The sequence below is a fragment of the Metapseudomonas boanensis genome, assembly GCF_018704125.1.
GTDB classification, from domain to species: Bacteria; Pseudomonadota; Gammaproteobacteria; order Pseudomonadales; family Pseudomonadaceae; genus Metapseudomonas; species Metapseudomonas boanensis.
On the sequence record NZ_JAGTIS010000004.1, the window covers coordinates 115,344 to 173,014 of the forward strand.

A 57,671-nucleotide genomic window follows, 5' to 3' on the forward strand; every position below is an offset into this window, starting at 1 on the left:
CATGGCTTTGAGCTGCTCGTCCTCGTCGTCGACATGGCGGAACTTCTTCGGCAGCTCGCTTACGCCGATGACACCGTAGGGGTGCATGATCGCCATGCGCTCCACCAGGTTCGCCAACTCGCGGACGTTGCCCGGCCAGTCGTGGTTGCACAGCGACATGATGGCGGCGGAGTTGAAACGGATGGAGCCGCGCTTCTCGTGCTCCATGCGCGAAATGAGCTCATTGATCAGCAGCGGAATGTCTTCCACGCGCTCACGCAATGGCGCCATGTCGATGGGGAACACGTTCAGGCGGTAGTAGAGGTCTTCGCGGAAGCTGCCGACCTCGATCATCTGCTCGAGGTTCTTGTGGGTGGCGGCGATGATGCGCACGTCGACGTTCTGGGTCTTGTTGCTGCCCACACGCTCGAAGGTGCGCTCCTGCAGTACACGCAGCAGCTTCACCTGCATCGGCAGCGGCATATCGCCGATCTCGTCGAGGAACAAGGTGCCGCCATTGGCCAGCTCGAAGCGCCCTGCCCGGCTGGTGATTGCACCGGTGAAAGCGCCCTTTTCATGGCCGAACAGCTCGCTCTCCAGCAACTCCGCCGGAATGGCGCCACAATTTACCGGCACGAAAGGCGCCTCGCGACGCTTCGAGTGATAGTGCAGGTTGCGCGCCACCACTTCCTTGCCAGTGCCGGACTCGCCGAGGATCAGCACGCTGGCATCGGTATCGGCCACCTGCTGCATCATCTGCCGCACCTGCTGGATCGCACGACTGGTGCCCACCAGGCTGCGGAACAGGTTGGGCTCGCGCTGGCGTCCGCGCTCGCGGGCCTGATCGTACATCTCGCGATAGACCTGGGCGCGGTGCAGGGAATCCAGCAGCTTGTTGTAGCTCGGAGGAGTTTCCAGGCTGGCCAGCACACGTCGGCGCAAGTCTTCGGGCCAGTCCGGCGGTGTCGGCTCGCCAATCAGCAGCACCGGCAGGAATTCATCCCATGCCATCACCTGCTTGATCAACTCGAGGGCTCCGCCCTTGGCCGCAACCTCACCCAGCAACACACACAGGACCGAGCGGCTCGCCGCCAGGTCACCTGTCACTTGCTTCCAATCGTCACTGCCACAGGACAGGTGTTCTTCACCGAGGAAATTCAGAATCACCGCGAAATCACGGCGGCGATCGCTATTGTCGTCGATCAGCAAAATCTTGGTTTCACGCCACATCTTGTCTAGTTCTTGCTTTTAGGGATGGGCGCCGCATCGCGCGGCGTACGAGCAGACGGAGAAGCCTCTATGATGGGCTGGACCGGCAATTGGCCAGTAGTAAAGTCAAAAATCCACCCAGAGTCAATTTTATGGCGTGTTTTTTTGATCAGGTCGACGGGACGGCTAAGTGGCCGCCAGAGCAATGTCGAGACAACATCAGAAAGATATCAAAAAGCCTTCACCCAAAAAGCTGATAGACCTTGGCGCCCTGCTTTGCCTGGTTGAGCTGGATCAGCTCGCCGGCAAGGCGCTGCTGCTCGGCGTGGCAGACGCTAACGAGCTCTCGGTACAGCGCCAGCAGCTCTTCCATCCGCGCCTGCAAGGCCTTGCTATCAGGCACTGCGTCGAGCATGGCATCGTCGACCGCCTGACGGCACAGCTGATCCAATTCACCGATCGCCGCCCAGTCCTGGTTGGCCAGCGCTGCTCGCAGGGCGCTGCCGGTGGTTTCGAGACGCTGAACGGATGAACTCATGGTGTAATCCTCTACTGCCATTACGGTGCGATGGCATCCCAGGCGGATTTGATTTCGCGCAACAGCTCGGCCACTTCATCGAGCAGGCCCAGGTCGTTCTTCAGGTTGGCCTGCATGAGCCGGGACGCCATGTACTCGTAGAGGCTGTCCAGGTTACCGGCCAGTTCGCCGCCCTTCTGGTGATCCAACCCATCACGCAGGCCGCCGATGATAGCGATGGCCTTGCCGATCAGCTCGCCTTTCTGCGCTGTCTGGCCACGCTCCATGGCACCGCGCGCCTGGGCGAGGCGGCCCAGACCGCCCTCCATCAACATCTGGATCAGGCGATGGGGTGTTGTCTCGAAAACCTGCGCCTGGACATCGACCGATTGGTACTGTCTGAGGGCTGTCGCTGCGTACATGGTGGCTCCCGCGGAACTGACTGGCTGATACCCAAGGTATCGGCCGACCAGCGGTAACCTTTAGCCCGGATTTCCAATGTTCTGCAGGATTCTCGGCAAGCCTCCCTTCTAAGAGCGAGCTTGCTCGCGAACGCATGCTCACGTCTTTTTCGCCAGCATGCTGGCTCCTACAGTGGGCCAGGCGCAGCGCAAAGAGCCTCTCAACCGGCGGACACGTCCACTTCGGAACCAATGGCGTCCCAGGCTTCCTTGATTTGCAGCAGCAGCGCTTCCACCTCGTCAAGGTGACGCGGTGTCGAGTCCAGCGCCACGCCGGCCAGGCGACGGGTCATGTAGTCGTAGAGCGCGTCGAGGTTCGCGGCGATTTCCCCACCCAGCTCACGATCGAGGCCCGCCTGCAGCGCGCCGAGGATGCTCAGGGTGGAGCCGACCGCAACGCCGCGCACTTCCGGCTTGCCTTCCTGCATGGCGAAACGTGCCAGGGAGATACGCTCCAGGGCGCCCGCCAGCAGCAGTTGCACCGTCTGATAGGGCGTGACGTCCGGACTGGCGACGACTTGTTTGTAGGTATGGATAGGATGGGTCACGGCAGTTTAATCCTTCTGTACGACACCAGGCAGGCTGGCAAGGGCCTGGGTCAGGCGGTCACTGGTCTGGTTCAGGCGGCCCACCAGGGAGTCCATGGCATTGAACTGGTTGAGCAGGCGCTGCTGGACCTGCGTAACGCGCAGTTCCAGCGCTTCCTTCTGCTTGTCCACCGACTTGAGCGTGTTCTGCAAACCATCCATGCGTTGCTGCAGGATGCCGCCGGTCTGTGCATAGCCATCGACCCGCTTGTCGAGGCGACTCATCAAGCCCTGGTCGCCGGTGAAGAAGCTGGCGACTGAATCGAAATTCTCCTTCAGCGCCTTGTCCAGTTTGGTGTCGTCGATCTTCAGGGTGCCGTCTTTCTGGGTGGAGATTCCCAGGTCGGCCAACACACGCACACCCTCCTGGTCGGCAGGCGCAACCAGGTCGTTGCGTATGCCGCCCAGCAAGCTACGTACCGTGGCATCACCTACCAGGCCACCGACGACAGGTGCTTTCCCCTCCCCCGCCGAAACGACCGAGGTCAACTGGTTTGAGGTGGTCACTAGCTTGTTGTAGGCGTCGACAAACTTCTTGATATTGCTTTTGACCCCGGATTTATCCTGGTCGACGGTGAGAGTCAGGGATTTTTCGGTGCCAGCCGCCTTAAGCTCCAGAGTGACCTCGGGAATGGCCCCCGTGACACTGTTGGTTGCGCTCTCCAGGGCCAAGCCGTCGATGCTGAACTTGGCGTTGCGAGCCGCCTCGATGATCCCGCTGCTGGCCTCATCGGCACTGTCGAGCGTGCCACTGCCGATGGTCAGCGCGGCGAGATCGGGGTCGGCGCTGGTGACCTGCACGTCATTTCCGGCACCGCTCTTGGTCGAGGTCAGCACCAGGCGGGTCTTGCCATCGCTGGGGTTGGTCACCAGGTTGGCGCTCACGCCCTGGTCCTTGAGCTTGGCATTGAGGGTATCGCGCACCTGGGCCAGGGTGGCGCCTTCGGCGATTTCGACCTGAGTACCCGCGTCGGCAGCACCGACCTTGACCGTCAGCGTGCCGGCCACGGCATCAGCATCGCCATTGGTCGGCACGGTGAAGTCGCTGGCCAGGGCCGCGGTCCCGACCTTGCTGCCAGTGGCCAACTGACTGACCTTGATGGTGTAGCTGCCGGCCAGTGCCGACTTGGTGGCCGTGGCCGTCACCAGGCTGGCATCGGATGAGATTGCCGAGCGGTTCTCGAACAGCGAGGTCTTGTTGAGATCCTTGAGCGCGGTCTGGAGTTCGCTGAGGCTGCCCTTGAGCTGGCCAAGGGCAGAGAACTTGGTGGTGGTAGCCTTTTCAAGGCGCGCCAACTGAGCATCCTTGGGCGCCCGCTCGGCATTCACCAGTGCGTTCACGATGCTGCTGACATCGATGCCCGAGCCCAGTCCCGTAATTCCAGCCATCTCACCACCTCGTCAAGGGTTTGGCACTTGCGTACCGCGCGCCTGTTCGAAACAAATTCCGTGCCAAAGAATCTCCAGCCGGCTGTCAGGCTTCGGCCTGGAACAACAGGCTGCGTGCCTCGGACAGGCTTTCAGCCAGCTTCAGAACATCCTCCGAGGGAATCTGCCGAATCACTTCGCCAGACGCAGCGTCGGTCACCTTCACCACCACCCGGCCGCTGGAATCGTCCAGGGCAAAGCTCAGGTTGCGCTGGATGTTCTGCACGAAGTCCTGGATGTTCGACAAAGCTGCCTCGACAGGCTGCTCCCCCTGCTCGGGCTTTTCGCCCGCTCCTTGCGATTTTTGAGGCTGAAGTTCCGTTACAGACTCATTTCGTACCGGGCGCAACGGGTCGCCACCCTGGACTTGGCGGAGCTGCACACCAGACTGTGACTGCGCATTCAACTTAGTGACGTCCATCACCTCACCTCGCATGGCAAGACGGGGGAAAGCGCCAGGCACTTCCCCCCTTGGTGGTTACGCGGACTCGCCCCTAGGCTTAACGCAGGAGGCTGAGCACCGCCTGCGGCAGCTGGTTGGCCTGGGCCAGGATCGCAGTGCCGGCCTGCTGCAGGACCTGGTTCTTGGTCATGTTCGCAGATTCGGCGGCGAAGTCGGTATCCTGGATACGGCCGCGCGCAGCGGAGACGTTTTCCGTGATGTTCTGCAGGTTGGAGATCGTGTTGTCGAAGCGGTTCTGTACCGCACCGAGGTCGGCGCGCTGGGAATCGATGGACTTGATCGCGGCATCGATCACAGCAATCGCGTCTTGAGCACCGTCCGCAGTGGAAATGTCAACCTGGGCGACTGAGTCGACCGAGGAGGAACCGCCCGCGGTGGCGAAGACCTGAGTGTTTGCTCCGGCAAAGCTGAACTCGCCGACGCCGCTGAGCTGAACTTCGCCCACGGCTATGCGATTCGCGGCGCTGTTGACCGCTGCAGATGCTGCACCATTGATTCCTACGTCGTAGGTATGGGTAGCGTCTGCCTCTGCAATCAAGAAGCTAATATCGTCATTTCCCTTCAGCACGATCTGGGTCTTATCCAGCGAGCCGTCAGCTTTCTCGACAAAGCTGGCCTCAACACCAGCACCAGCCGAGTTAATCTGGTTCTTCAGTTCAGTAAGGTCGTTGGAGTTGAAGTTGGAAACAGCCACACCTTTTCCGTTGACCGTCATGGTCACCGAGCCACCATTGAAGGTCGCGTCGAACCCACCCATGGTCACTTCGTTTTTCACAGAAGCTGTAACGCCCACGCCTGCCGAAGCCGTCGCGGTGTTGATAGCATCGGCAATGGTTTTGGAAGAAGAGTTAGCGATGTAAGTGATGGCGCCAGTCGAACCTTTGGCATCCGAGATCTTGAAGTTGTCACCAGCCACGACCGCAGTGGTACCGTTGGTTGCAGCAGTAACCAACGTACCGGTCAATGTACCTTCCTTCTTATACTCATTGTTACCGAGCTTGGCCGCAGAAGTGGAAGAAATCGAGAAACCAATGGTTTCATTAGCTTGGGCGCCGACCTGGAAGTTTACATTCGCGAAATCGCCATTCAGCAGCTTGCGACCACCAAAAGTGGTTGTATTGGAAATTCGATCCAACTCTTCCTTGAGCTGCGTAACTTCCTGATTCAGGGCCTGGCGCTCGTTCGTGGAGTTAGAACCGTTAGCCGATTGCAGGGACAGATCGCGCATACGCTGCAGGATATTGGTGGACTGCTGCATGGCACCTTCGGCGGTCTGCGCCAAGGAGATACCGTCGTTGGCATTCCGCACGGCCACATTCAGGCCGTTGACCTGACTGGTCAGGCGGTTGGCGATCTGCAGGCCGGCGGCGTCGTCCTTGGCACTGTTGATGCGCGAACCGGTCGACAGGCGCTCAAGGGATTTGCTCAGCGCGTTGGAAGACGCGTTCAGGTTGCGCTGGGCGTTGAGGGACGAGACGTTGGTATTGACGGTCAAGGCCATGGTGGTATCTCCAAAGGGACCTAGTGTTTGCCTGAGTAAGCGCCTCGCGGGCTTCCATGCTCAGGCGCCCAGAGAGTTCGCATTCGTCTTTTGTATCGGCCCTTGGTCGGGGACCTTTAGGGCAATTTCAAAGATTTTTCAGATTTTCGAATTTGCCAGTATTGACAAGGACTTAGCACCACATACTCAACCTGTAGGAGCCAGCTTGCTGGCGAAGGACCCAGGTTTGGCCAAGTGTTCGCGAGCAGGCTCGCTCCGACAAACAATGAGCACCTGCCAAGGAGCGATCCAAGGGATGGGCTGAAGCAGAGCGTTTGGCTGCGTGCATCTGCCCTGAAGAAAATCAGGCCGGCACTTAACGCAGCTGGTTGAACAGATTCAGGCTGCTGACCTTTACGTAGCTCTGCTGCGCCGCCTCGAGAATGATCGACTGCATGGACAGGCGCGAGAGTGCCTCGGCATAGTCGAGGTCACGCAGTTCGGCCTGGACGCTCTTGTTCACCAGGCTGACTTCGTCATGGGAGGTCTGGGTAGATTCGACGGTGTTCAGGCGCGCGCCGATCTGGCCACGCACGGTATCGAGGGTGGTCATGCCATGGTCGAGGTTGGTGATGGCCAGTGCGACCGAGTCGCGAACCTCACGAGCCCCCTGCGGAGAGTCACTCCCCTGTTCCAGCGCCATCCGCAGGTTGGCAATGGTGTCGAGGATCCCGACCTTGTTGGCGGGCGCAGTGGCCGGGTCGCTGTCGGGCGGGCTGATGGTGAAGCTCGACCCGTTGGGCGGAGTGCCGTTGACGTGGAAGGTGACGCCACCATAACTCACCTTGGTGTCCTTGCCCGCAGCCAGCGTACCGCTGATAACCGGCCCGGCAGCCGGCTGTGGCAACGGCGTCAGGTTGTATTTCAGCGGATTGGCCGGGTCGTTGAAGTCCAGCTGGATGCCGCCCTGCGGGAAGCTGGCAAACGTCACTTCGTCATCCACCAGGGCGCCACTGACCAGCGGCCCGGCAGGTGCCGCCGGGTTGCCTGACACGCTCAGGCGCCCCGCATTGACTGCGTTCTCGAACACTGCGCGGCCGTTGTCACTGATGGCAATGTCCAGCGAACTGGCAACCTGCAATTTCCGCTGGCCCTCATCTCCTTGATAGCTGTAGGTGCCGTCCGCATTGCGCACGAACGGCTGGGTCTTGCCCTGGAAGCCGGCGAACAGGTATTCGCCGCGAGCATTGCGGGTGTTCATCAGGCCGAAGAGTTCCTCCTCGCGCTCGTCCAGTTCGGTCGCTATGGATCGGCGATCCGCGCTGCTAAGTGCGCCGTTGCCCGCCTGTACCGCCAACTCGCGCACGCGTTGCATGAGGTTGCTCACCGTATCGAGAGTGGCCTCTTCCTGGTTCAGGCTGTTCTGCGCTGCTGCCAGGTTGCCCTGATACTGGCTCAGCACATTCTGCTGCTGCTCCAGTTGCAGGAGCCGTACCGAGGCGACCGGGTCGTCGGCCGGAGTCAGGATGCGTTTGCCACTGCTGATCTGCTCCTGGGTCCGGGTCACGTCGGAGTAATTGCGCTGCAGGCCCGAGACGCCGTTGTTGAAGGCTTGAAGAGTCGAAATGCGCATGGGTATGACCTACTAGCGGAAGCTGCTGATCAGGGTATCGAACAGGGAGCGCGCAACTTGAATGATCTGGGCCGAAGCGTTGTAGTACTGCTCGAACTTGATCAGGTTGGCGGCTTCCTCATCCAGGTTCACGCCGGACAGTGAGTCGCGGTTATCGGAGGCCTGCTTGAGAACTGCCGTCGAAGCTTCGCTGTCCTGCCGCGCCTGGGCAGTCAAGGTGCCGACGCGCTCCACCAGCTCGCCATAGCCGTCGGTGAAGCTCACGCCCGAGCTGCCGCTGCCGAGGTTCGGGTCAACACCGATGCTGGCCTTGCTCTGCAGGTCCGCCAGCTTGAGCGCATTGCGGTTATCCGACACGCCGCCTCGATTGAAGCCCAGCGTGAAACTGTCGTTGTCCTGTGGGCGACCACTGAAGGTCTGCTGGATGGTGTAACTCTGGGTCACGCCGCCTGAAGTGACTTCCACCGCAAAAGACAGCGCATTGGACTGCCCGGGCGTGATCGCCAGCCCGGTGATGTCGGTCGGCGCCGCGGCTGGCGGCAACTGCGGCACGGTGGTGATGCGCACCCCTGCTGGCAGTGGCGACGGGAACTGCAATTGCTGGGTGGCATCGTCGTAGGTCAGCGTCAGATTGGGAAACGCGCTGATGACAGCCTGAGCGAGCGGATCAGAACGCAGGGCCTGCATGCTGGCCAGGCTGGCCGGATCGAGCACTTGGACGATCTCCGGCGCGCCGATCACCGCGTTGCCACGGTTCTGCAGGTTGGACTCGCTGCGCAGCGGCGCGGCGAAGGACAACTGGTCGGCCTGGTCCAACTCCACCGAAATGGATGAGGCACCCATCCGGGTGGGTTCCAGCATGAAGCGGTCGCCGGCGGAGGGTGTGCCCGTGAGCGTTACGCTGAAGCCCTGATCCCGGCCAGCGGCGTCGCGCAAGCTCAGCTTCAACGGATTGCTCGGGTCGGGCGTGACGGTCATGACTGCACCGTCGCTCAGGCGGCGTGCCTGATAGCTGGAGCCATCGAACTCGAGGCGATAGTCGCTGGTTCCGAGCAGGCGCGTGTCGTCGATCGACAGGGATGCATCGGCCGATGATGTGTTGTCGCTGAACGCACGGGCACGGAGGTCCGCCAACTGCGGATCGTTGTAGTCGCCGAACAGCATCGAGCCGACCTGCCCTTTGAGGTCGAGCCCCTGACCCAGCTGACCGTTGACCTGGTCGCTGATAGCGAGGGCCAGGCGACCCAGGGAATTGGTCGACGGATCGAGGACCTCGCTGCGGTAGCGGATCAGCCCACCCAACTCGCCACCACTGACCTGGGGCGTGACGTTCTGATGCGTCCCGCCGTTGACCAGCTCAACTTCGAAGCGGCTTGGATCACCCTGACCGTTGACGATCTGCAGGCGACTTACCGTGCTGCCGACCACTAGCGGCTGGCCGCTGCCGATGAACAGGTTGAGGCTGTTGTCGTCCTGTTTGACAACGTTCACCCCGATATAGCTGGACAGCTGGCGTACGGCCTCATCGCGAGCATCGAGCAAGTCGTTGGGTTGCTTGCCGTTGGCCGATGCTTCGGCAATGGCATTGTTGAGACTGCCGATCGAGGTGGCCAGGCGGTTGACCTGTTCGCTGACCGTGACCATCTGGCTGTTGATGAAGCCATTCTGCTCGCTGAGACGGTCATGCAGGGTATTGAAGCGCCTGGCGAGGCCTTCAGCTTCAGCCAGCACCAGCTCACGGGCCGGAGTGTTGGCCGGGTCTTCCGCCGCGGTCTGCAGGGCGGCGAAAAACTTCTGCATGGACGGCGTAATGCCAGTGGTGGTGCTTGCCAGCAGCGAATCGAGCTGATCGATCTGACTCTTGTATGCGGTCACATCGCTGTTCAGGGCCGTGGAGTTGCGCAACTGGGAGGTGAGGAACTCACTGTAGGTGCGTCGAACCTCGGTCAGCGCAGCGCCGGAGCCGATATAGCCTGCCCCGCTGAACTGAGGGAGTCGAGTGGCCTGAGAGGCATCCTGGCGACTGAAGCCCGGAGTGTTGACGTTGGTGATGTTGTGGCCGGTGATGGAGAGTTGCGTCTTGCTGACGCTAAGCCCCGACAGGCCAATGTTCAGTAGGTCAGCCATGACTCAGCCTCATGTCCTGGTGGTCTCGCCATCGACGCTGGCGACAGTCTGGTAGATCTGCATGCCACGAGCGATCTGGGAAATCTTGCGGGCGTACTGCGGGTCGGTGGCGTAACCGGCTTCCTGCAGCTCGCGCACAAAGCGCTCTGGGTTCTGTGCCGAGTCGAGGGCTTCCTGATAACGGCCATTGCGCTGCAGGAAGCTGACGAAGTCATGGAAGCTTTGCTCGAAGGAGTTGTAGGCACGGAACGACGCCGCCTCCTTCACCGCCTGACCGCCTTTGTATTCGGTGGTCATCACCCGCGCCGATTCGCCATCCCAGCCGCGATGGGACTTGATGCCGAACAGGTTGTGGCTACTGCTGCCGTCTTTCTGGCGGATGACCGACTTGCCCCAGCCGGTTTCCAGCGCAGCCTGGGCCACCAGGTAGCGCGGGTCGACGCCGATGCGTTCGGCGGCATCGATGGCCATCGGCAGCAGGGTTTCGATGAAGTCATTGCGTGAGGCGAATACCGACTTGCCGACGCCGGTCACGCTGACACGGCCCTGGTCGGCAACCGAGTCGCGCTCAGGCGCGGCAAAGGCTCTGGCTGGTGCCCAGTCGTTGCCGGCCAGGGGCTGCGCTGCCTGGGTTCGTTCGGCGGATGGCACGATGCCTGCGACCTGGCGCTCGCTCAGCTTGCCGGGCAATGCCAGGCGACGCTGGTTGATCAGCCTGGAGTCATCGCGCGTCTCAGTGACAGCGGTGGCTGAGCTGCCGACCGGTTTCTGCGGTGCACCCTGCAGGGCGCCATTCACCTCGGCGAAGGGGTTGGCTCGCCCGGCGTAACTCTTGGTCTTCGACAGCTGACGCGTGAGGACATCGGCCAGGCCGAGGCCGCCTTCCTTGGAAATGGTCACGGCCAACTGCTGGTCGTGCATTTCCTGGTAGGTCTTGGTTTCGTTGCTGTTCAGGTAATTGCCTTCGGCGAACACTTCGCCCGCCGAACGCATGGATTTCATCATCTCGTTGAGGAACAGCGATTCGAATTCCTGGGCCACCTTGCGGATGTTGGCCTCACTGTCGCGATCCTTGCCGACCTTGAGCTGGTTGAGGCGGTTCAGGTCGGTGTAGGCGCCGGAATCGAATTTGGAGCCGCCAGCGGCGGAGAGCTTGGAGTTCATCGCCGCGTCCTCAGATCACGATCAGGTCGGCCTGCAGGGCGCCGGCTTGCTTGAGCGCCTCGAGGATGGCCATGAGGTCGGAAGGCGCTGCGCCCACCTGGTTCACCGCACGAACGATCTCGTCGAGGGTAGTGCCCGGGCCGAACTTGAACATCGGCTTGGCCTCCTGGTCGGCGCTCACCCGCGAGCGTGGCACCACAGCGGTCTGCCCACCGGATAAGGCCTCGGGCTGGCTGACGATGGGGTCCTCGGTGATGGTCACGGTCAGGCTGCCATGAGTCACGGCCGCCGGTTGCACACGCACGTTCTGGCCAATGACGATGGTGCCCGTCCGCGAGTTGATGATGACTTTGGCCACCGCCTGGCCGGCTTCCACTTCCAGGTTCTCGATCACTGACAGGTAGTCGACGCGCTGGTTCGGGTCCAGCGGCGCGCTCACGCGTACCGAGCCGCCATCGACGGCCTGGGCGACGCCCGGGCCGAGCAGCTCGTTGAGCTTGTCGACGATGTTCTTCGCAGTGGTGAAGTCCGGACGGTTGAGGTTGAGGGTCAGGTAGTTGCCCTGCTCGAAGCCGCTCGGCACCGGGCGCTCCACGGTGGCGCCAGCAGGAATGCGACCGGATGACGGGACGTTGACGGTGATCTTCGAGCCGTCGCTGCCCTCGGCGTCGAAGCCCCCCACCACCAGGTTGCCCTGGGCGATCGCATAGACGTTGCCGTCGATCCCCTTGAGCGGCGACATCAGCAGGCTGCCGCCTCGCAGGCTCTTGGCGTTGCCGATGGAGGAGATGGTGACGTCGATGGTCTGGCCGGGCTTGCTGAACGGCGGCAGGTCGGCGTGGATGGATACCGCGGCGACGTTCTTCAGCTGCACGTTGCCGACGCTGGCCGGCACCTTGATACCGAACTGCGCCAGCATGTTGTTGAAGGTCTGCAGGGTAAAAGGCGTCTGGGTGGTCTGGTCACCGGTGCCGTTCAGGCCCACCACCAGGCCGTAGCCGATCAGCTGGTTGGTTCGCACGCCCTGGATGCTGGCCAGGTCCTTCAGACGCTCGGCCTGGGCAAGGCCAGCAACGACCAGCAGGCAGAAGGCGGAAATCAGTCGCTTCATGGTCAGCCTCATCAGAACGGGAACAGCGGGCTCATGAAGAACCGATCGAACCAGCCAGGCTGGCTGGCATCCGCGAAGGCGCCGGTGCCGGAATAGGTAATGCGCGCATCAGCCACGCGAGTCGAAGGCACGGTGTTGTCGGTGGCGATATCGTCCGCGCGAACCAGGCCTGCGATGCGGACCAGTTCATCGCCAGTGTTCAGGGTCAACCACTTCTCGCCACGCACCGAGAGAATGCCGTTAGGCAGTACTTCTGAGACAGTGACGGTGATCGAACCGGACAGGCTGTTGCTCTGCCCTGCCTTGCTGTCGCCCTTGGTGTCCCGCTCGCCGCTGTATGAAGCGTCCAGGCTCAGCCGCGCAGCATCCAGCGGATTGAGGCCGCCGTTGGGGTTGTTCACCGAGACGCCGCCACCGAACAGCGAAGTCAGGCCGATGTTGGCCTTGCTGTCCTTCTGGATCTGCGAGTTGGCATTCTTGCTGGCCTGGGTGCGCTCATTGAGGGTGATGGTGATGATGTCGCCCACCCGATAAGCCTTGCGATCATCATAGAGGTTGGTTTCGAAACCGGCCTGGTAGATGGCGCCGTTGTTCTGCGCAGCCGGCAACGGCGTGCGCGGCAGCACGGGCGCGTAGTACGGATCGTTCGGCTTCGGCGCCGGCTGGACACAGCCCTGAAGCAAGGTGATGCCAAGCAGCGAGAGAAGGATGATCGGCCGGTTCATGACAACTACCTCAGGCGTTACAGGTTCTGCGTGACGAAGGCGAGCATCTGGTCAGCGGTGGAGATGACCTTGGAGTTCATCTCGTAGGCGCGTTGGGTGGTGATCATGTTCACCAGCTCTTCGACGGTGCTGACGTTGGAGTTTTCCAGGGTGTTCTGTAGCACGGTGCCAAGGCCGGTCAGGCCCGGCGTGCCGATCTGCGGCGCGCCGCTGGAGGCGGTCTCCAGGAACAGGTTGTTGCCGATTGCCTGCAGGCCCGACGGGTTGACGAAGTCGGCGGTCTGGATGTTGCCGATCACCTGCGGGGCCGGGTTACCCACGGTGGTCACGGAGACGGTGCCGTCCTCGCCGACGGTGAAAGTCTGTACTTCGGGCGGCACCACGATGGCTGGCTCGAGGGCAAAGCCCTGCGAGGTCACCATCTGGCCATCGGAGTTGAGGTGAAAGCTGCCGTCGCGGGTATAGGAAACGGTGCCGTCCGGCATCAACACCTGGAAGAAACCGCGGCCGTTGACCGCCAGGTCCAGCGGTTGCTCGGTGGTTTGCAGGCTGCCCTGACTGAAGATTTTCTGCGTACCTGCAATGCGCACGCCGGTACCCAGTTGCAGCCCGGTGGGCAGCTCGCTGTCCTGGCTCGACTGGCCACCCGGTTGCCGGCGAACCTGGTACAGCAGGTCTTCGAACTCGGCGCGGTCGCGCTTGAAGCCGGTGGTCGAGACGTTCGCCAGGTTGTTGGAAATGGTGGTCAGGTTCATGTCCTGGGCGGACAGGCCGGTCTTGCTGACCCAAAGTGCCGGAAGCATCGTCATTCTCCTCGGGCGCCAGAATCATGGCGCCGCGTACTGGTGATTAGCTGAGTTGCAAGACCCGCGCCATTGCCGAGGCGTTGTCCTCGGCGGTGCGCATCATCTTCACGGAAAGCTCGAACTGGCGGGACAGCGAGAGGATGGCCGTCATCTCTTCCACGGCGTTCACGTTGCTCGCCTCGAGGAAGCCGGAAGTCAGGCGCACGGAGGCATCCGCCTCGGCCGGCTGCTGCGGGTCCTTGAGGCGGATCAGGCCGTCGGGGCCCTTCTGCAGCTGCTTGGGATCCGGGTTGACCAGCTTGATACGGTCGACTTCGGCCACCACGTTCGGCGCCTCACCGAGTGCGCGGATGCTGATGGTGCCGTCCTGGCCGATCTCGACTTTCTGCTCCGGCGGAATGGCAATCGGTCCGGCGTTGCCCATGACCGGCAAACCGTTGCCGGTACGCAGTTGACCCAGGGCATCGATCTGCAGGCTGGCAGTACGGACATAAGCCTCGCTGCCATCGGCAGCCTGCACAGCTACCCAGCCCTCCCCTTCGACGGCGACATCCAGATCACGACCAGTTTCCTGCAGGGCACCCGGGGTGAAGTCAGTGCCTGGGCGCTCGGTCATGGCATAGACACGCGCCGGAAGGCTGTCACCGAATACCGGCATGGAGCGGGCCTGTTCGAAATCTCGACGGAAACCCGTAGTGGAAATGTTCGCCAGGTTGTTGGCGTGGGCGCGCTGGGCCAGGGTGTTCTGACTGGCGCCGGACATCGCGACGTACAGCATCTTGTCCATGAAAATTCTCCGAGTGGGCGTTGCCGCCCTCTGCTCTTTGACTTCCATCTAGCAAGCGCCGTACCAGCCCCAAACATTAACCGTAAGACTTTGAATATTAAGGGTTTATAAAAATAAAAAAGCCCCATATAGGGCCTTGTCAAAGCGCTGGCGGCGAGGAACTGCCGCCAGCGGCAAGGACGTTTGCCGCCTGTAGGAGCGAGCTCGCGAATCCGCAGGCCCGGCAGGATGGGCCGGGCGGTGCACCGTTTGGGCCTGCAAACCCCATCGACCCGCACTGATGGGTTTCGCTCCGCTCAACCCATCCTTCGGATTGTCAACGCCGGCCAACGCGCAGCCACTCATCAACGCAGGTTGATGACAGTCTGGGTAAGGGCACTCTCGGCTTCGATGGTCTTGGCGCTCGCCTGATAGTTGCGCTGGGCGACGATCAGGTTGACCAACTGATCCGACAGGTCGACGTTCGAGTCCTCGAGCGCGCCCGACTGGATCGCCCCGAGGGTGCCAGAGCGGGGCGGGTTGCGCACCGGCTCTCCGGAATCAGCGGCCTGGATCCACTGGCTCTTGCCGACCGGTGTCAGCCCCTGGACATTGGCGAAGTTCGCCAGGATGACCTGCCCCTGCACTCGCGACTGGCCATTGGTGTAGCGAGCAAAGATCTCACCCTGATCACTGATCTCCACACCCGCCAGCTCTCCCGTGGTGTAACCGTCCTGGGCAACACTGTTGACGGCGAAGGCGCTGGCAAACTGTGTGGCCTGGCGGAAGTCGAGGCTGACACCCGAGTTGCTGATCGCCGCTCCATTGGCCAGGAACACTGGGTTTTCCTCACCATTGGAGGTGGACGGCACCCAACTCCTGATCTTCAGGGTGCCATCAGCATTCATCTCCCAGACATCGGTAGGCTGGGGAGCCGGCATGGCCGGGACTGCGTTTGGATCATAGGCGGCCGGACTGGTGCTGGTGACAGGTTGCAACTGGCCGACCGAATTGAAGGTCATGTTCGCGCTGACGGGAGTCTTGCCGGCCGCGGCAATGGCGGCGACGACGCTCTCCACCGTGGCGCCTGCAGCCACCGAAGCCGCACTGGCGGCCGTGACTTGGGCGGGCAGCACGCTGGGATCGGTACCGGCAAGGGTCGCCACCGCGGTAGCAACCGAGGCGGGCGTGGCACCAGCGGCGCTCGCCGCGGTGCTTGCAGCCAGGTTGGCCACCCCGGCCAAAGGATGGCTGCCATCGATCAGCACATTCATCGTCCAGGCGTTGGGGGCAGTCTTGACGAAGAACTGCGTCATCACATGGGCGTTGCCCTGGCTGTCGAAAATGTTCGTCGATGTCGACGAGTTGTAACTGGTTGGATCAGTGGGACTGAACGCATTGGTTGGAACAGTGCTGGTGGAGTTCAGGTTGAAGCCCTGAGTCACAATGCTGGTGGCCGCAGGCGCCTGGCTTGTTGCCCGGATCCTCAGGTTGCCGATCGAACCAGTCTGCAGGACACCATTGTCATCCGTGGTGTAGCCCTGAAGGTTGTAGCCGAAGTTATCGACGATGTAGCCGTTGCTGTCAGTCCCGAAGTAACCCGCCCGCGTATAGCTCAGGGCCCCATTGTTGCTGACCTGGAAGAAGCCATTGCCGTTGATGGCCAGGTCGAGGGCATTCTGCGTGTAGTTGATGTTCCCCTGATTGAACTGCTGGGAAACGCTCGACAAGAGCGAGCCACTGCCTTGGGGGTTCTTGCCGCCGCCCAGCACGGACGACGCGTAGATATTGGCGAACTCCGCGCGCGACTGTTTGAAGCCGACAGTGCCCGCGTTGGCAATGTTGTTGCCGGTAATATTGAGATCCGTACTCGCCGATCGCAGGCCACTCAGGCCATTGTTGAAACTCATTCGATAACTCCTTGCCGAATCTGCCGGCAGTTATTGACCGATGACCTGGACCTTGGACAGCCCGACGCTGCCAATGCCCGCGAGGTTGAGCATCAGCTCACCGCCGTTCTGGCCAAGAGTGACGCTGTCGACGTTGGCCGGCAGCATGGTGTAGAGCCCCTTGGTCTCACCGTCGTATTGGGCTTGCGCCTCGAACTTGTAAGTGCCCGGAGGCATGAGGTTCCCACTCGAGTCCTTGCCGTCCCACATGAAGCTGACGCTTCCGGCGCTTTGCTGCCCCAGGTTGATCCGGTTCACCACGCTTCCGCTGGTGTCGTAGACATTGACCCAGACGTTGCTGCTGCTGGCCGGCAGCGAGGCGCTGGCCTTGAAGGTCTCGCTGGTGTCCACCACTGCTTTCTCGGTGGGCACAATGACCTTGCGGCCGACCAGCGACGACGCCTGTAGCGCCTGGGAAGACTGGTAGCCGGAGAGCAACGACCCCATGCTGGAGTTGAGCTTCTCGATGCCCTCCACCTGGCTGAACTGCGCCAGCTGGGCGATGAACTCACCGTTTTCCTGAGGCGACAGCGGGTCCTGGTTGTTCAACTGGGCGACCAGCAGTTCGAGGAACTCGTTCTTGCCAAGGTCCTTGTTGCTCTTGGTCTCGGTCTTGAGGCTGTACTGGTCGAGAACCGACTGGGTGTTGGTCGCGCTCGTGGCGGTGCTGATACTCATGCTGTTCCCTCAGGTTCGGTTACTGACCCAGGGTCAGCACTTTCTGCATCATCTGCTTGGCGGTGTTCATCATTTCTGCGTTGGTCTGGAAGGCGCGACTGGCGGAGATCATGTCGGCCATCTCCTCGACCACATTGACGTTCGGGTAGTAGACATAGCCTTCGGCATTGGCGGCCGGATGGTTCGGCTCGTAGCGCGGAGTCAACGTGCTCTGGTCTTCGATGACGCCGAGCACCTGCACGCCGCTGCCGGACTGATCCTGATCGGCGAACAGTGAACCGCTGTCGCCAGTGCCGCCCATGGAGTTCTGGAACATGGTGGCGAACACCGGATGGCGCGCACGGTAGGTCTGGTCGATGCTCGAGGAGACCGTCTCGGCGTTGGCGATATTGCTGGAGATGGTGTTCAGCCGAGTGTTCTGGGCACTCATGCCGGTTCCGGCGATGTTGAAGATGCTGGATAGGGACATGGCTTGGCTCTCCGTTATTCGCCGCGCAGGGCGCCGATCAGGCCTTTGAACTTGCTGTTGAGCAAGGTGAAGCTGGCCTGGAATTGCATGGCGTTCTCGGTGTAGTTCGACTGCTCGATCTGCGGATCGACGGTGTTCTGATCGATCGACGCCTGGAATGGAATGCGGTACTGCAGCGCGGCCTCGCCCATCTGGATGCCCTCAGCGGCGATGTGGCGCTGGCTGGTCCGAGTGGCCTGGAAGCTGCCGCCAACAGTCTTCTGCGATTGCTGTGCGAGCACGCTGGCGAAGTCGAGGTCACGAGCCTTGTAGTTCGGGGTATCGGCGTTGGCGATGTTATTGGCCAGCACCTCGCCACGCTGAGCGCGGAAGCTGAGGGCTTGCTGGTGGATGCCGAGTGCCTTTTCGAAACTGATGCTCATGGTCCGTAACCTTTGCCAGTGGCAATGCTGGGTTGCTTGCCAAAGTGTCAGCAAAGGCCGTGCCATTTATTTTTTCCCTTTATTTTCAATGCCTTGGAAAGTTACCCCGGTAACAGCAAAGGCAAAAGCGGCAAAGCGGTTCCGCCTGTTGCCAAGGGGCGGCAAAGGCGGCAGGCGGCATTGCCGCTTGGCAAGGCAAAGGTGCTCAGAGGAAGACCGCTTCGCTAATGAACCCACCCCGTAGGAGCCAGCTTGCTGGCGAATGCGGGGCTGGGATCGCGAGCAAGCTCGCTCCCACGGCACGGCGATCGGCGTCGACCCGTCACGCTTGCAGGAGCCAGCTTGCTGGCGAATGTGGGGTTGGGTTCGCGAGTAAGAACCAGGCCTCCCCCTTTCTCCTACCAAGCGCCCCGCTCGAAGGTGGCCCCCACGGCTAGCTCGCCTTATTGGGCCGGGCGCTGCAGCGGATACAGCCGCTCGTCGAACTGTTCCAGACGCGGGAACTCAAGCGCTACGTCCTGCTCCAGCCCTTGCAGGCGTGCCTGGTAGCTACGCAGGAAGTCCTGCCGTGCCTCATAGCTGATGTAAGGCACGTGCCAGGCCACGAAGGGCGGCAGCACTTCCATGCCGACATAAGCCAGGGTGCCGCGCAGCAGCGGACGCAGCATGTCCTCCAGCGGCCCATGGATGGCGCCTTCACCGAACATGTGGTCACGCCCGCCCAGGGTCAGGGTCACCAGCGCCTTCTTGCCGGCAAGGCCGCCCTGGTCGTAGAAGCGCTTGCCGCCGTAGCAGACGCCAGATACCAGCACCCGGTCGATCCAGCCCTTGAGCATGGCCGGCACGGAGAACCAGTACAGCGGGAAGTTGAAGATAACAAGGTCCGCCCAGAGCAGCTTATCCAGCTCAGTCTGGATGTCTGCGGCAATTCGCCCGGCCTTGACGCCCTCGCGCTGCTCCAGCGCATACACCAGGTAATCCGGGTTGGCCCGCTCGGAAAAATCCTCCGCGCTGGCCACGGGGTTGAACTTCATCGCGTAGAGGTCTGAGACCAGCACCTGATGCCCCTGACCTTGCAACGTCTCCGCGGCCAGGTCACGCAGGGCGCTGGTGAAGGATTGAGGCTCGGGGTGGGCGTGGACGATCAATACGTTCATGGGGTGTCCTTGAATGGAGAGGCCGGCGTGTACCGGCCTGATGATCAGATTTGGATGGCCTTCACTTCGACGAATTCCGCCAGCCCTTCTTCACCCCACTCGCGCCCGTTGCCGGACTGCTTGTAGCCGCCGAAAGGCGCGCGGTAGTTGAAGGCGGCGCCGTTGACGAAGCACTGCCCGGCGCGCAGTTGCCGCGCCAGTTCCAGGGAGCGCTCTCGGCTGGCGGTCCAGACCGCACTGGACAGGCCAAAGGGCGAGTCATTGGCGATGAGCACGGCCTCTTTCTCGTCGGCGTAGGGGATCAGGCAGAGCACCGGCCCGAAGATTTCTTCCCGGGCAATACGCATGCGGTTGTGCACGTCGGCGAACAGCGTGGGCCGCACATAGTAGCCTCGCTCGAGGCCCACGGGCGCGTCAGCGCCGCCAATCAACAGGCGGGCGCCCTCCTCCTCTCCGATGCGGATGTAGTCACGCACAGTGCGGCGTTGGCCGGATGAACACATCGGGCCGAGGAAGGATTCCGGATCCAGCGGGTCGCCCATGCGCAGCGCCTCGGTTTCGGCGCTGGCCAGCTCCAGCGCTTCGGCGTAGCGGCTTGCTGGCAGCAGCATGCGGGTCAGTGCCGTACAAGTCTGCCCGGAATTGACCATCACATCCTGTACGCCGTAACGCACGGCCGCCGCCAAGTCGGCATCGGCACCAATCAGCAGCGGCGACTTGCCGCCCAGTTCCAGGCAAACGCGCTTGACCGTCGGCGCTGCTGCCTCGGCCACCCGCACGCCGGCGCCGGTGGAACCGGTGAAGGAAACCATGTCGACATCAGGGTGACGCGCCAGCGCCTCGCCAACCTTGGAGCCGGGCCCGCTGACCAGGTTGAAGACTCCGGCCGGCAGGCCAATGGCCTCGATCAGCTCGGCCAGAAGAAAGGCATGCAGCGGCGTTTCCTGGCTCGGCTTGACCACCACCGTGCAGCCAGCCGCCAGCGCCGGCGCCAGCTTGCCGATCATCTGGTGCAGCGGGTAGTTCCAGGGGTTGATGAAGGCGCAGACGCCCACCGGCTCACGGACCACCAGGGAGTTGCCGACCTCGCGCACCTCGTCCATGTGGGCGGCCAGTCCGGCGTAGCTTTCCAGTCCCTCAATCGGGCCCTCGACCTGGATGGCCCGGCACCACTGCACCGGCATGCCAAGTTCGGCGGTAATCAGTCCGGCCATCTCATCCGCACGGGCTTTGAGCTGTTCGGCCAACGCACGGATGTAACCTGCGCGCACGCTCGACGGTGTCCGCGCCCAGGCGGCAAAAGCTTGCCGGGCTGCTGTAACCGCACGCTCCACATCCGCCTCATTGCCGAGCGGCACGCGGCCGGCGACTTCTTCCGTCGCCGGATTGATGACCTCGGCCATGCCGGAACCCTGGGGCGCGACCCAGGCGCCGCCGATGAACAGGTGGCGATACTCACGCATAGCGTTTCTCCTCGATCAGTTCGGTGGCGCAGCGGGCGATGCGGCGGCAGGCTTCCTGCAGCGGGCCGCTGCCCAGCACCAGGCCCAGACGGATATGCCCGGCGGCGCTGGGGCCGAAGGCTTCGCCAGCGAGCACGGACACGCCGTAGAGATCCAGCAGGCGGTCCGCGAAGTCCTGGGCGGAGAGGCCAGTGGGGCGAATGTCGACCATCACGAACATGCCGCCATCTGGTTTCAGCGCGCGCAGGCCAGGGCAGCCGGCAAGCGTCGCGCACACCAGGTCACGGCGCTGGCGGTAGGCCTCGCGCATCGCTGCCAGCTCCGGCAGACCTGCCTCCAGGGCGACGCAGGCGGCGTCCTGGATGAAGTCGGGCGACCCGTAAAGCATGCACAGGGCGAGGTTTTCGAGATGCGCGGTGAGTGCCTCGGAGCCGACCACCCAACCTACCCGCCAGCCAGTCATGGCATGGGATTTGGACAGGCTGTTGAGGGTCGCGGTGCGCTCGGCCATGCCCGGCAGGCTGGCCGGGCTGATGTGCTCGCCCTCGAACAGAAGCTCGCTGTAGACCTCGTCGGAGATCATCCAGAGGTCGTGGCGAACGCACAGTTCGGCAAGAGCCTCCCAGGTAGCGCGCGGCAGGCTGGCGCCAGAGGGGTTGTGCGGGCTATTGATCGCGATTGCGCGGGTCCGCGAAGTAATGACCGCCGCGACGTCTTGCGCCTGGATACGGAAGCCGTTTTCCGAACGCACTGGAACCGGCACGACCTTGGCGCCACAGGCGCCGAACACCGCCTCATAGGTCACATACATCGGCTCGGCGACAATCACCTCGTCACCCGGATTGAGCAGGCACTGCACGACGCTGAACAGCGCGCATTGGGCGCCCGCCATTACCGCCACCTGGTTGGCGGCCACGCCCTGGCCGCTGCGCGCGTTATGCCAGGCCGCGATACGCTCACGCAGGGCAAGCTTGCCGCGCACATCGGAGTAATGAGTGTTGCCGTTCAGCAGGCTGTCGATAGCGGCCTGGACGATGGGTTGTGGGGTATCGAAGTCCGGATCGCCGACGGACAGCAGCAGAATGTCGTCGCCACGTGCCTGACGTTCCAGGGCGCGGTAGTGAATGTTCCAGGCCGCCGCGCCGTCGCCGGCAATGCGTTGAGTGAGATCGGAAAAGCGCATGGCAAGCTCCTTGGCCCGGCTCAGCGAGCGCAGGCGTGTTTCAGTTCGATCAGGGTGACGCCCGGATGGGCGAAGCCGCCGCGCAGGTCGCCTTCCAGTTCGTCGAGGCTCTGCGGTTGCTTCACCACGCAGCCGAAGGCACGGGCGAGACCGATGAAGTCCGGGTTACGCGGCAGCACGCCCACCGGCTCGATGTCCAGGGTGAGCATGTCGTCGCGGATCTGGCCCAGGGCATCGTTGTTCCAGAGCAGCACCACCAGCGGGCTGTCCAGCTCCTCGGTGGCAGTAGCCAACTCCTGGGCGGTGTAGAGGAAGCCGCCATCGCCAACCAGCACCAGGCCCGGCCGCTCTCGCGCGCCGAACTTGGCGCCGATGCCGGCCGGCAGGCCGTAACCCAAGGTGCCGTAACCAGTGGGGTGCAGCCAGCTGCGCGGTGCCCGACTGGCAAAGGCGTAGTTGCCGGTGTAGGCGAGTTGGGTCATGTCCGTGCTGATGAAGGCGTTGGCCGGCAGCACGGCAGCGATGCGGTCGAGAATCGCCTGGTGAATGGCCTGCAGCGGTGCGTGCTCCTGGCGAATGGTTTCACGCAGGCGAGCGACTGTACCGATGGCCGACGTGGCGTCGCGTGCCGCATCCGGCAACTGCGCCAACAAGGCCTCAAGCGTCAGCCGGGCATCGCCACGCAGGGCTATGGCGCAGGGGTAGAAATCATTGAACTTGCGCGGGTCGATATCGACGCGAATCAGGTCACCAGTGAGCGGCAGGCGCTCGCGCCAGAAATCGGTGTCGGCCATTTCGGAGCCGACCGCCAGAACCAGGTCGGCTTCGGCAATCAATTGCCAACCTGGCACCACGCAGAGACTGGCGCCGGCGTTCAGCGGTTCTTCGGGTGGCAGCAGGCCTTTGCCGGCCACACTGGTGAACACCGGCGCGGCCAGCCGCTCGCTGAGCGCCTGGAGCGCCTCACCAGCCTGCAGCGCACCGCCACCGGCAATGATCATCGGTCGCTTGGCCGCCGCCAATTTCGCAACGGCCTGCTGAATGGCCTCTACGGCAGGCACGCCACGTCCAGGACGGCGCACGACATCGTTGCTCCAGTCACGCGCCACGGGGGCGGCCAGCACGTCCAGCGGCACGGAAATGTGCACGGGACGCGGGCGCTCGCTGTCGAACACGGCAAAGGCACGGGCCACCAGTTCGGGCAGGTCCTCTGCAGTCAATGCCAACGCCGAGAAGGCCGTGATGGGCGCAGTCATGGCGCGCTGGTCCTGGGTCTCATGCAAGCAGCCCCAACCCTTGCCGAGGCTGGCAGTGTGGTTGACGCTTGAAATCACCAGCATCGGGATTGAATCGGCATAGGCCTGGCCGATGGGCGTGGCCGCGTTGGTCACGCCCGGGCCGGTGATCAGGAAGCATACGCCCGGCTTGCCGCTGACTCGCGCATAGCCGTCGGCCATGAAGCCGGCGCCCTGCTCGTGGCGGGTGAGCACATGGCGGATACCGCTTCCCGGCAGGCCCCGGTACAGCTCCAGGGTGTGCACGCCGGGAATGCCGAACACGGTGTCCACGCCGTAGTTGGCCAGCAGGCGGACCAAGGCCTGGCCGCCGGTGAGGGTGTTCTGTTGTTGCATGAGGTGTCTCCTCGAACCAATTGCCAAGACTTGTAGGAGCGAGCTTGCTCGCGAACGGCCGTGCGCCGGACCTTCGCCAGCAAGCTGGCTCCTACAAGAGCGTCATTCCCCTAGGCGGATCAGCGCATCCACCGCGACCGCACCGTCGGCGCTCACCAGCAGCGGGTTCACATCCAGCTCCAGCAACTGGTCGGCGTGCTCGCAGGCGTAGTCGGCCACCGCGCGGATGGCATCCACCAGTGCGTCCATGTGCACTGCCGGGCGGCCCCGGAAGCCGCTAAGCAAGGGGGCACTGCGCAGGCCCAGCAGGGCATCGCGGATCGCCGCATCAGTAGTCGGCAGCAGCAGGCTGCGGCTGTCCTTTAGCAACTCGACGAGGATGCCGCCGGCGCCAATCACCAGCGCCAGGCCGAAGCCCTCCTCGCGCTTGATGCCAACGATCAGTTCCGCCAGTGGCGGTGTGGCCATGCGCTCCAGCAGTACCTGGTCGAAGACCACCTGCGGCGCATGCCGGGCGAGGCTTTCGCGCATGTCGAGCAATGCTGCCTCCAGGGCCGCCTCGTTGCGCAGGTTGAGCGCCACGCCACCAACTTCGGTCTTGTGCGGCAGTTCGGCGCTGACCGCCTTGAGTACCAGCGGGAAGCCGAGGTCTGCAGCTGCCTCGCGGGCCTGGCCGGGCGTGCTCAGCACGGCGCTGGGCAGCGGCACGCCAAAGGGCTTCAGCGCCTGCTTGGACTGCCACTCATCCAGAAGCCAGCCCTGGCCCTCCAGGGGCAGCGGGCAGATCGGCACCAGCGCCGAGTCGCCGCGCGCAAGCAGCGCATCGCGACGCTGGCGGTAGTGGGCGATGCGCCCCCAGGCAGCGAGACCATCCTCCACCCCCTGCAGGGCGGCGACGCCCCGGGCGTGTAACAGCTCGCGGGCGTGTGCAGGCAGCAGTTCGGGAAAGGCCGAGGCGATGAAGCCGACCTTGCCGTGACGTTGCAGCGCTTCACAGTAGAGTTCCAGCAGCAGGTCGCACTGCGGACGCTCGCCGGTTTCCTCACCGGGATAGTCGAGCACCAGCAGGGCCGCGTCTGCGTCGCTGCGCAGCGTGCTGTCGAGCATTCGGCGCAGGGCTTCGCCGTCACCCCAGATGGCGGTGGTGAAGTCCAGTGGGTTGGCGATGTTCGCGTAGTCAGGCAGCACCTCAGCCAGCTCGCCGCGTTGGCCTTCGTCAAGCCTGGGTAGCGCCAGGCCGTTGCGTTCGGCGTAATCGGCGATCAGCCCGGCGTCGCCACCGGAGCAAGCCAATGCGACCAGACTCGGGCCAGCCGGAAGATTGCCGCAGGCGGCGGCCTTGAGGGTTTCCATGAAGCTCACCGGGCCGCTGACACGGATCACCCCGAGGCGTTCGAACAGGCTGTCGTACAGCGCATCAGATCCGGCCAGCGAGCTGGTGTGGCTGAGTGCCAGTTCGGCACCGATCTGCGAAACGCCGGTTTTCAGGGCGATGATCGGGATGCCTTTCTCCAGAGCCTTGTGCGCGGCCCGGGCGAAACCGGGAACATTCTTCAGGCCTTCCAGGTGCAGGCCGATGGCCGTGACGCGCGGCTCATCCAGCAGCACGTCAATCAGTTCGGCCACGCCCAACTGGGCCTGGTTGCCGACCGACACCATGTAGGCCACCGGCAGCGAACGATCGCTCATCGACAGGTTGTAGGCGAAGTTACCGCTCTGGGTGAGCACCGCCACGCCCTTCTCCACCAGCTTGCCGCCATGGGCCACCGGCCACAGGGCGGCGCCGTGCAGGTAGTCGAGCAGGCCGTAGCAGTTGGGCCCGAGCAGGGCCATCTCGCCGGCGGCGGCAAGCAGCTCGCATTGCAGGGCCTGGCCTTCTTCACCGGTCTCGGCGAAGCCGGAGGCGTAGCAGATGGCGCCACCGGCATCCTTGGCGGCGAGCTCGGCGACCACGCCGAGGGTCAGCTCGCGGTTGGTGGCGATGAATACGGCGTCCGGCCCGCACGGCAGGTCAGCGACGCGGGCCACGCAGGGTACCCCTTCGAGTTGGGCGTGCTGCGGGTTGACCAGCCACATCTGGCCGGTGAAGCCGCCTTCGGCACAGCGTTTGAGCGCACGCGCCATGCTGCGCCCGCCAATGAAGGCCAGGTGCCGAGGCGCCAGCAGGCGCTTGAGATTGTCACGTTGGGTCATGGTCAACCTCCGGTCAGCGCAGCAGCGGTCGCAGCAGTTCGCGGGAAATGATGTGGCGCTGGATTTCCGAGGTGCCTTCCCAGATGCGCTCGATGCGCGCGTTGCGCCAGATGCGCTCCACCGGCCCTTCATCCATCAGGCCCATGCCGCCAAATATCTGCACGGTCTCGTCCGCCACGCGGCCGAGCACTTCGCTGGCGAACAACTTGGCCATGCCGGCTTCGCCATCGGTCATGGTGCCCTGGTCCATTTTCCAGGCGGTGTGCAGGGTCATCAGCTCGGCGGCACGAATCTGCGTAGCCATGTCGGCGAGCTTGAAGGAAATGCCCTGGTAGGTGCCGATGGGCTGGCCAAACTGCTTGCGGTCGGCGGCCCATTGCAGGGAGAGGTCCAGCGCGCGCTGGGCCTGGCCGACGCAGTTGGCAGCGACCATCACCCGTCCGGCGGTGAGCCAGGCATTGGCGACTTCCCAGCCCTTGTCGACCTCACCGAGCACCTTGGATTCCGGCACGCGGCAGTCGTCGAAGAAGATCTCATAGGTGTGGTAGCCCTTGTTGCTGACGCACTTGGGCCCACGGCGCACTGTCATCCCCGGGGTGCCCTTGTCGACCAGGAAGGCGGTGACGGCATTGCGCTTCTTGCCGTTGTGCTCATACGTGTCGGTGACGGCGAAGACAATGGCGAAGTCGGCGTGACCGGCGTGGCTGATGAAGTGCTTGCTGCCGTTCAGCACGAAGTCGCCGCCATCACGTACCGCGCGGGTCTTGATCGAGTTGGCGTCGGAGCCTGCGCCCGGCTCGGTCAGGGCGAAGCAGTCGATTTTCTCCCCCTGGACGCTGGGCAGCAGATATTGCTCGATCTGCTCGCCCTTGCACGCCATGAGAATCTTCGAAGGGCGCGCAACGAACACGTGCAGCGCCCAGGACACCTTGGACAGTTCACGTTCTACGAGCGCCTGGGACAGGTAGTCGAGGCCACCGCCGCCCACTTCCTCCGGCATATTGAAGGCGTAGAACCCCGCCGCCAGGGCTTTGCCGCGAATCTCGGCGGCCAGCTCCGGGGAGACCGCATCGGCACGGTCGACGGCTTCTTCATGGGGCAGCAGCTCCTTGTCGACGAAGGCGCGTACCGCGTCGACCAGCATGTCCTGTTCCTGGGTGAGTTGGAAATTCATATCCGAATCCTCTTGCTGGGAGCGGCGCTTCAGCGGCCGATGAAATGGGGGGTACGTTTTTCCGCGACCGCGCGCAGCGCCTCGCCGGCGTCTTCGCTGCGACCGCAGAGCAGCCCGGCGGCCTGTTCGGCAACCAGTTGCCCGGCCAGGCTGCGGCTCGCTCCATCACGGATCAGCGCCTTGGTCTGGGCGAAGGCGAAGGTGGGGCCGGCGGCCAGGCGCGTGGCCAGTTCACCGGCAACCTGCAGCAAGGCGTCGTCGGCACAGACCTCACCGACCAGACCGACGCCCAAGGCACGCTCAGCGCCCCACAGCTCGTCGAGGAACAACAGGCGCTTGGCCTGTTCAGCGCCGATCAACCGCGGCAGGTGCCAGCTGGCGCCGGCGTCCGGTGCATAGGCCATACCGGTGTAGCCAGCCTTGAAGCGCGCTGACTGTGCGGCGATGCGGAAGTCGCAACACAGCGACAGGTCCATCCCCGCGCCGACAGCAGTGCCATTGATGGCGGCGATGGTCGGCTTGGCCAGTCCGTGCAGCCGGGTCATCAGGGCATGCGCGGCTTCGGTCCAGCCGTAGGTTTCCAGCTCGCCGCAGGCCTCGGCCTCGGCCCACTCGGCAAGGTCCGCCCCTGCGCAGAAGCTGCGACCAGTCCCCGTGAGCACCAGGACGCGAACGGCCGGGTCGGCTTCATGGGCATCGAGCAGCGCGTGCAGGGCCTTGAGGGTGGGGATGTCCAATGCATTGCGTTGCTGTGGGCGGTTCAGGGTGATCCAGGCGATGCCGGCTTCAACCTGGCTGAGCAGGGAGGCTGGGGTAGTCATGCGAGCCCTCGTCTTGTTGTGTTTGGTCATGAGGATGGGAAAGCTGGACGCCATACTAAACAAGTGTTCAGCAAGCCGACAATCCTCCCCGAATGGGGTATGTAACAACCGAGAGACAAGCCTATCTAATTGTTTTAAAAGACTTTTAATTGGAGAGACAAAAAACGGATGCAGGTGTTGTTACATCTTTGAACAACTCAGAGCCTGCCTGTGATGGGCCGGGCGGAGGGTGGATGTGCGCACGGCCGCAGGGGGGCGGGCGGCGGTCCGCTGAGCCTGCGATCCCCATCGATGGGAATCACTTCGCTCGTCCCATCCTACGCAGCGCGAAGTCCCTTCCTGCTCGAGCAAACGGTCGCAAACAAAAAAGCGCGGCAGATTGCTCTGCCGCGCTTTCGTGGGACGCTTCCGGGATCAGGCGGCCGGAATCGGCGCTAGGCTGCGCTGGCGCTTGAACTGCGTGAAGTAGTAAGCCCCATAGCACAGGGAGATGAAACCGAAGCCCCAGTACAGCGAAGGCCGCTGCGTCGGATCCATGGCCAGGAACACGAACAGCGAGACGCACAGGAAGATGCAAGCCATCGGAATCAGCGGGAACAGCGGCGCTGCGTACCTCAGGTCCTGCACGGTGCCGCCGGCCTTGTAGTGCGCCTTGCGGAAGCGGTACTGGGCCAGGGCGATGACGATCCAGGTCACGGTCCCGGCCAGGCCGCTGATGGCCGTCAGGACCATGTAGAGGGTCTCGGCGGCGATGAAGCTGGTCAGCAGTGACAGCAACGCAAAGCACAGGGTGATGGCCAGGGCATAGAGCGGCACCCCACGGGAGCTGAGCTTCGCCAGGCCGCGCGGCGCCATGCCGCTCTTGGACATGGCCCAGAGGATGCGGGTGGAGGCATAGAGGCCGGAGTTGCCCACCGAAAGGAGCGCTGTAAGGATGACGATGTTCATCAGGTCGGCGGCGAAGGGGATGCCGACCATGTCGAACACCTGGACGAAGGGGCTTTCCACCAACCCGGCTTGCTGCCAGGGCACGATGGCCGACAGCACGAGAATGGCCAGCACGTAGAAAATCAGCACGCGGAACACCACGTTGCGCACGGCACGCGGGATGCTTTTCTCAGGATTCTCGGTTTCACCGGCGGCTACGCCCATGATCTCGCAGCCCTGGAAGGCGTAGACCACGGTCATCATCACCGCGAACACGGCGGAAATGCCGTTGGGGAACAGGCTGTCGCCCATCAGGTTGTTGAACATGGGGGCCGGTTCGCCACTGGCCAGCGGCAAACCACCGAAGATGGCGAGGATGCCAACCACGATGAAGCCGAGGATGGCGGCCACCTTGATCCCGGAGAACCAGTATTCGGCCTCGCCGAAGGCGCGGGTGGTCAGGGCGTTGAGGGAGAACAGCACCGCCACGAACAGCGCCGACCAATACCAGATGGGCACGTCGGGGAACCAGCGGCCCATCAGCATGCCGGCGGCGGTGAATTCCAGGCCCACCGTGGTGGCCCAGCTCATCCAGTAGACCCAGCCGATCATGAAGCCGGTGCCGGGGCCGATGTAACGCGTGGCGTGGGCCTGAAATGAGCCGGAGACCGGCATCTGTACCGAGAGCTCGCCCAGGCAGACCATCACCAGGTACATCAGCAGGCCAGCCACCAGATAGGCCAGCACGGCGCCGACCGGTCCGCCCTGGTTGATGATGACGCCGGACCCCATGAACAGGCCGGTGCCGATGACACCGCCAAGGGACAGCATGAAGATGTGCCGGCTTTTCAGCGAGCGGGTGAGCTGGACGCGATCATCAGTCATGGCGCACCTCCTGGGAGGCACAGCAGGCGAACAGGCACGAAAGGTGAACTTGGCGGCGGGTCATTATTCTTGTCTCCAATAAGCCACGAAAACCGAGGTCCCGGGCGGCGAGGTCTTCGCCAAGCCCGCGGATGCGGTTGAGGCCGATTATTGGAAGCCCTTGTAAGACGCCGTTGAACGTTGCGATCGAAGTTGTAAAAAGTCGTAAGGAAATTGTTCGATTTCAGGCGGAGGGGCGCAGTAGTTCGTCAAGCATGTCGCTGGAACGCTGCAGGATGCCCTCCAGTCGGGGCTGTAGCACCGGCAGACTGGCCTGGTCTCCGTCCTGGGCAGCCGCCTCAAGCTCTCGCAGAACTGCTGCCAGGGCGCGGAAGCCGAGGGAATCGCTGCTGCCGGCCAGCCGGTGGGCCAGATGCTCGACCTCGGCGCAGTCGCGGGCCTGCAATGCATCGAGCAGGCCGATGCGGTGATCGTCCAGCGTGCGCCGAAGCAACTCCAGCAAACCCTGCAGCTTCTGTTCACCAAGCAGGCCCCGGTGCGTCTGCAGCAACTGGCTGTCCAGAAGTTCGTCGTCGCCTCCCGTAGGCTGCCCCCCTGCATCCCCGGCCAAGGCACGGCGCAGGTCCGCAAGCTTCAGGGGCTTGGCCAGAGCACCCTGCATGCCGGCGTCCAGGCAGCGGCGCACCAGGGTTGGCTGCAGACTGGCGGTGAAGGCGAGGATGCGGGTATCGCGATTGGCACCCCGGCCATCGCCGCGAATCAGCCGGCACAGCTCGATACCGCTCATGCCCGGCAGGTGTAGGTCGAGCAGGATCAGGTCGAATCGCTTCTGCCGGCACAGCACCAGGGCCGGTTCGGCATCCTCAGCCAGGCTGGTGCGGTGGCCGTCGTGTTCCAGCAAGCCGGCCACCACTTCACGGTTGAGGGCGACATCTTCCACCACCAGCACGTCGAGGGCGTCTGCCAGGATCGGGGCGACCGGCTGCGGAGCCTGGCTGCTGACATCTTCCAGGGCGACCTCGAACCAGAAGCAGCTGCCCTCGCCTTCCACGCTTTCGACCCCAATGCGGCCGCCCATCAACTCCACCAGCCGCTTGCTGATGGCCAGCCCCAGGCCGGTGCCACCGTAACGCTGCGCCACCTCCTCGCTGGCCTGGGTGAAGCGCTCGAAGATCCGTGCCTGCACCTCCTGGGCGATGCCGATGCCATCGTCGCTGACACTGACGCGCAGACGCTGGGCCCCGGGCACTTCGTCCAGCAGCCGAACCTCCACAAGGATTTCCCCTTCCTCGGTGAACTTCACTGCGTTGGCCAACAGGTTGCTCAGCACCTGGCGCAGGAACTGCTCGGCGCCGCGACACTCGACGCGCACCCGCGGCTCGATGCGCGAGCGCAGCACGGTGCCGTTGGCGCTGGCCCTGGGTTCGAGCAGAGTGAGCACCTGTTCGAGCAGGGCTTTCAAAGAGAAGTCCACGAGCTCGGGCCGGCCCTCACCTTCTTCGAGGCGAGCGAAGTAGAGCACTTCGTTGAGGATCGCCAGCAGCCCTTCGGCGGCTTTGTGCAGCGCTTCCAGGCGCTTGCCGTCGCGCTCGCCCAGAGCCGCGCCACGCAGCAGCTCGGCCATTCCGAGGATGCCGTTGAGCGGCGTGCGGATTTCGTGGCTCATCGTGGCGAGGAAGCGCGATTTGGCGAGGTTGGCCGCCTCAGCCTCCTCTTTGGCGCGCTGCAGGCTGGCGGTGCGCCGCTCGACCATGTTTTGCAGGGCGGTCCGGTCTTCCTCGCGACGCTGGATATCATCGAGGATTGCCCGGCGCATATCGTCCAGGGCCTGGGCCACCGTATCGATTTCGTCCACTGCCCTTCCCGGCCGTCGATTCAGACGCAACGCCTCGTGCCAATTACCAGTGGCGATGCCACGGGCAAAGTCGGCCATCACTCGTAGATGGCGAGTGACCAGGCGGTGGAACAGCCAGGACAACGCCACCGCCAGGCCGCAAAGAAACACGCCCATCCACAACAGGCTGGTCAGGCCGGTGGCATAGAGGCGTCGGTAAACCGCCCCCAGGTCAATGCTGATCTCCAGCTCACCGAGGTGGCGGGCTTTGCCGTCAGGCGGCAGGTAGGTGAGTTCGAAACGCTCCCGACGCAGCGGGCCGGCCAACTCGTCCGAACCCAGTTGCAGATCGAAGTCTGCGCTGCTCAAGCGCACCTGGGCGATATCCGGGAAATCCGCGAGGCCGCGCAGCTGCATCTTCAGCTGTTCCTGGTTGAGGTCCCAAAGGCTGCGTTCGAAGCTTTCCAGGTAGCCGACCCGTATCAACTCCAGTCGCGCCTCGATGTCGCGCATTTCACGGCGGTATTCAAGGAGCAGCTGCACAGCGCTGGCCACCAGGGTAAAACACAGGCTGAACAGCAGGATGAACAGCAGCAGGCGGCGCAGCAGACCGCTAGGGAGCTTCACGCCGTTCATTCGCGCGGCTCCGGTTGAACGATCATGTCGCGGTAGGTGGCTTCACTTTCCCCCAGCCAGCGCTCGATCTCGCCGCTGTCGGTCAGGCGCTGCAGCTCCCGGTCGATCTCCGCCATCCGCGCTGCCAGGGGTGAGCGACGCGAGACGGCCAGGCGCAGATGGTCCACCGCAAGGGCCAGGGGCAAGGCGCGGATATCACCACCACCCTGCAAGTACTCGACATAGAGAAGACCAGTGCGACGTTCGTGGGCGATGAAATCGATGCGGCCACGGATCAGCTTGCCGAAATTCTGCTTGCTGTCCGAGACCCACTCGATATTGCCGGCTCGGGCCACCGCCTCGTCAAAAGCCTCGCCATAACTCTCGCCGAACAGTAGCCCGCCGCGGTAACGCGTCAGGTCTTGTATCCGCTCGACCTGGAGCGGATGCCGACGGTTGTAGAAGACCGTCACCTCTTCCCGCAGCACCGGCACCTGGGCAAACGCCAGGTACTGCTCGCGCTCTGGGGTCCGATAGGCCAGCACCGCATCGACCCGCCCTTCAGCAGCATCCAGCAGGCAGCGCTTCCAGTTGCCCAGTACAACCATTTCCGCGTCCAGCCCAAGGCTGGCGAACACCGCCTGCACCACGCGTGGGGCAATGCCGCGCATATGCTTGCCGTCGCTCCAGGAGATTGGCGGGTATACCGGGTGATCGCAGTAGCGCACCGCCTCGGCGGCGTTCGCCGTGCAGCCGAGCAGGAGGATGGCCAGCAACCAGAGGCGCGCCATGACTTCAGGCAACGGAGGCCGTGGCGGTGAACAGGTAGCCCGCGCCGTGGATGGTGATGATCAACTGCGGTTCGGCAGGATCGTCACGCAGCTTGCGCCGCAGGCGCCCCACCAGCACGTCGATGGAGCGGTCATTGGGCAGCCACTCGCGGTTGCGGATCTGGTCCATCAGCTGGTCGCGACTCAAGGTGTGCCCGGCGTTACGCAGGAAGACGCTGAGCAGCTGGAATTCGCCATGGGTGAGCAACGTCTCGCTGCCCTCATGGTCAATCAGGCGGCGGCGGTCGATGTCCAGCACCCAGTCGGCGAAGCGTTTGAGCTGGCCTCCTGCGGCCACGGCTGCCGGCGCAGGTTGCTGGAAATGACGCACCCGGCGCACCAGGTTCTTGGCGCGAGACACCAGTTCCCGGGGATTGAACGGTTTGATCACGTATTCATCGGCACCGCACTCGAGGCCGACGATGCGGTCGATGTCGTCATTGCGGCCGGTGATCAGGATGATCCCCACTTCCGAGCGAACGCGCAGTTCTCGGGTCAGGGTCAGGCCATCCTTGCCAGGCAGGCGGATGTCCAGCAAGACCAGGTCGACCGGGCTTTCCGCCAGGCACGCTTCGGCATCTTCTGCCGTGCTGGCGCAACGGACGTCATAACCTTCCTGGCCGAGATAGGAGTGGAGCAGTTCACGAATCAGCGGATCGTCGTCAACGATCAGCACACTGGGAGCCATCAATGTTGCCCTCCGCCTCCGAATAGGGGCGCTTTTATTGTTCTGGACGACGCAAGGAGCAGCAGGTTACCCACACTTGAACGACCGATCAACGACCTCCGACAGGACGCAGGAAACGCTGCATGCCGCCCGCCAGCAACCCATCCACCCATGCTTCGCAAATCTGCACGCCCTGCGCTGGTGTGAAGGTTTGCGGATTCAGCCCGGACTCCAACCAGAGGCCGTCGAGCAAGGCGCTCAAGCTGATGGCCGCGAGGTCCGCATCGAAGCCCTGCCAACTCTGCTCGGCTGCCAGGTCGGTCAGCGCGCTGGCCAGGATGGCGCGGTACTCGCCATAAGATTGGTCATGGGCCCGGTTGATCGCCTCGGCCGTCTTCACCGCGCCCCAGAATGCCAGCCAGGCATCCAGCAGTTGCGGGTCCAGCACCTCGGCGGAAAAGGACGCGCGAAAGAATGCCGATAGCCGCTCCCGGGCATTGGGTGCCGCCCGATCGATGGCCTCGCGCAGCAGCGCCATCACCCGACCGGTAACTGCCAGGTAAGCCTCGGCCACCAGTTCGTCCTTGCCCGAATAGTGGTGGTTGATCAGACCGACCGAAACCCCGGCCTCGGCACAGATCTTGCGGATCGAGGCGCCCTGGAAGCCATGCTGCTTCAGGCAGGCCAGGGTCGCGTCGATCAGGTGAGCCTTGCGCAGCTCTGGGTCCAGTCGGGAAAAACGTGCTTCCTGAGTCATGCCGACAGCTCCTGATGTGTTCCGGCGAATTTGAACGAATGTACAGCAACAATCCAGTCCCACCTACCCGTTCGGGGTATGGCCGCCAACCGCCAGGTACCGGAGAGTGGTTCCAGGCCCCGATAACTACAACACAGGTGGAACCGACATGCGCAAGACCCTGGTAGCAGCACTCGGCACGACACTGGCGTTGTTGCCCGCCTTGAGCCCGGCGGACGACGGCAACACCCTGCGGCTGTACAACTGGTCGGACTACATCGGCGAAAACACCCTGGCCGACTTTGAAAAAGCCACCGGCATCAAAGTCACCTACGACACCTTCGATTCCTACGAGACCGTCCAGGGCAAGCTGCTGCCAGGGCGATCTGGCTATGACCTGGTGGTGCTCAACGCCGCTCTGGTACCGCCGCTGCTCAAGGCTGGCGTATTCCAACCGCTGGACAAGAGCCGCCTGCCCAGTTGGGGTAACCTGGACCCGCAGGTGCTGGCCAGCCTGGAAAGCTTCGATCCGGGCGTCACTTATTCAGCCCCCTACACCTGGGGCAGCAATGGCATCACCTACAACGTCGAGATGATCAAGGCGCGCATGCCCGACGCGCCGATCGGCTCGCTGGCGATGATCTTCGATCCCAAGGTGGTGTCACGCTTCGCCGACTGCGGCGTGACCCTGATCGACTCGCCCACCGACGTGCTGCCGCTGGCCCTCGCTTACCTGGGTCGCGACCCCAACAGCGTCGAACCGGCGGATTTGAAGGCCGCACAGGATCTGCTGCTCGCCGTGCGCCCGTATATCCGCAAGTTCGACTCGATGAGTTACCTGAACGGCCTGGCCAATGGCGATCAGTGCATCGCCATGACCTGGTCAGGCGACTACGCCACCGCGCAGGCCAGGGCCGAGGAAGCCGGCGCCAAGGTCAAGCTGGATTACTTCATTCCCAAGGAAGGCTCGCTGATCTGGTTCGATGACTTCTATATCCCCAAGGACGCGCCAAACGTGGCTAACGCCCACACGTTCATCGAGTACCTGCTGCAACCCAAGGTGATCGCCGAAGTCACCAACTACATCCGCTACCCGAACAGCAACCAGGCCGCAACCGCACTGGTGGACGCCGAAGTCCGCAACGACCCGGCGATCTACCCGGACACCGCTACTCGCGCCCGACTATTCGTCCAGAAGACGCATTCGCCCAAGAGCATGCGACTGATCACCCGCACTTGGAACACGGTGAAGACCGGCAAGTGAGTCGGCACCGTTCCCCCTCTCTCGTAGATGTCAGAGGGGACTCTCCACGCCCCATACGTACGACCCGAGGTAAATGAAAATGGCCATCCCAAATCCAGCATATTTTGCGCAGTTCAATGATGAAGAACTGGTCGCAGCCGACAAAGCGCATTACATGCACGGCTACCACATCTTCGACGACCATCGCGAAAACGGCTCATTGAATATTGCCGCCGGCGAAGGCGCCTACATCTATGACACGGCCGGCAATCGTTACCTCGATGCTGTGGGCGGCATGTGGTGCACCAACATCGGCCTGGGCCGCGAAGAGATGGCCGAGGCCATCGCCGAGCAGGTACGCCAGCTCGCTTACTCCAACCCCTTCTGCGACATGGCGAACGTCAAGGCCATCGAGCTGTGCGAGAAGCTCGCGGAACTCGCACCGGGCGATCTGGACCATGTGTTCCTCACCACCGGCGGCTCGACGGCAGTCGACACCGCCTACCGGCTGATCCAGTACTACCAGAACTGCCGCGGATTACCTGCGAAGAAACACGTCATCACCCGCATCAACGCCTACCACGGATCCACCTTCCTGACCATGTCGCTGGGTGGCAAGGCGGCGGACCGCCCGGCCGAGTTCGACTTCCTCAAGGACCACATCCACCACATTTCCTGCCCCAACCCCTACCGCGCACCGGAGGGTATGGACCAGGCGCAGTTCCTCGACTTTCTGGTGAACGAGTTCGAAGACAAGATTCTGACGCTTGGTGCCGATCGAGTCGCGGCGTTCTTCGCCGAACCGATCATGGGCTCGGGCGGCGTGATCATCCCGCCCGCCGGCTACCACAAGCGCATGTGGGAAGTCTGCCAGCGACATGACGTGCTCTACGTCTCGGACGAGGTGGTTACCTCTTTCGGCCGCCTTGGAGCATTCTTCGCCTCTGAGGACGTATTCGGCGTGCAGCCGGACATCATCACCACCGCCAAGGGCCTGACCTCGGGCTACCTGCCTCTGGGGGCATGCATTTTCTCCGACCGTATCTGGCAGGTGATTGGCGAGGCGGGCAAGGGGCGCTGCTTCAGCCACGGTTTCACCTACAGCGGGCACCCGGTTAGCTGCGTCAGTGCACTGAAGAACATCGAGATCATCCAGCGCGAGAATCTGCTGGCCCATGTCGAGGACGTTGGCGCCTACCTGGAGGAGCGCCTGCAAAGCCTCACCAGGCTGCCGCTGGTGGGCAGCGTGCGCTGCAAGAAGCTGATGGCCTGCGTTGAATTCGTGGCCGACAAGGCGAGCAAGGCGCTGTTCCCGGATGAGCTGAACATTGGCGAGCAAATCCACCTGCGCGCACAGAAGCGTGGCCTGCTGGTCCGGCCCATCGTGCACCTGAACGTGATGTCACCACCGCTTACCATCACCCACGCTCAAGTGGATGAGATCGTCGAAACCTTGCGGGTAGCGATCCTCGAGACGGCTGCTGATCTGCAGCGCAGTGGCCAGTACGCGGGCAACTGATGCGCAGCCTGGGCCTTTTGCAGGCGCCCGGCAGCCCCAGTAGACTGCCGGGCATGGCCGACTCCTCAGCACAAACCGCAACCACCCTCCCCGCCACCTCCCTGCATGCCTGGCATACAGGGCTGGCGCGGGCCATGGCCAGCGTCGCCGAACCCGGCTTCGGCGAGCGATTGGCCGAGGCGCTGAACTGCCTGGTGCCGATCGAATCGGTGCTGCTCGGTCTGGAATGCAAGGGGCTGGCACCGCGGCCGCTGTACCAGCGCGGCATTCCCACCGAGTACCGCGAAGCGCTGATCGAACGTTACTACGCACGCGGATACATGCTGGACCCGTTCTGCCTCGCGCTTGAAAGCGGCCTCGCCGAGGGCTTCTACCCGCTTTCTGAGATTGCCCCGGACGACTTCTTCAACAGCGAGTACTACAAGACCTACTACCTCAAGTGCGGTTCGGTGGAGGACAGCCACTACATCGTTGACCTGGGCGGCCAGCGCAAGGTTTCGCTCTGCGTCTACCAGGGGCTCAGCGGCGCGCGCTTCACCCCGGCCGAACTGGAACTGCTGCGCGCGGCACAACCCATGGTGCGCGAGTTGATCCGGCAGTTCGACGAGCGCGGTGGCCTGGCCCGCTGCCTGTCCAACGCCGGCCCATCATCCTTGCACTCAGGCCCACCTGCGGCACTCAACCAGCAGATCAGGGACGCGTTCATGAACTTCGGCAGCGAGGTGCTGACCGAGCGCGAGCGGGAAGTCGCCCACCTGATGCTGCGCGGCCACTCGGCCAAATCCAGCGCCCGAGTGCTGGAAATATCCCCCGAGACGGTGCGCATGCACCGCAAGAATCTCTACACCAAGCTGGACATTGGCTCCCAGGCGGAACTCTTCGCCCTGTTCATCGACTGGCTGACCCGCTGAGAAACCTTCAGTCAGATACCCGGTAAGGAACGCCAACCTTTGACTAGGCTTGAGCAGGTTCTCAACCATCCAAGGAGACCCGCCATGCCCATCGAAAAAGCCCTGTACCGCGCGTACGCCGAAGCGTATGGCGGTCGTGAAGGCCGTGCCGTGTCGTCGGACGGCGTGCTGGATGTAAAGCTGACCACCCCGAAGGAGCTGGGCGGTCCAGGCGGTGACGGCACCAACCCCGAGCAACTCTTCGCTGCCGGCTATTCGGCCTGCTTCCTTGGGGCCCTCAAGTTCGTTGCAGGCCGGGAGAAGGTCGCCCTCTCAGAGGACTCTTATATAGAAGGGATCGTCGGAATCGGTACCCTGCCCAGCGGATTCGGCATCGAGGTCGAACTGAAGATTTCGCTGCCCGGGCTGGATCGCCAAGCGGCCAAAGACCTGGTCGACAAGGCGCATATCGTTTGCCCGTACTCGAACGCGACCCGCGGCAATATCAACGTAACCTTGACGCTGGTGTAGGAACGAGGGGGACGCCGAGTCCTTGCTCGCGAACGGATGAGCCAGGGTCGTTCGCCAGCAAGCTGGCTCCTACAAAGGTATGCAACTAAGAAGGGAGGCCACTGACCTCCCTCGCTTCACTTGACCTTGTAGATGATCCCCGGACTGCACTGGACCATCTGGTAGAGGTCAGGCTACCCGTCAAGCACTTTGGACATGCCGAGGAGCAGATATCCACCTGGTTTGAGGCCGGCGTGGATACGCGTGAGGATACCCCTCCTCACGTCTACCAAAGATTACACATGCACCGCTCAGAGAACGCGGAACACGTAAGCTCCCTGCAGAAAGGCTCAAGAGCTGCTCGGACCGAGAGACTTTTTAACCTCTCGAACAAATCACTTTAATGTCTCAGTCAAGGCGAAGCAGGAGCCTTTTTGAGAGGATTTGCTTTCATGAACTCTGCAGCAGCATTTTGCACAAACATGGAATCCTTAGTCATTGAAAGACTCCACCTATCTGCAATTTCTTCAAATTCCTGAACCCCACTTATAGCGTAAAGGACACGGAGCTGCTCAATAATAAATTGCTGATATGCGCCATTAACCATGTCCGTCCGATTCGTCTGAGCATAGACGGACCAATACCCGACGTCGTATCTGTCGATTTCGTACTTCATGATCGAAATACCCTCATCAAACATTTTCTTTGCGCCCTCATCGCCGGTCACCCTGTAAAAGTCCCATATCCCGAAGAGCGCCCACATGTGGCCATTCAAAACATGGCTTGGATCATTGGCATCGGGATATTCCTCATACCAGACACCATTACTTTTTCGCACAGCAATTCCGCCATCACTGATCGGCTTTTCCATCCAGAGCAATGCCTTCCTTGCAGCCTCAAGGTAAGCAGGATCCGCACTGAGTTGGTATTCACGCAAAAGAATCGAAATACCTAAACTCTGGGAAAGTCCAGAGATCCAAGGCGCCTTCTGGTTGCGGGCGGGGACGTCGAATCCCCATTCCCATTTCCCATCTTTCTGTGTATCTAGGAACAGTTTCGCCAATTCCCTGAACTTAACCAGCGCCTCACTGTCATTGAACGCCCTTGCAGAGTCCCAATTACCAAGCGCACAAAAGGCCTTTTGGGTAACACTGGTCGCAAAATTTGGACCGTTACAATTCATTGTCGTGACTGAAGCGGTCGAGATGAGCGGTGAGTGAATGTAGTAATTCCCCAGCGTCTTATCTTTCAGACCGATCAGAGTCGAAGTCTTCATCTCCTCGACTCGAGTTGGATATCCAAATTTTTCCAAGTAGCCTTTATACCAAACATTTCCTCCAACCGAGGCCAACCATGACTTTACTTGCGCACTTCGATCATCCAACTCCTCTGCAGAAAATTTCTTGCCAGACTTTTCCTTGAGCAAGGTCACTCGAGCAATATCGACAGCAATTTTGTCATTGAGCACCTCTGCCCCAAGGGGAATCGGAGAGGCTACAGATCCGGAGGAAACCGTCATTGCAAGAATGGCTACTGCGATACATCCTTTAAAACTGACAAGCGTCTTACGCACCACAACCCCCTCCTTTATAGGAAGCTCGCACACAACAAAAAGCCCCATGCCGAAGTCAGCCATGAGCTTTTAAATAAATGAAGCTGATAGCACCGTCTACTTCCAGATCAAGATCCGAGCCCGCACCTGCATTTTGCAAGCAACTGCCCTTACTACTGAGATCCCTAGTTAACCGCCAGGTCATCATGCTCTCGAAGGCATGAATAATACGCTGCTGGTAGCCTCATTGCACACCGAACGAAATTTGGCGTGGCCTGCTGGAGCTTCGCCGATATCAAGCTTGACCTCCTTCAGGCCTGACAACGGCAAAAATAGAAAGCAGCAAAGATCCCAAGTTCGTTCACTTGACCTTGTAGATGATCCCCGGACTGCACTGGACCATCTGGTAGAGGTCAGGCAATCCGTTGAGTGCCTCGGACGCACCGAGAAACAGGTAACCGCCAGGCTTCAGGGTGGCGTGGATGCGCGTGAGGATGTCTCGCTTCACCTCGGCCGAGAAGTAGATCAGCACGTTACGGCAGAACACGATGTCGAATTTGCCGAGCGCCGCATAGCTGTCCAGCAAGTTCAACGGACGGAACTCCACGCGGCTGCGGATCGCCGGCTTGACCGCCCAGCGCCCCGGCGCCTTCTGGTCGAAGTAACGAACCAGCCGTTCCTGGGACAAGCCGCGCCCCATGGCCAAGCTGTCATATTCGCCGGCACGGCAGGCTGTGAGCATCGAGCTGGACAGGTCGGTTGCAACGATCTGAGCACCGGCCCTGAGTTGCCCCAGACTGCTCCGTTCGAACTCGTCGATCGCCATGGAAATGGAAAAAGGTTCCTGACCGGAGGAACTCGCTGCCGACCAGATACGCAGGCGCTGGTTCGGGTTGGCCTTGAGCAGCTCTGGCAGCACCCTCCCCTTCAGCACCTCGAACGGATAGGTGTCGCGAAACCAGAGCGTTTCATTGGTCGTCATGGCATCGACAACCTGTTCACGCAGACCGCCGCGCGATACACCCTGGACGCGCTGGACCAGTTCGCCCAGGCTCTTGATGCCATTCTGCTCCATCAGCTTGTTGAGCCGGCTGGAAACCAGATACTGCTTGTTGCTGCCCAGCAGAATGCCGCAGGTCTTTTCCAGGAATACCCGGAACTGCTCGAAATCCACATTGCCTGAAGACACTAGGGGCGCCTCACCGATCTAATTCCATGCCAGGGAGCCGCTGCTCAGCTCCCATCCATAACCTTGATGCGTTCGACGACGCGGGAAGCCAGGTCGTCAGGCTTGAACTTGGCAAGAAAGTCGTCCGCCCCCACCTTTTTCACCATCGCCTGGTTGAACACACCGGAAAGCGAAGTATGCAGGAGGATATGCAACTTCTGCATGCGTGGATCGTTGCGGATCTCCGCCGTCAGCGTGTAACCATCCATCTCCGGCATCTCGATGTCGGAAATCATCATCAACAGCTCGTCCTCTGGCGCCCTGCCCTCCTCGACCAACTCACGCAGGTAGTTATAGGCCTGGCGACCATCGTTGAGCGCCTTGACTTCGACCCCGACTGTTTCCAGGCATCGCACCACCTGCTTGCGCGCCACCGAGGAGTCGTCAACGATCAGCACCCGCTTGCTGAGGGCCTTGCTTTGGGTCTCGACATCCACGACCCCTTCGGACACTACCTCCGAAGTCGGTGCGACCTCGGCGAGGATCTTTTCGACGTCGATGATCTCCACCAGTTGCTTGTCGACTCGGGTCACCGCAGTCAGGTAGTGATCGCGGCCGGCTCCCTTGGGTGGCGGATGGATTTCTTCCCAGTTCAGGTTGACGATGCGCTCGACCGAACGCACCAGGAACCCCTGAACCTTGGTGTTGTATTCCGTGATGATGACGAAGCTGTTCTTCAGGTCATCCAGGCTTCTGCGCCCGGTCGCCAGGGACAGGTCGAGAATCGGAATGGTCCCCCCACGGATATTCGCGACCCCGCGCACCACCGGACTGGACTTGGGCATCACGGTGAGCCGAGGGCACTGAAGGACCTCCTTCACTTTGAATACGTTGATCCCGTAGAGCTGGGAACCGTCAAGACGGAACAGCAGCAGCTCCAGGCGGTTCTGCCCGACCAGTTGGGTACGCTGGTTAACCGAATCCAAAACGCCGGCCATGACCAGACTCCTCCTGCAGGTCTATGAATCTGTCGTCTTAGCCTGTCAGGCGGCACGAGCCTTGCTTCTCAGTGCGCATGAATGCTTCGACGACGCTTTTCCGACACTTGATATCAAAATGCCGCAACTTGATTGCGAGCGTTGTACCCGCTTTGTGCTGTCTCGGCTACAGCCCGGTATCGAGTGCAACCATGACGTCGCCTGAAGAGCTTATCGGCGTGACCCAGGGGTTTCTTGAGGCGACAGTCGAGGATTATTTACAGCGCAGCAGCATCCAGGGCCGCTACGAAATCCAGGTCAATCGACTGGACCCGCGGCTACGCCTGCCTCTCTGCGACAAAGAGTTGACTGCACGTCTGGAAAGCCCGTCAAAGCCGCTGGGGCGCGTCACCGTCCGGCTTCGCTGCGATGGCAACACACCCTGGACCATATTCGTGCCCAGCCAGGTCAGGCTGTTCCGCGAGGTCGTGGTGGTGACCCGCCCTCTGCGACGTGACGCCATGATCGCTCCTGAGGACGTGTCCCTCGCCGAGCGCGATGTAGGCCCCTTGAGCCAAGGATTCCTTACGAACAGTTCTCAGGTGATGGGCCAGAAGACCACCCGCGCGCTCCTGCCTGACCAGGTATTGGCACCAATCCACTTGCAGATGGCTGAAGTCGTAAGCAAAGGCGACCAAGTGGTGATCAGCGCCAAAAACTCGGCGATCAACGTGCGGATGCCTGGAGAAGCCTTGTCGAACGGAGCTCCAGGAGAACAGATCCGCGTACGCAACCTGGGTTCGGGGCGCGTAGTCAAAGCCCGGGTCCAGGGTCCTGGCCAGGTCCAGGTGGATATGTAGGCATGATTGACATGGCGCTCCAGAACAGATGTTTCCTACACTCTGCTTGTCTGAAAATTTTTTCTAAAGTTAGCCCGGACAGGGCCGATAACACGGTAAGCGTCCAATTAGCGTCCGAGGTTCAACATCATGGTCATTGACTTCAATCGGCCCAACAACGGCCCAACCCCTGCCAGCACGGCACGTACCAGTTCTGCGCAAGCCGGCGGCAAGGGTGAAGCGGTCACGGGCAACCCGCCTGCTGTTGCGCAAACAGTCAGCGAACAGCCGCAGGCTGCGGGTAGCGGTGAATCCGTGAAATTGAGCAGCGACGCTCAGATGTTGCAGCAAGCAGGCGAGAAGCTGCGCGACCTGCCCGCCGTGGACAAGGAGCGCATTGAAAAGCTCAAGCAGGCCATTGCCGACGGCTCTTACCAGGTCGATAGCAAGCGCGTGGCCAGCAAACTGCTGAACTTCGAATCCCAGCGCTAGTCCTCGGGCTGCGCTGGGGACCTTGGACGCCCGGTTCCCAGAGCAAGCAATGCAAGACACCAACCTGCTAGACCTGTTCAACCAAGATATCGACCACGCCAAGCGACTGCTTGAGCTGATGGACGAAGAATTCCAGGCACTTGGCGAACGAGACCTGACGCGCCTGGAAAGCCTCATCGCCGAGAAGCAGCCCCTCCTCGCCCAACTTGATCAGCATGGCCGCCAGCGCAGTCAGTTGTTGGTCAACCTTCGACTCAGCACTGACCGGGCCGGGCTGGAGCAACTCGCCAATGCCTCCCCCCGTGGAGCCGAACTGTTGGCCCGAAGTGACGAACTCGGCCAGTTGCTCGAGCACTGTCAAAGCGCCAACCAGCGCAATGGGCGCCTGATTCGAGCCAATCAGACATCGGTAGGCAGCATGCTTGGAATCCTACGGGGCGGCGAGATGCCAAGCCTCTATGACAGCCGCGGCACTACCGCTAGAATCGGCCACCAGCGCCCACTCAGCCAGGCCTGACCCCAACTACAAGAAGAGTGTGAGACCTGTGGGCATGGAGCCCGGCTCACGCCAAACCTTGCGTGTAGAGAGAGCCGGACCGTGTCCAACCTATTCACCGAGCAAAACGGCCCGCAACCACCGAAGATCCTCAAGGCTCCGGTGGAGATCCAGGCAAATCTTCGCCTTCTGCAGCAACATCACGACCCTCTGATCATTACCTTCCACGACCGCAATCAACGCTTCCAGAGTTACCTGGTCGAAGTCGACCGTGATCGCGGCCTGATTGCCCTCGACGAGATGATCCCGAATGATGGCGAGCGTTTCCTGAGGAACGGCGAAACCTTCCGCATCGAGGGTTTCCGTGAAGGTGTCAGGATTGCCTGGGAGTCCCTCCAGACAGTCGAGATCGGTGAACTGGACGGCGCACGTTGCTATTGGTGCGCCTTCCCTCAGGAAGTGATCTACCACCAGCGCCGTAATGCTTTCCGAGCTGCCCTCAAGCAGTCGCAACTGGTAGCTGTCGAACTGGATGGAAACAAGATTTCAGCCGCCCTTCAGGGACAGATGCTGGATATTTCCGCCACCGGCTGCAAACTGCGCTTTGAAGGCGACCAGAGCACTCGGCTCCAACCCGGCCAACTTTACGAGCGCTTCACGGCGAAGCTGCCCTTCGGCGCAGTGACAACGACAATCGAGTTGCGCCATGTGCACTACGAGGAGAAGTTGGGAGTGAGTTTCGCTGGCGTTCGCTTCCATGACATGAGCGGCCTGGTGCAACGCCAGGTGGAACGCTTTGTCTACCAGTTGCAACGCGAAGCCCGGCGCTTCGAAAAGGACGAACTGTTCTAGGTCGCCCCCAGTTTGTACCCCAGCCGCGCCAGGCGCGGCAGGTGCTCGGGGCAATCGACCATCCACACCGTCGGCAGCAGGCCATGCCGCCAATCCAGCTGCTGCAAGCGCTCACAGGTCAGCGCCAGCACCTGGTTGCTGCCCCAGGGGATGGATTCGAACAGACGCGGATCCACCCGGCGCAAGCCTAGCAGGACATAGCGGCCATCCTCGGTAGGTCCGAGCACAGCCTGGTGTTCGACCAGGGCCTCACAGGCCTCAGCGAGATAATTGGCATCCAGGATCGGACAGAAATGGTCGATCAGCACCACGGCGTCGTTCTCTGCCAGGCCGAGGACGGCGATGCGTCTCATACGCTCCCCGAGGTCTCCGACCGGCTGTCCGACCACCATCCAGTCGTTTTCTTCGGCCAACGCCTCAAGGCTCTCGTCTGGCCCATCCTCGAGCCAGAAGATGCGCTCGCTGAAGCCCATCGGTGGCAGGTTGAGCACCCGTGCAACCAGTTGCCGCTGCAAACGGAGAGCCCCCTCTTCGCCCAAGGCGGGAACCAGTCGGGATTCAAGTCCGCCGGCCTGTGGTGATCGGGCCAGCAAGTGCAGGGAGATGCTCAGATTCACGGCCACGGTCCTCCTTCAAGTCCCGAGGCGAACCTCGGGCTTAAAAGCTCAGGTACCTACTGTCGCCGATGATTGGTCAAAAGCAGGATGGCGCTGGGCCACTATTTCGCCTGCGGCCGTTCCCCCGTTTCGGTTGTCGATGCATCACCCGATGGCTGGGCATCCCCCGATTGCATCTGATCATGGATCGACTTTTCATCCACCCGCGGGTCGAGCGCCGCGACCAGGGGCGAGCTAGTCATGTTGTCCGGGGTGGGCACATGGTGAAGTGGCGCCTCGTCGACCCGGTGCAGGCCGGTAACCGCATCCGGTCGCACCCTGAGGACCAGGACTGCCGCGCAGAAGCAGACAAAGGCATAGAGCATGTTCGGCCCGAGCAGCTTCATGAGGGCGCCAGTGAGCAACGGACCGACACTCGCCCCCACGCCAAAGGTGATCAGCAGCATGGCCGTCAGGGAGACGCGGCGGTCAGCCTCGATATGGTCATTCGAAAAGGCCACTGCCAGCGGGTAGAGGCTGAACTGCAGCAGACAAACCAGGAAGCCCACGGGGAACAGCACTTCCAGCGGTGCCTGCGGCATGATCGCCAGGGGCAAGGCCGCGAGAGCCAGCAGCGCAGCCGTGCTGCGGATCAGTACCGCCCGGTCGTGCCGATCCGACAACCAGCCCAGCGGCCACTGGACCAGCAGGCCGGCCAGGATGCAACTACCCATGAACAGACCGACCTGGTTGGTGGGCATCCCTTGCGACGTGGCATAGAGCGGCGCGAGGCCATAGAACGAGCCGATGACCAGTCCGGAGACCAGCACCGTCGTCATGGACTGCGGCACCCGCTTGATGAAAAAGCGCGGTTCCAGCGGGGCCGGGTGTAAAGGCGCCGGGTGGATCTTGCGAGTGACGGCCACTGGCACCAGGCACAACGCGAAGCACATCGCCACCAGCATCAACAGCTCGGGGCCCAGCCCCGGGTGCAGTACCAGCACCAACTGCCCCATGACCAACCCCAGGTAGGAGGCGACCATATAGCCGGCGAAGACCTGGCCCCGCTGGCTGGCATCCGCCTGTTCAGTGAGCCAGCTTTCGATGACCATGTACTGGCACATCATTCCCAGGCCCACCAACATCCGCATGACCAGCCAGGCAGGAAGCAGGCTGGTCAGGCCGTGACCAAGCACGGCCGCAGTCACTACGCCCGCACATGCCACATAGGCGCGTATGTGGCCGACCCTCGCGATCAGCCGGTGTCCCAGCTTGCCGCCGATGACCAGGCCGAAATAGTTCGCCGCCATCAGCGCGCCGACCCAGAGACCATCCACCTTGTCGGCGGCCAGGCGAAGGCCGAGGTAGGTGCTGAGCAAGCCGGAGCCGATCAGCATCAACAGGGTGGCAAAATACAATGCGCGGAAAGATTTCCAGATTCGATGCATCGGCGCTCCAGGCGGCTCCTTGTACTAGAGGGGCCGCCATTTCGGCGGCCCTGCGGATAATCAGACCTGGGAGGCGAGGATGCGCCGCTCCCAGGGCGTGATTTCATCGAAGAAGCTGCTGAGCTCCATCGTCTTGGTAGCAATGTAGCCTTCGATGAACTCCTTGCCGAACAGTTCTCGCGCCAAATCACTACGTTTCAGACGTTCGAGAGCGGCATGCAAGGTACAGGGCAGCAACAAAGAATCCGGTGCCTCGAATTCACCCTGGATCGGCTCGCTGGGCTGCAGTCGCTGCTCCAGGCCGTACAGGCCCGCCGCGAGGCTGGCGGCAATGGCCAGGTAGGGGTTGGCGTCCGCACCCGGCAGGCGGTTCTCGACCCGGCGGGCGACAGGAGCACTGGCGGGAACACGCAGGCCAGCCGCACGGTTGTCGTGGGACCAGCAGGCATTGTTCGGCGATGCATAGGGGTGGCAAAGGCGCTGGTAGGAGTTCACGTTGGGTGCGAAAAGTGCCGTGAGATCCGCCATGGCTGCCTGCTGGCCACCGATGAAATGGGAGAAAGCCTCAGTAGGCACGCCATCTTCGGCCGTGAAGATGTTCCGACCGCTATCGCTCGCCACGATGCTCTGGTGGATATGCATCGAACTGCCCGGCGTGTGGGCCAATGGCTTGGCCATGCACACCACAGTAATGCCATGCTTGAGCGCCACCTCCTTGAGCAGGTGCTTGAAGAGGAAAGTCTGGTCGGCCAGCAACAGCGGATCACCATGCAGGAAATTGATCTCGAACTGGCTCACCCCCATTTCGTGCATGAAGGTGTCACGCGGCAGCCCCAGAACCTCCATGCAGCGATAGACCTCCTCGAAGAACGGGCGCAGGCCATTGTTCGAGGACACACTGAATGCGGAGCAGCCCGTTTCGCGACGCCCATCCAAGCCCTCCGGTGGCAGGAAGGGTTGCTGCGGATCGGGGTTGGGGGCGAATACGAAAAACTCCAGCTCGGTGGCGACTACCGGTTGCCAGCCATGCTCGGCGTAACGCTCGACCACCTTGCGCAGCAGGCCACGGGTCGACAGCCCAGACGGTCGGCCATCCAGTTCCTGAGCATCGCAAATGGCCAGTGCTCGCGGCTGCTCGCTCCAGGGCACGCGGTGGATCTGGCCGGGTTCGGCGACCAGGGCCAGGTCACCATCGTCGCTCCCGTAGAAGCGGGCTGGCGGATAGCCACCCATGATGCATTGCAGAAGCACACCGCGCGCCAGCTGAAGGCGACGCCCGGAGAGAAAACCCTCCCCGGTCATGACTTTGCCTCGCATCACACCGTTCAGATCAGGGGTGACACACTCGACTTCTTCGATGCCGGCCAAACGCTCTTCAAGCGGGCTGCGGACTTGGGTAGCCATGGTTATTGTCCTTGTGCACTACAACCGCTCTTCGTGGCGGTTTGTACAAAATACGCACCAGGCGTTCGAAATATCAAGCACTGCAAAGAGCCAACTGAAGCCGGTAAAACCTCCCGACTTTGCACCCATGGCGTTACAGGAGTCGCCGGCAGATTGCAGGCGCATCAAACGCAAGGAGGGCCACGGTGCCAAGCACCATGACCCTCGAGGTTGCCTCCTGTTATGACGCCAGCGTCTCAACCCGCCAGGATGAAATCCGTCTGGGTAACCGCTGTCGAGTCCGCCACCCCCACCAGGGTGATGCTATTGGCGCCGATGGTGACCACGGTGCTGCCGGCTACTCCAGCGATGCCCACATTGGCGCCGAAGGTGGCCGCCGTGATCCCCAGGCTCTCGATATTGAGCCGATCCTGGCCCCCCAGCGGGTTGGCATCGAAGTCCGCGATCGTGTCCTGGCCGAAGCCCGCACCGAACACGAAGATGTCATTGCCAGCCCCGCCGACCATGTAGTCGTTGCCGCCCATGCCGAAGATGGCATCGTGGCCCGATCCGCCGACAATGGTGTTGTTCAGCGCGTTACCGAAGGCCATGTCGAAGTTGCCAGTGCCGCCGAAGAACAGCCCCTCGAGGTTCGCCCCCAGCTCGAACACCGACAGCGAGGTCGACACCGAGTCGATCCCGGCGCCGGCCAGCTCCAGGACCACATCCCCGGCCTCGGTCACCTCGTAGAGGTCGTTGCCCAGGCCACCGGCCATGAAGTCGGCCCCGGCGCCACCGATCAGCACATCATTGCCGGCGCCACCCACCATCAGGTTGTCGAGTTCGTTACCGATACCGAGGAAGTTGCCGCTGCCACCATAGAACAGACCCTCGAGGTTCGGCCCGAGGACATAGGTCAGCAGCGAGGTCGACACCGTGTCATGCCCGGCTCCGCTCAGTTCGTTCACCACATCCCCGGCGTCGGTGACTTCATAGACATCGTTGCCCAGACCGCCGCGCAGGGTGTCGGCTCCGCCACGGCCGATCAGCACGTCGTTGCCACTGCCGCCCACCATCAGGTTGGCCAGATCGTTACCGATACCGGTGAAGTTGGCGCTGCCGTCGAAGTACAGGTTCTCAACATTGGCCCCCAGCGTGTGGCTGGCCAGCGATGTCACCACCAGGTCCTGCCCGCCGCCGGCCGCCTCGAGCACCACATCCCCGAGGTTCTCGACGTTATAGCCGTCATTGCCCTGGCCACCGACCATCATGTCAGCCCCGACGCCACCGATCAGCACATCGTTGCCGGCGCCGCCTACGATGACGTTGTTCAGCGCATTGCCGGTGCCGACGAAGTTGCCGCTGCCGCCGAAGAACAGCCCTTCGACGTTAGCCCCCAGGGTGTAGCTGCCGAGCGAGGTCGACACCGTGTCATGTCCGGCACTGCCCGCTTCAACCACCACATCCCCGGTATCGGTGACTTCATAGATATCGTTGCCCAGACCGCCAATCATCGCATCGGCCCCGGCCCCGCCCATCATCACGTCGTCGCCGGCATCACCGTTGAGGGTGTCGTCGCCCAGCCCCCCGAACAGCGTGTCGTTGCCGTCGAGGGCATTGATCAGGTCGGCGCCGATGGTGCCGATCAGGTTGTCAACACCTGGCGTGCCAACGATCAGGGCGCCGACTACCGCGGTGGTGGCAGAGGTGCGTGAGGTCGTAGTGCCGAAATCATCGGTGAAGGTGGCGATGACCCGCAGTTGCTGGCCGACCTGGGTCGCGGTCGGCGTGAAGCCACGGTTGGTCGCCCCGGCGATGTTGGTGAAGGTCACGCCGTCGCTCGAGGACTGCCACTGGTAGGTGAAGATCGCGGTGGTGAGGCCATCCGGATCGTCGATGGTACCGGGCGAGGCCGCCAGCGACAGCGACTGGGTTGGCGACATGTCGCTGATCGCCGGTTCTCCAGTGGTCGCATCCGGGGCCGGATCAGCCAGAACCGCCGCAGTCGGTGCCGAGAACGCGGTTTCCAGCACGCCATTGGCGTCCTTGTAGATCGCCTTGAGCCGCAACTGCAGGCCGACCAGGTCAGCCGTAACCCGGAAGGTCGGTCCGGCGGCCACATCCAGCTCACCGCCTGCAGTCAGCGTCGTGATGTCGACGAAGACACCATCACCGGTGTCCACCTGCCAGTAATAGGCCACCTGGCCAGTGATGGTACCGCCGGGGTTGTCCGGATCGGTGAGCCCGCCAATCGAAGCCTTCATCAGGGTGCCGACTTCTGGCGTGGTGTCATTGACGGACAACAAGCCTTCCGGACCGCTGTTGTTGCCAGGCGCGACGAAGAGCACGTCGTTGGCGAACTGCAACCGTTCGATGTTGGTCAGCCGGTCGACACCGTCCGAGCCCACCAGGTCGGTCACGGTGAGGGAGCCATCGTCATTGATGACGATGTCGTACTGCTCCACGTTGCCGCTGTAGACGGCTGTGTCGTAGCCGAGCCCGTTTCCGTCCATGATCTCGCGTACGATCACCAGCTGTCCCGGGTTGTAGGTGCCGTTGACCATGAACGGCGCCAGGTCCGTCAGGTTGTTGAAGCTGGCGATTTCGCCTCCGGTGCCATCGACATTGGCACGCACGCTGATGCGCACGTTCAGCCACTTGTCACCATCCATCAGGTCGTCACCGCCGCCGCCCAAAAGCATGTCGCTGCCGTCACCGGCCAGGATGATGTTGCCGCTGCCGAATGAAGTTACACCTGCTCCCAGAAACTCCTGCAGACCGGCGATCAGGCTGATATTGGTCAGCACGCTGCCATAGGCGCCCGACGTGGCGATCAACGTCGCATCGGCATCGTCGCCGCGGAGGATGTCGCTGAACGCGGAGCCGGACACCCCTTCAGTCGACTCGAAGCGGGCCAGGACCGATGTGGCCCCCGGAGCGATCGGTGCCTCGATGAAGGCACGCAGACGCATGTCGATGCTGACGCCCGCCGGGTCGTCCTTGAATACGGCCCAGTCGAAGCCCGACATCCCGACATAGCGGTCTCCCTCCCCGCCGTTGCCCATCATGATGTCGTCGCCGCCTTCACCGTCCATCCGGTCGATGATGCCGAACTCACCGAGGAACACGTCGTGCCCGATGATCGGGTCATTGCCGAAGGGGTCGAAGTTGTCGCCGGCCGCGCCATCGGGCATGCCCTGTTCGATCCAGTCGTCGCCCTCGTTACCGAAGATGAATTCGACGGAGCGCACACCGAGGATGAAGTCATTGCCGGTGCCACCGAAGGCTTCCGAGGCATCTTCGACGTTGATGATGAAGTCGTTGCCGAATCCGCCCAGCAACAAGTTGATGCCGTTACCACCATGGATGACGTCGTTGCCTTCGCCGCCCTGGATATTGTCGTCGCCCCCCCTGTCAGTCAGGATGTCGTCGCCGGCGCCACCAAAGATGATGTCGTTGCCGTCGCCGCCTTCCAGTCGGTCGTTACCGGCATCGCCGTGCAGAGTGTCATCGCCGATGCTGGCAATGAGGGTGTCATTGCCGGCGCTACCCCCGAGCACCACATGGTCCTCGCCGTTGTACTGCAGGAAGTTGGCACTGCGCAGAACCAGCGGGATCAACGGGTTGGCGCCCAGCGGATCCTCGCGGCCAGTGATCCCCAAGCCAGTGAACTGCACGTTCTGGTCGACCTCAAGAGTGAAGGCTGGGGTCGAGAACACATCACCTGGCAGGTGGGTGGCGTCGGTGTTGGCCATGATCAACTTGGCGAAGGAGTTGTTCTCCAGCTCGCTGAGGAAGTTCAGGCCGGCAGTGCGCTCCAGATAATAGAACCGGTCGCCGTCTTGGAGTTTCTCCATCTGCGTCTCGAAGACGAAGTTGAAGGTCGATCCCAGCAGGCCACCGAAGGGCATCTGCCGCTCGGCGAGACCACCGATCCACAGGTCAATGTCATTGACGCCGGTGGTGGCCGCCGGACCATTGAGGAACTCCAGCCGGTCGTCCGGCGCACCAACCCCACCAAACACCAAGGCGAAGGCCGCAGCACGCTTGTCGGTCAGGGTCGTGGCGCTGGTGACCGAGGTATGTGTGCCGTAGGCGGCGATGAAGTTGACCACCGATTCCTGGTGCTTCAGGTTCATCGCGAAGTCCAGCCAGCTGGTGTAGGGCTTGAGCTGGGCATCGCCGGTGGCGTTGTAGAACTCCAGACGCGCGGCATTCAAGGACGGCACACCGGTATCCCGGCCACGGGTGAGGTTGATGGTCGGCAGGTCGAGCGGCAGACCCAGCAAGTTGTTGCGCAGCGCCTCGGTGACGAACTCATCGATCTCGTTGCCGAGCTGCCGGGTCATGCCACGGACAATGGCGCCCGCGGCCTGATCGGCCGTGACCGTGACGGTTCCGCCCGCCCCATCGCTGAGCTGGTTGAAGGACAGCGGGTTGAGGAAAGCTGCGATCAGGCCCATGGAACTGTCAGTGAAGTTCGCGTCGAAGCGGTCAACGGTTTCGGTCAGCATCGAGTGACCAAAGCGATAGACCACGTGGGCAAACTCCGCGACGATGGCCGGGTTGATCGCGGTGTCGTACACCTGGGTCGGCGCGAAGAAGATGTCGACCTGGGGTTGCACCTTGCGGGCGAACTCTTCGAAGACCAGGTGCTGGTACTGCATTTCAGTGGTGAACCGCGCCGCTTGGAACAGGCGCTCGCCATTCCAGCTGCCATCGGGGAACTGCCATTCAGCGACGAAGGCCGGGTCATTGCTGGCCAGGACCACCGCCTTGATGTGCTCGATCATCCGGTTGTGCTCGGCGTGGAACACGTGGTGCACGGCGGTCAGGCCGATGTTCTCGTTGCCGCGGCCGTCGCCGGTAATGAAGTGTGCATTCAGCAATTCATCGTCATAGGTCCCGGCAATACCATCGTCGGTGCCTGCCACCAGATCAGCATCAGGTGTCAGCAATGCACCGGCAGAGTTGCGGGGGTTGGCGCTGTGGGCAATGTCATCGAGGAACGCATGGTTGGTGCGAACCACGTTGGCGGGCACCGCCAGACCGCCGGCCACCCCTTCCACGAAGCCCGTGGCCGTGACGAACTGGGCGAAGCCGTTGGCGCCAGGAACGAACTTGCCATAGGCGTCGGTCACCAGCATCGGCAGGTTGGTGACATCGGCATCGGTCAGGATGACGCCAAGCATCAGGGCCTGGGCCTTGACCTGTGCCCAGGTCGGCAGACCGCCGTCGACACCGTCCAACAGCCGGCCGGTCGCAACCGGATCCCCCGCAGCATTGAGTTCGTACTCGCGCAGGAAGACCTGGTGCGACGGGTGCGAGGTGTAGGTCTGGTTCTGGTCGACGAATGGCGTGGTCTGGTTATTGTGCAGGTGCACATCATCCGAGGTGCCAAGGACATTGTCCGCCCCAGCCTGGACCAACGTATTAGTGGCACGGGTCAGCAGCATGAAGCGTTGCGCTTCAGGCAGGTCGTCCGTCGTCCCGGCTATGCCGTCTGCGCCCAGCACCAGCGGATCGTCGGCTTGCAACGGCACGAAGATGACGCCGTTGCCCCCCTTGTTCACCAGGTCGAGGCCATGGTCGAAGAACTGGCCGAACAGGGTGAACCAGGAGTTGAAACCGGCCGACAACCCCTCATCGGGTGCGGTGTTGGGAATGAACAGCGGCTGCCCGCGAGGAATAGCCACACCCCCGAGGTCGAGCAAGGTCCCAATTGCATAGGGCAAGCCGGTAGCGGAATCGATCTGCGTGCCATCTGCCAGGACGCCCAGCCCGGCATCGACGAAGGCCTGGACCGCCACCGGGTTGGTGATGGTCTGGTCGACCACCAGGTTGGAGATGATACGGGGGTCGGAATCCACCACATTGCCATTCGCGGCATAGTTGGTGTTCGTGGTGCCGGCAAATGGTGTCTCATCGTTCTCGTTGCGGAAGAACTGATCCAGCAGCAGCGGGAACGGGTTGTCTGCTGCACCGAACTCTTCCTGTCCGGTCACCAGGTTGTTGAACGAGCCATCGACCGTACGAAGCCCAAAGGCAACCCGCGAGTTCGGCAGGATGTCCATCAGGTTCTCGCCTGCGGAATGGCGTTCGGCGATTCTGATCTGATCGAGGATGAACTGCAGGTCGCCGCGAATCAGGTGCACGCCGCCATTGACCGGGTCCGTCGCGCTCTCGGCCGGTATTGCGACCGGTGGAGTGGGAGCGACCAGACCGTCAACTGCGGCAGTTGGCGTCGAGAACGCTGTCTCCATCACGCCGTCGCCATCCTGGTAGATGGCCTTGACGCGAATGGCCACGCCATCCAGATCAGCAGTGACGAGGAAGGTACCGCGTGCCGCGGTAGATGGGGCATCCCCGCCAGCCGTGACGATGTCGTGGAATATGCCGGAGCCAGGCTCGACCTCGAACTGCCAGACGAAGCTCACCGGTCTGCCATCCAGCGACCCGGTGGGATTATCAGGGCTGACATTCTCGGCATCGGTCACGCCTGCCACCGAGGCTCTCAGCAACTGTCCGACTGCCGGAGTATTGTCCAGTGTGTTGGTGTTCGCATCGAAAATGGTCACCAGGCCCACAGGGAGGCTGTTGAGACCCAGGACAGGATCAGGCTCGACGAAGGTGCCGGAGACAGGGTCGAACACCAGGGTCTGGTCGGAGAACTGCAGGCGCTCGATGTTCAGCAGGGTATCGGTGCCCTCAGTGCCCGCAGCAACACCGACGTTGTCGGTGACCGTGGTGACCCCGTTGAGGGTGGTAACGGTGTAGTTGGCTCGTGGCCCTGCATAGACTGCTGTATCCAGGCTGTCGTCATCGTCCAGAATCTCACGCACGATACTCAGCTGGCTTGGGTTGATCTCACCCGAGAGCATGCGCGGGATCAGCTCCTGGAGGCTCTGCACGGTGGTCACATTGGGGTTGCCGGTGACCGCGACACGGACATTCAGCCAGCGGTCGCCATCGATCAGGTCGTCGCCGCGGCGCCCCTCGATCACGTCACTGCCACTGCCACCGAGGAGGATGTTGCCCGACGAGAAGGAAATCACACCCGGGCCGAAGGCCTCGTCGAACAGGGCCTGCAGACCAGTGATCAGGGCGATATTGGTCAGCACGCTACCTTGCGCGCCATCGGTGGGAATGGTCGTGGCATCGGAGTCATCCCCTTTCAGGATGTCGCCGAACGCCGAACCGGAAAGCCCCTCCACTTCGGCGAAGCGGTCCAGCAGACCGGCATTGGAGGCCGTTACCGGTGGTTCGATGAAGTCGTCGATCAACAGGTTGGCAGTGACCCCGCGCGGGTCGCTGCCATAACTGGCCCAGTCGAAGCCCGAGGCGCCGTCGAAGTGGTCGGAGCCATCGGAACCGACCATGATGTCGTCACCGCCCTCACCCATGACTTCATCGAAGCCGCCACCGGTGATGAACACATCGTTGCCTGCCACATCATCTGTGGCGAAAGGCGCGAAGTTATCGCCGGGTGCGCCGTCCTGGGTGCCGATCTCGATCCAGTCGTCGCCTTCGTTACCTGCAGTCGGCAGGTTGGTCTTGGCACCGAATACGAAGTCGTTGCCGGGGCCGGCAAAGGTGTCCGAGACATCTTCACCGGTAACGATGAAGTCACTGCCGGCGCCGCCCAGGATCAGGTTGAATCCGTTGCCGCCATGCAGCACGTCGTTACCGTCGCCGCCCCTCAGGGTATCGTCGCCCCCCAGGTCGGTGATGATATCGTCACCGGCTCCGCCCTCCAGGTTGTCGACACCATCGCCGCCTTCCAGCCGATCGTTGCCTGCATCGCCCCAAAGCGTATCGTCGCCGATGCTGGAGATCAGGATGTCATCGCCGGCGGTACCGCCCAGTACCACATGGTCCTCGCCGGTGTAGCGCAGGTAGTTGGTGTCAGGCCCTACCGTATCGGGGTTGTCGCGGATCACCAGGGGCGCAATCAGACCGACCCCGGTTGGGTCGTCACGGCCGGTGAGACCTAGCCCGGTGAACTGTACGGCTGCATTGACCTCGAGGGTAAAGGCTGGAGTGGAGAAGATGTCCGCCGGCAGGTGCGTGACGTCAGTGTTGAGCATCACCAGTTTGGCGAAGGAGTTGTTCTCCATCTCGGTCAGGAAGTTCAGTCCCGCCAGGCGGCCGAGATAGTAGAAACGGTCTCCATTCTGCAACGCTTCCAACTGGGTCTCGAACACGAAGTTGAAGGTAGACCCCAGCAGGCCGCCGAACGGCATCTGCTTCTCGGCCAGGCCGCCGACCCAGAAGTCCACCAGGTCAAGACCTGTCGTGGTGACGCCATCCGGGCCACTGGCCCAGGCCCCGGTGCTGTTGAGGAAGTCCAGGCGGTCAATCGGCTCACCGACACCGCCGAAGACAATGGCCATGGCAGCGGCGCGCTTATCGGCCAGTGTCGTTGCAGCCGTGATGGTCGAGTGGGTGCCGTAAGCCGCGATGAAGTTGACCAGGGACAGCTCATGCTTGAGGTTACCCATGAAGTCGACCCAGCTGGTGTAAGCCTCCAGCTGGCTGTCGCCTGTGGCCTCGAAGAAGCTGCGGCGCGCTGCGTTCAGCGAAGGCACGCCGGCATCACGACCACGGGCAATGTTGATGGTCGCCAGGTCCAGGGGTAGGCCAAGCAGGTTGTTGCGCAGCGCTTCGGTGACGAACTCATCGATCTCGTTGCCCTGCTGGCGTGTCAGGCCGCGAACGATGGCGCCGGCCGCCTGCTCCGCCGTTACGCCACTGGTCGCGAACGCAAGCGGGTTGAGGAAGGCGGCGATCAGGCCGATTTCACTGTTGACGAAGTTCGGGTCCATCCGGTCGATGGTTTCGGTCAGCATTGAGTGGCCGAAGCGGTACACCACATGAGCGAACTCGGCCGTAATCGACGGGTCGATGGTGGTGTCGAAACCGTTTGGCGCCAGGAACTCATCGATGTTCGGCTGCACCTTGCGTGCGAACTCTTCGAACACCAGGTGCTGGTACTGCATCTCGGTGCCGAACTTGGCGGCCTGGAACAGGCGCTCGCCATCCCACTGCAGGGCGGCGATCTGATCCGGCGTGGTCGGGAACACCGCCGGAGCAGTGCCCGGCATCAGCCAGTTGCTGAGGAAGGCCAGATCGGCCGACTGCAGGATCACATCTTTGGTGTGGTCCACCAGGCGATTGTGCTCGGAGTGGAACACATGGTGCACGGTAGTCAGGCCGATGTTCTCGTTTACCCGCCCATCGCCCGCGATGTAGTGCGCATTCAGCAGCTCGTTGTCATAGGTACCGGCAATGCCATCGTCGCCGACGACAGCGTCCCCGTCGGCGGCCTTCAGAGCCCCGGTCTGGCTGTCGAAGGGATTGGCGCTATGGGCGATGTCATCGAGGAACGCATGCCCGGTGCGCACAGCGCCTACCAGGCTGATGGGCGCGGCAGGATTGCCTTCCACCAACACGTCGTCAGCCGTTCCCGCTACACCGTCAAAACCGAGCATCACCACTTGCGGGAAGCCATTCGGCCCCTTGATGAAGTTGCCGTAGAGATCAGAGGCCAGCAGCGGGATATTGCCTACATCGGCATCGGTAAGGTTGATGCCGAGGATATCGCGGGCCTGTGCCT

45 protein-coding genes and 1 pseudogene (2 of these 46 cut by a window edge) are annotated in these 57,671 nt (G+C 62.4%); 8 read left to right on the forward strand and 38 right to left on the reverse strand.

What is annotated here, in order from left to right; all coding sequences use genetic code 11:
* From J7302_RS09910 to J7302_RS10055, 30 genes are all read right to left on the reverse strand, one after another.
* On the reverse strand, nucleotides 1-1,209 hold the 5' portion of the coding sequence (locus J7302_RS09910; RefSeq protein WP_215373346.1) for a sigma-54 dependent transcriptional regulator. 261 nt of this gene lie to the left of the window's left edge; the window shows 1,209 of its 1,470 coding nt (coding positions 1-1,209); it begins with the start codon at nucleotides 1,207-1,209; its stop codon lies off the left edge, out of view.
* Between the two features lie 220 nt (nucleotides 1,210-1,429).
* Nucleotides 1,430-1,726: a flagellar protein FliT gene (locus tag J7302_RS09915; RefSeq protein WP_215373348.1), complete on the reverse strand. Its 297-nt coding sequence runs from the start codon at nucleotides 1,724-1,726 to the stop codon at nucleotides 1,430-1,432.
* Between the two features lie 20 nt (nucleotides 1,727-1,746).
* Nucleotides 1,747-2,127 (reverse strand): flagellar export chaperone FliS, encoded by a 381-nt coding sequence (gene fliS / locus J7302_RS09920; protein WP_215373350.1) that lies wholly within the window; start codon nucleotides 2,125-2,127, stop codon nucleotides 1,747-1,749.
* 200 nt (nucleotides 2,128-2,327) lie between these two features.
* Nucleotides 2,328-2,714: a flagellar export chaperone FliS gene (gene fliS / locus J7302_RS09925; protein WP_215373352.1), complete on the reverse strand. Its 387-nt coding sequence runs from the start codon at nucleotides 2,712-2,714 to the stop codon at nucleotides 2,328-2,330.
* Nucleotides 2,715-2,720: 6 nt separating this feature from the next.
* Nucleotides 2,721-4,142, reverse strand: coding sequence for a flagellar filament capping protein FliD (gene fliD / locus J7302_RS09930; RefSeq protein ID WP_215373354.1), 1,422 nt, complete (start codon nucleotides 4,140-4,142; stop codon nucleotides 2,721-2,723).
* Nucleotides 4,143-4,227: 85 nt separating this feature from the next.
* On the reverse strand, nucleotides 4,228-4,602 hold the full coding sequence (locus tag J7302_RS09935) for a flagellar protein FlaG (protein ID WP_215373356.1): 375 nt from the start codon (nucleotides 4,600-4,602) through the stop codon (nucleotides 4,228-4,230).
* A gap of 79 nt (nucleotides 4,603-4,681) precedes the next feature.
* Nucleotides 4,682-6,145 carry a flagellin gene (locus tag J7302_RS09940; RefSeq protein WP_215373360.1) on the reverse strand — a complete coding sequence of 488 codons (1,464 nt, stop codon included), beginning with the start codon at nucleotides 6,143-6,145 and terminating at the stop codon, nucleotides 4,682-4,684.
* Between the two features lie 355 nt (nucleotides 6,146-6,500).
* Complete coding sequence (flgL, locus tag J7302_RS09945) at nucleotides 6,501-7,757, reverse strand: flagellar hook-associated protein FlgL (RefSeq protein WP_215373363.1); 1,257 nt, start codon at nucleotides 7,755-7,757, stop codon at nucleotides 6,501-6,503.
* 12 nt (nucleotides 7,758-7,769) lie between these two features.
* On the reverse strand, nucleotides 7,770-9,884 hold the full coding sequence (gene flgK / locus J7302_RS09950; RefSeq protein ID WP_215373367.1) for a flagellar hook-associated protein FlgK: 2,115 nt from the start codon (nucleotides 9,882-9,884) through the stop codon (nucleotides 7,770-7,772).
* Between the two features lie 9 nt (nucleotides 9,885-9,893).
* A complete protein-coding gene (gene flgJ, locus J7302_RS09955; protein WP_215373371.1) occupies nucleotides 9,894-11,048 on the reverse strand; it encodes a flagellar assembly peptidoglycan hydrolase FlgJ in 1,155 nt (384 codons plus the stop codon).
* Nucleotides 11,049-11,058: 10 nt separating this feature from the next.
* Nucleotides 11,059-12,159, reverse strand: a complete 1,101-nt coding sequence (locus tag J7302_RS09960; protein ID WP_215373373.1) for a flagellar basal body P-ring protein FlgI — start codon at nucleotides 12,157-12,159, stop codon at nucleotides 11,059-11,061.
* An 11-nt stretch (nucleotides 12,160-12,170) separates the two neighbouring features.
* The gene (gene flgH, locus J7302_RS09965; protein WP_215373376.1) at nucleotides 12,171-12,884 is read right to left on the reverse strand and encodes a flagellar basal body L-ring protein FlgH; all 714 of its coding nucleotides are present in this window, start codon (nucleotides 12,882-12,884) and stop codon (nucleotides 12,171-12,173) included.
* Between the two features lie 17 nt (nucleotides 12,885-12,901).
* Nucleotides 12,902-13,687: a flagellar basal-body rod protein FlgG gene (flgG, locus tag J7302_RS09970; RefSeq protein ID WP_215373379.1), complete on the reverse strand. Its 786-nt coding sequence runs from the start codon at nucleotides 13,685-13,687 to the stop codon at nucleotides 12,902-12,904.
* Nucleotides 13,688-13,733: 46 nt separating this feature from the next.
* A complete protein-coding gene (locus J7302_RS09975; RefSeq protein WP_215373381.1) occupies nucleotides 13,734-14,477 on the reverse strand; it encodes a flagellar basal body rod protein FlgF in 744 nt (247 codons plus the stop codon).
* Nucleotides 14,478-14,821: 344 nt separating this feature from the next.
* On the reverse strand, nucleotides 14,822-16,366 hold the full coding sequence (locus J7302_RS09980; RefSeq protein ID WP_215373384.1) for a flagellar hook protein FlgE: 1,545 nt from the start codon (nucleotides 16,364-16,366) through the stop codon (nucleotides 14,822-14,824).
* Between the two features lie 30 nt (nucleotides 16,367-16,396).
* The gene (flgD, locus tag J7302_RS09985; protein WP_215373387.1) at nucleotides 16,397-17,083 is read right to left on the reverse strand and encodes a flagellar hook assembly protein FlgD; all 687 of its coding nucleotides are present in this window, start codon (nucleotides 17,081-17,083) and stop codon (nucleotides 16,397-16,399) included.
* A gap of 19 nt (nucleotides 17,084-17,102) precedes the next feature.
* Nucleotides 17,103-17,552, reverse strand: a complete 450-nt coding sequence (gene flgC, locus J7302_RS09990) for a flagellar basal body rod protein FlgC (protein WP_215373389.1) — start codon at nucleotides 17,550-17,552, stop codon at nucleotides 17,103-17,105.
* A gap of 14 nt (nucleotides 17,553-17,566) precedes the next feature.
* Nucleotides 17,567-17,974, reverse strand: coding sequence for a flagellar basal body rod protein FlgB (gene flgB / locus J7302_RS09995; RefSeq protein WP_215373391.1), 408 nt, complete (start codon nucleotides 17,972-17,974; stop codon nucleotides 17,567-17,569).
* Between the two features lie 443 nt (nucleotides 17,975-18,417).
* Entirely contained in the window at nucleotides 18,418-19,131 is a 714-nt protein-coding gene (locus tag J7302_RS10000; RefSeq protein ID WP_215373393.1) for an NAD(P)H-dependent oxidoreductase, read from the reverse strand.
* A gap of 44 nt (nucleotides 19,132-19,175) precedes the next feature.
* Entirely contained in the window at nucleotides 19,176-20,594 is a 1,419-nt protein-coding gene (locus tag J7302_RS10005) for an aldehyde dehydrogenase family protein (RefSeq protein WP_215373395.1), read from the reverse strand.
* Complete coding sequence (locus J7302_RS10010; RefSeq protein ID WP_215373398.1) at nucleotides 20,587-21,777, reverse strand: pyridoxal phosphate-dependent aminotransferase; 1,191 nt, start codon at nucleotides 21,775-21,777, stop codon at nucleotides 20,587-20,589. The genes J7302_RS10005 and J7302_RS10010 overlap by 8 nt, the downstream gene beginning before the upstream one ends.
* A gap of 20 nt (nucleotides 21,778-21,797) precedes the next feature.
* Entirely contained in the window at nucleotides 21,798-23,408 is a 1,611-nt protein-coding gene (locus J7302_RS10015) for a 5-guanidino-2-oxopentanoate decarboxylase (protein WP_215373400.1), read from the reverse strand.
* 102 nt (nucleotides 23,409-23,510) lie between these two features.
* The gene (locus J7302_RS10020) at nucleotides 23,511-25,601 is read right to left on the reverse strand and encodes an acetate--CoA ligase family protein (RefSeq protein ID WP_215373403.1); all 2,091 of its coding nucleotides are present in this window, start codon (nucleotides 25,599-25,601) and stop codon (nucleotides 23,511-23,513) included.
* 13 nt (nucleotides 25,602-25,614) lie between these two features.
* Nucleotides 25,615-26,775, reverse strand: coding sequence for an acyl-CoA dehydrogenase family protein (locus J7302_RS10025; RefSeq protein ID WP_215373406.1), 1,161 nt, complete (start codon nucleotides 26,773-26,775; stop codon nucleotides 25,615-25,617).
* A gap of 29 nt (nucleotides 26,776-26,804) precedes the next feature.
* On the reverse strand, nucleotides 26,805-27,596 hold the full coding sequence (locus J7302_RS10030; protein ID WP_215373408.1) for an enoyl-CoA hydratase/isomerase family protein: 792 nt from the start codon (nucleotides 27,594-27,596) through the stop codon (nucleotides 26,805-26,807).
* A 414-nt stretch (nucleotides 27,597-28,010) separates the two neighbouring features.
* Nucleotides 28,011-29,408, reverse strand: a complete 1,398-nt coding sequence (locus J7302_RS10035) for an amino acid permease (RefSeq protein WP_215373410.1) — start codon at nucleotides 29,406-29,408, stop codon at nucleotides 28,011-28,013.
* Nucleotides 29,409-29,631: 223 nt separating this feature from the next.
* On the reverse strand, nucleotides 29,632-31,878 hold the full coding sequence (locus J7302_RS10040; RefSeq protein ID WP_215373412.1) for an ATP-binding protein: 2,247 nt from the start codon (nucleotides 31,876-31,878) through the stop codon (nucleotides 29,632-29,634).
* Nucleotides 31,875-32,648, reverse strand: a complete 774-nt coding sequence (locus J7302_RS10045; RefSeq protein ID WP_215373415.1) for a substrate-binding periplasmic protein — start codon at nucleotides 32,646-32,648, stop codon at nucleotides 31,875-31,877. Before J7302_RS10045 ends, J7302_RS10040 begins: the two co-directional genes overlap by 4 nt.
* Nucleotides 32,649-32,652: 4 nt before the next feature.
* Nucleotides 32,653-33,375, reverse strand: a complete 723-nt coding sequence (locus tag J7302_RS10050) for a response regulator transcription factor (RefSeq protein WP_215373417.1) — start codon at nucleotides 33,373-33,375, stop codon at nucleotides 32,653-32,655.
* 88 nt (nucleotides 33,376-33,463) lie between these two features.
* On the reverse strand, nucleotides 33,464-34,111 hold the full coding sequence (locus J7302_RS10055) for a TetR family transcriptional regulator C-terminal domain-containing protein (RefSeq protein WP_215373419.1): 648 nt from the start codon (nucleotides 34,109-34,111) through the stop codon (nucleotides 33,464-33,466).
* Between the two features lie 148 nt (nucleotides 34,112-34,259).
* Between J7302_RS10055 and J7302_RS10060 the strand changes: the two genes are divergently transcribed.
* The 4 genes from J7302_RS10060 (at nucleotide 34,260) to J7302_RS10075 (ending at nucleotide 38,273) form a co-directional block, all read left to right on the forward strand.
* Complete coding sequence (locus tag J7302_RS10060; protein ID WP_215373421.1) at nucleotides 34,260-35,354, forward strand: polyamine ABC transporter substrate-binding protein; 1,095 nt, start codon at nucleotides 34,260-34,262, stop codon at nucleotides 35,352-35,354.
* Nucleotides 35,355-35,433: 79 nt separating this feature from the next.
* Entirely contained in the window at nucleotides 35,434-36,852 is a 1,419-nt protein-coding gene (locus J7302_RS10065) for an aminotransferase (RefSeq protein WP_215373423.1), read from the forward strand.
* A gap of 53 nt (nucleotides 36,853-36,905) precedes the next feature.
* Nucleotides 36,906-37,763, forward strand: coding sequence for a helix-turn-helix domain-containing protein (locus J7302_RS10070; protein WP_215373425.1), 858 nt, complete (start codon nucleotides 36,906-36,908; stop codon nucleotides 37,761-37,763).
* 84 nt (nucleotides 37,764-37,847) lie between these two features.
* Nucleotides 37,848-38,273, forward strand: coding sequence for an organic hydroperoxide resistance protein (locus J7302_RS10075; RefSeq protein ID WP_215373427.1), 426 nt, complete (start codon nucleotides 37,848-37,850; stop codon nucleotides 38,271-38,273).
* A gap of 173 nt (nucleotides 38,274-38,446) precedes the next feature.
* On the opposite strand, the pseudogene J7302_RS26440 reads toward J7302_RS10075, so the two are convergent.
* From J7302_RS26440 to J7302_RS10090, 4 genes and pseudogenes are all read right to left on the reverse strand, one after another.
* Nucleotides 38,447-38,539 (reverse strand): annotated as a pseudogene (locus J7302_RS26440) (chemotaxis protein); the annotation flags it as partial.
* Between the two features lie 125 nt (nucleotides 38,540-38,664).
* On the reverse strand, nucleotides 38,665-39,825 hold the full coding sequence (locus tag J7302_RS10080; RefSeq protein ID WP_215373429.1) for a D-glucuronyl C5-epimerase family protein: 1,161 nt from the start codon (nucleotides 39,823-39,825) through the stop codon (nucleotides 38,665-38,667).
* Between the two features lie 340 nt (nucleotides 39,826-40,165).
* Nucleotides 40,166-40,993, reverse strand: coding sequence for a protein-glutamate O-methyltransferase CheR (gene cheR / locus J7302_RS10085; protein WP_215373431.1), 828 nt, complete (start codon nucleotides 40,991-40,993; stop codon nucleotides 40,166-40,168).
* 44 nt (nucleotides 40,994-41,037) lie between these two features.
* Entirely contained in the window at nucleotides 41,038-41,970 is a 933-nt protein-coding gene (locus tag J7302_RS10090) for a chemotaxis protein CheV (RefSeq protein ID WP_215373433.1), read from the reverse strand.
* A gap of 77 nt (nucleotides 41,971-42,047) precedes the next feature.
* Between J7302_RS10090 and flgA the strand changes: the two genes are divergently transcribed.
* The 4 genes from flgA to J7302_RS10110 all read left to right on the forward strand — a co-directional run bounded on the left by flgA (nucleotide 42,048) and on the right by J7302_RS10110 (nucleotide 44,628).
* Entirely contained in the window at nucleotides 42,048-42,809 is a 762-nt protein-coding gene (gene flgA / locus J7302_RS10095) for a flagellar basal body P-ring formation chaperone FlgA (RefSeq protein WP_215373436.1), read from the forward strand.
* A gap of 129 nt (nucleotides 42,810-42,938) precedes the next feature.
* Nucleotides 42,939-43,280, forward strand: a complete 342-nt coding sequence (gene flgM / locus J7302_RS10100) for a flagellar biosynthesis anti-sigma factor FlgM (protein WP_215373438.1) — start codon at nucleotides 42,939-42,941, stop codon at nucleotides 43,278-43,280.
* 49 nt (nucleotides 43,281-43,329) lie between these two features.
* A complete protein-coding gene (locus J7302_RS10105; protein ID WP_215373440.1) occupies nucleotides 43,330-43,797 on the forward strand; it encodes a flagella synthesis protein FlgN in 468 nt (155 codons plus the stop codon).
* Nucleotides 43,798-43,878: 81 nt separating this feature from the next.
* Complete coding sequence (locus tag J7302_RS10110; protein WP_215373442.1) at nucleotides 43,879-44,628, forward strand: flagellar brake protein; 750 nt, start codon at nucleotides 43,879-43,881, stop codon at nucleotides 44,626-44,628.
* Here J7302_RS10110 and J7302_RS10115 read toward each other — a convergent pair.
* The 4 genes from J7302_RS10115 to J7302_RS10130 all read right to left on the reverse strand — a co-directional run.
* Entirely contained in the window at nucleotides 44,625-45,245 is a 621-nt protein-coding gene (locus tag J7302_RS10115; protein WP_215373444.1) for a TIGR04282 family arsenosugar biosynthesis glycosyltransferase, read from the reverse strand. The genes J7302_RS10110 and J7302_RS10115 overlap by 4 nt on opposite strands.
* A gap of 101 nt (nucleotides 45,246-45,346) precedes the next feature.
* A complete protein-coding gene (locus tag J7302_RS10120; protein ID WP_215373447.1) occupies nucleotides 45,347-46,672 on the reverse strand; it encodes an MFS transporter in 1,326 nt (441 codons plus the stop codon).
* 60 nt (nucleotides 46,673-46,732) lie between these two features.
* Entirely contained in the window at nucleotides 46,733-48,076 is a 1,344-nt protein-coding gene (locus tag J7302_RS10125) for a glutamine synthetase family protein (RefSeq protein ID WP_394359083.1), read from the reverse strand.
* 236 nt (nucleotides 48,077-48,312) lie between these two features.
* On the reverse strand, nucleotides 48,313-57,671 hold the 3' portion of the coding sequence (locus tag J7302_RS10130) for a peroxidase family protein (protein ID WP_215373449.1). It continues 943 nt past the right edge of the window; only the last 9,359 of its 10,302 coding nucleotides appear in the window; its start codon lies off the right edge, out of view; the stop codon is at nucleotides 48,313-48,315.

Bases quoted from the DNA above. Each gene is read 5' to 3' on its own strand.
- J7302_RS09915 (WP_215373348.1), bottom strand. From the start codon at position 1,726: ATGAGTTCATCCGTTCAGCGTCTCGAAACCACCGGCAGCGCCCTGCGA.
- fliS (WP_215373350.1), bottom strand. From the start codon at position 2,127: ATGTACGCAGCGACAGCCCTCAGACAGTACCAATCGGTCGATGTCCAG.
- fliD (WP_215373354.1), bottom strand. From the start codon at position 4,142: ATGGCTGGAATTACGGGACTGGGCTCGGGCATCGATGTCAGCAGCATC.
- J7302_RS09935 (WP_215373356.1), bottom strand. From the start codon at position 4,602: ATGGACGTCACTAAGTTGAATGCGCAGTCACAGTCTGGTGTGCAGCTC.
- J7302_RS09940 (WP_215373360.1), bottom strand. From the start codon at position 6,145: ATGGCCTTGACCGTCAATACCAACGTCTCGTCCCTCAACGCCCAGCGC.
- flgL (WP_215373363.1), bottom strand. From the start codon at position 7,757: ATGCGCATTTCGACTCTTCAAGCCTTCAACAACGGCGTCTCGGGCCTG.
- flgK (WP_215373367.1), bottom strand. From the start codon at position 9,884: ATGGCTGACCTACTGAACATTGGCCTGTCGGGGCTTAGCGTCAGCAAG.
- flgJ (WP_215373371.1), bottom strand. From the start codon at position 11,048: ATGAACTCCAAGCTCTCCGCCGCTGGCGGCTCCAAATTCGATTCCGGC.
- J7302_RS09960 (WP_215373373.1), bottom strand. From the start codon at position 12,159: ATGAAGCGACTGATTTCCGCCTTCTGCCTGCTGGTCGTTGCTGGCCTT.
- flgH (WP_215373376.1), bottom strand. From the start codon at position 12,884: ATGAACCGGCCGATCATCCTTCTCTCGCTGCTTGGCATCACCTTGCTT.
- flgG (WP_215373379.1), bottom strand. From the start codon at position 13,687: ATGCTTCCGGCACTTTGGGTCAGCAAGACCGGCCTGTCCGCCCAGGAC.
- J7302_RS09975 (WP_215373381.1), bottom strand. From the start codon at position 14,477: ATGGACAAGATGCTGTACGTCGCGATGTCCGGCGCCAGTCAGAACACC.
- J7302_RS09980 (WP_215373384.1), bottom strand. From the start codon at position 16,366: ATGAGTTTCAACAATGGCCTGAGTGGCCTGCGATCGGCGAGTACGGAT.
- flgD (WP_215373387.1), bottom strand. From the start codon at position 17,083: ATGAGTATCAGCACCGCCACGAGCGCGACCAACACCCAGTCGGTTCTC.
- flgC (WP_215373389.1), bottom strand. From the start codon at position 17,552: ATGTCCCTATCCAGCATCTTCAACATCGCCGGAACCGGCATGAGTGCC.
- flgB (WP_215373391.1), bottom strand. From the start codon at position 17,974: ATGAGCATCAGTTTCGAAAAGGCACTCGGCATCCACCAGCAAGCCCTC.
- J7302_RS10000 (WP_215373393.1), bottom strand. From the start codon at position 19,131: ATGAACGTATTGATCGTCCACGCCCACCCCGAGCCTCAATCCTTCACC.
- J7302_RS10005 (WP_215373395.1), bottom strand. From the start codon at position 20,594: ATGCGTGAGTATCGCCACCTGTTCATCGGCGGCGCCTGGGTCGCGCCC.
- J7302_RS10010 (WP_215373398.1), bottom strand. From the start codon at position 21,777: ATGCGCTTTTCCGATCTCACTCAACGCATTGCCGGCGACGGCGCGGCG.
- J7302_RS10015 (WP_215373400.1), bottom strand. From the start codon at position 23,408: ATGCAACAACAGAACACCCTCACCGGCGGCCAGGCCTTGGTCCGCCTG.
- J7302_RS10020 (WP_215373403.1), bottom strand. From the start codon at position 25,601: ATGACCCAACGTGACAATCTCAAGCGCCTGCTGGCGCCTCGGCACCTG.
- J7302_RS10025 (WP_215373406.1), bottom strand. From the start codon at position 26,775: ATGAATTTCCAACTCACCCAGGAACAGGACATGCTGGTCGACGCGGTA.
- J7302_RS10030 (WP_215373408.1), bottom strand. From the start codon at position 27,596: ATGACTACCCCAGCCTCCCTGCTCAGCCAGGTTGAAGCCGGCATCGCC.
- J7302_RS10035 (WP_215373410.1), bottom strand. From the start codon at position 29,408: ATGACTGATGATCGCGTCCAGCTCACCCGCTCGCTGAAAAGCCGGCAC.
- J7302_RS10040 (WP_215373412.1), bottom strand. From the start codon at position 31,878: ATGAACGGCGTGAAGCTCCCTAGCGGTCTGCTGCGCCGCCTGCTGCTG.
- J7302_RS10045 (WP_215373415.1), bottom strand. From the start codon at position 32,648: ATGGCGCGCCTCTGGTTGCTGGCCATCCTCCTGCTCGGCTGCACGGCG.
- J7302_RS10050 (WP_215373417.1), bottom strand. From the start codon at position 33,375: ATGGCTCCCAGTGTGCTGATCGTTGACGACGATCCGCTGATTCGTGAA.
- J7302_RS10055 (WP_215373419.1), bottom strand. From the start codon at position 34,111: ATGACTCAGGAAGCACGTTTTTCCCGACTGGACCCAGAGCTGCGCAAG.
- J7302_RS10060 (WP_215373421.1), top strand. From the start codon at position 34,260: ATGCGCAAGACCCTGGTAGCAGCACTCGGCACGACACTGGCGTTGTTG.
- J7302_RS10065 (WP_215373423.1), top strand. From the start codon at position 35,434: ATGGCCATCCCAAATCCAGCATATTTTGCGCAGTTCAATGATGAAGAA.
- J7302_RS10070 (WP_215373425.1), top strand. From the start codon at position 36,906: ATGGCCGACTCCTCAGCACAAACCGCAACCACCCTCCCCGCCACCTCC.
- J7302_RS10075 (WP_215373427.1), top strand. From the start codon at position 37,848: ATGCCCATCGAAAAAGCCCTGTACCGCGCGTACGCCGAAGCGTATGGC.
- J7302_RS10090 (WP_215373433.1), bottom strand. From the start codon at position 41,970: ATGGCCGGCGTTTTGGATTCGGTTAACCAGCGTACCCAACTGGTCGGG.
- flgA (WP_215373436.1), top strand. From the start codon at position 42,048: ATGAATGCTTCGACGACGCTTTTCCGACACTTGATATCAAAATGCCGC.
- flgM (WP_215373438.1), top strand. From the start codon at position 42,939: ATGGTCATTGACTTCAATCGGCCCAACAACGGCCCAACCCCTGCCAGC.
- J7302_RS10105 (WP_215373440.1), top strand. From the start codon at position 43,330: ATGCAAGACACCAACCTGCTAGACCTGTTCAACCAAGATATCGACCAC.
- J7302_RS10120 (WP_215373447.1), bottom strand. From the start codon at position 46,672: ATGCATCGAATCTGGAAATCTTTCCGCGCATTGTATTTTGCCACCCTG.
- J7302_RS10125 (WP_394359083.1), bottom strand. From the start codon at position 48,076: ATGGCTACCCAAGTCCGCAGCCCGCTTGAAGAGCGTTTGGCCGGCATC.